At 67.2% G+C, this 52,365-nt stretch carries 62 protein-coding genes (2 of these 62 running past the window's edge); 27 read left to right on the forward strand and 35 right to left on the reverse strand.

All coding sequences use genetic code 11. The features are described 5' to 3' along the window. From GO488_RS03990 to GO488_RS04030, 9 genes are all read right to left on the reverse strand, one after another. Positions 1-335 carry the 5' portion of a HemK2/MTQ2 family protein methyltransferase gene (locus GO488_RS03990; RefSeq protein ID WP_162316501.1) on the reverse strand. 310 nt of this gene lie to the left of the window's left edge, so only the first 335 of its 645 coding nucleotides appear in the window; the start codon lies at positions 333-335; the stop codon falls past the left edge of the window. 2 nt (positions 336-337) lie between these two features. Then, a complete protein-coding gene (locus GO488_RS03995; RefSeq protein WP_162316502.1) occupies positions 338-1,195 on the reverse strand; it encodes a 16S ribosomal RNA methyltransferase A in 858 nt (285 codons plus the stop codon). 262 nt (positions 1,196-1,457) lie between these two features. Continuing rightward, entirely contained in the window at positions 1,458-2,033 is a 576-nt protein-coding gene (locus GO488_RS04000; RefSeq protein ID WP_162316503.1) for a DUF655 domain-containing protein, read from the reverse strand. 87 nt (positions 2,034-2,120) lie between these two features. After that, positions 2,121-2,477 (reverse strand): RNA polymerase Rpb4 family protein, encoded by a 357-nt coding sequence (locus GO488_RS04005; RefSeq protein ID WP_162316504.1) that lies wholly within the window; start codon positions 2,475-2,477, stop codon positions 2,121-2,123. Position 2,478: 1 nt separating this feature from the next. Then, the gene (locus GO488_RS04010; protein WP_162316505.1) at positions 2,479-2,772 is read right to left on the reverse strand and encodes a 50S ribosomal protein L21e; all 294 of its coding nucleotides are present in this window, start codon (positions 2,770-2,772) and stop codon (positions 2,479-2,481) included. 165 nt (positions 2,773-2,937) lie between these two features. Next, positions 2,938-3,204: an elongation factor 1-beta gene (locus tag GO488_RS04015; protein WP_162316506.1), complete on the reverse strand. Its 267-nt coding sequence runs from the start codon at positions 3,202-3,204 to the stop codon at positions 2,938-2,940. Between the two features lie 2 nt (positions 3,205-3,206). Then, positions 3,207-3,386, reverse strand: coding sequence for an HVO_2753 family zinc finger protein (locus GO488_RS04020; RefSeq protein ID WP_135302453.1), 180 nt, complete (start codon positions 3,384-3,386; stop codon positions 3,207-3,209). A gap of 92 nt (positions 3,387-3,478) precedes the next feature. Further along, on the reverse strand, positions 3,479-4,066 hold the full coding sequence (locus tag GO488_RS04025) for a DUF2391 domain-containing protein (protein WP_162316507.1): 588 nt from the start codon (positions 4,064-4,066) through the stop codon (positions 3,479-3,481). Continuing rightward, on the reverse strand, positions 4,063-4,932 hold the full coding sequence (locus GO488_RS04030) for a 3-hydroxyacyl-CoA dehydrogenase family protein (RefSeq protein ID WP_162316508.1): 870 nt from the start codon (positions 4,930-4,932) through the stop codon (positions 4,063-4,065). The genes GO488_RS04025 and GO488_RS04030 overlap by 4 nt, the downstream gene beginning before the upstream one ends. A gap of 149 nt (positions 4,933-5,081) precedes the next feature. Here GO488_RS04030 and GO488_RS04035 point away from each other — a divergent pair, with 149 nt between their 5' ends. From GO488_RS04035 to GO488_RS04075, 9 genes are all read left to right on the forward strand, one after another. Further along, on the forward strand, positions 5,082-6,041 hold the full coding sequence (locus tag GO488_RS04035) for a transcription initiation factor IIB (protein ID WP_135302450.1): 960 nt from the start codon (positions 5,082-5,084) through the stop codon (positions 6,039-6,041). Between the two features lie 213 nt (positions 6,042-6,254). Then, on the forward strand, positions 6,255-7,211 hold the full coding sequence (locus GO488_RS04040) for an NADPH:quinone reductase (RefSeq protein ID WP_162316509.1): 957 nt from the start codon (positions 6,255-6,257) through the stop codon (positions 7,209-7,211). Between the two features lie 54 nt (positions 7,212-7,265). Further along, a complete protein-coding gene (locus tag GO488_RS04045) occupies positions 7,266-7,976 on the forward strand; it encodes an SDR family oxidoreductase (protein WP_162316510.1) in 711 nt (236 codons plus the stop codon). Between the two features lie 289 nt (positions 7,977-8,265). Further along, complete coding sequence (locus GO488_RS04050; RefSeq protein ID WP_162316511.1) at positions 8,266-9,609, forward strand: sodium-dependent transporter; 1,344 nt, start codon at positions 8,266-8,268, stop codon at positions 9,607-9,609. Between the two features lie 54 nt (positions 9,610-9,663). Next, a complete protein-coding gene (locus tag GO488_RS04055) occupies positions 9,664-11,064 on the forward strand; it encodes a sodium-dependent transporter (protein ID WP_162316512.1) in 1,401 nt (466 codons plus the stop codon). 53 nt (positions 11,065-11,117) lie between these two features. Then, complete coding sequence (locus GO488_RS04060; protein WP_162316513.1) at positions 11,118-12,023, forward strand: DNA-3-methyladenine glycosylase family protein; 906 nt, start codon at positions 11,118-11,120, stop codon at positions 12,021-12,023. 105 nt (positions 12,024-12,128) lie between these two features. Beyond that, a complete protein-coding gene (locus GO488_RS04065; protein WP_162316514.1) occupies positions 12,129-13,436 on the forward strand; it encodes a carboxylate--amine ligase in 1,308 nt (435 codons plus the stop codon). 25 nt (positions 13,437-13,461) lie between these two features. Then, positions 13,462-13,737, forward strand: coding sequence for an acylphosphatase (locus GO488_RS04070; RefSeq protein ID WP_162316515.1), 276 nt, complete (start codon positions 13,462-13,464; stop codon positions 13,735-13,737). 66 nt (positions 13,738-13,803) lie between these two features. After that, on the forward strand, positions 13,804-15,231 hold the full coding sequence (locus GO488_RS04075) for an NAD(P)H-hydrate dehydratase (RefSeq protein ID WP_162316516.1): 1,428 nt from the start codon (positions 13,804-13,806) through the stop codon (positions 15,229-15,231). Positions 15,232-15,234: 3 nt separating this feature from the next. Here the strand turns inward: GO488_RS04075 and GO488_RS04080 are convergent, their stop codons facing one another. Both GO488_RS04080 and hflX read right to left on the reverse strand, forming a co-directional pair. Continuing rightward, positions 15,235-15,834 carry a DUF5789 family protein gene (locus GO488_RS04080; RefSeq protein WP_162316517.1) on the reverse strand — a complete coding sequence of 200 codons (600 nt, stop codon included), beginning with the start codon at positions 15,832-15,834 and terminating at the stop codon, positions 15,235-15,237. A gap of 76 nt (positions 15,835-15,910) precedes the next feature. Beyond that, positions 15,911-17,221 (reverse strand): GTPase HflX, encoded by a 1,311-nt coding sequence (gene hflX / locus GO488_RS04085; RefSeq protein ID WP_162316518.1) that lies wholly within the window; start codon positions 17,219-17,221, stop codon positions 15,911-15,913. Between the two features lie 110 nt (positions 17,222-17,331). Here hflX and GO488_RS04090 point away from each other — a divergent pair, with 110 nt between their 5' ends. Next, a complete protein-coding gene (locus GO488_RS04090; RefSeq protein WP_162316519.1) occupies positions 17,332-17,679 on the forward strand; it encodes an FUN14 domain-containing protein in 348 nt (115 codons plus the stop codon). A gap of 145 nt (positions 17,680-17,824) precedes the next feature. On the opposite strand, the gene GO488_RS04095 is transcribed toward GO488_RS04090, so the two are convergent. The 8 genes from GO488_RS04095 to GO488_RS04130 form a co-directional block, all read right to left on the reverse strand. Then, the gene (locus tag GO488_RS04095; RefSeq protein ID WP_162316520.1) at positions 17,825-18,379 is read right to left on the reverse strand and encodes a DoxX family protein; all 555 of its coding nucleotides are present in this window, start codon (positions 18,377-18,379) and stop codon (positions 17,825-17,827) included. 122 nt (positions 18,380-18,501) lie between these two features. Next, positions 18,502-19,227, reverse strand: a complete 726-nt coding sequence (locus tag GO488_RS04100; RefSeq protein ID WP_162316521.1) for a ribosome assembly factor SBDS — start codon at positions 19,225-19,227, stop codon at positions 18,502-18,504. A 96-nt stretch (positions 19,228-19,323) separates the two neighbouring features. Beyond that, positions 19,324-20,109, reverse strand: coding sequence for an archaeal proteasome endopeptidase complex subunit alpha (gene psmA, locus GO488_RS04105; RefSeq protein ID WP_162316522.1), 786 nt, complete (start codon positions 20,107-20,109; stop codon positions 19,324-19,326). 2 nt (positions 20,110-20,111) lie between these two features. Further along, positions 20,112-20,591 (reverse strand): Rpp14/Pop5 family protein, encoded by a 480-nt coding sequence (locus tag GO488_RS04110; RefSeq protein ID WP_162316523.1) that lies wholly within the window; start codon positions 20,589-20,591, stop codon positions 20,112-20,114. A gap of 106 nt (positions 20,592-20,697) precedes the next feature. Beyond that, a complete protein-coding gene (locus tag GO488_RS04115; protein ID WP_162316524.1) occupies positions 20,698-21,117 on the reverse strand; it encodes a hypothetical protein in 420 nt (139 codons plus the stop codon). 61 nt (positions 21,118-21,178) lie between these two features. Beyond that, positions 21,179-21,880: an RNase P subunit p30 family protein gene (locus GO488_RS04120; protein ID WP_162316525.1), complete on the reverse strand. Its 702-nt coding sequence runs from the start codon at positions 21,878-21,880 to the stop codon at positions 21,179-21,181. Then, entirely contained in the window at positions 21,880-22,305 is a 426-nt protein-coding gene (locus GO488_RS04125) for an RNA-binding protein (protein WP_162316526.1), read from the reverse strand. Before GO488_RS04125 ends, GO488_RS04120 begins: the two co-directional genes overlap by 1 nt. A 6-nt stretch (positions 22,306-22,311) precedes the next feature. Next, positions 22,312-22,500: a DUF1918 domain-containing protein gene (locus GO488_RS04130; protein WP_162316527.1), complete on the reverse strand. Its 189-nt coding sequence runs from the start codon at positions 22,498-22,500 to the stop codon at positions 22,312-22,314. A 228-nt stretch (positions 22,501-22,728) separates the two neighbouring features. On the opposite strand from GO488_RS04130, the gene GO488_RS04135 reads away from it, so the two are divergent. Continuing rightward, positions 22,729-23,289, forward strand: a complete 561-nt coding sequence (locus GO488_RS04135) for an NUDIX hydrolase (RefSeq protein ID WP_162316528.1) — start codon at positions 22,729-22,731, stop codon at positions 23,287-23,289. 65 nt (positions 23,290-23,354) lie between these two features. Here GO488_RS04135 and GO488_RS04140 read toward each other — a convergent pair whose 3' ends face one another. The 3 genes from GO488_RS04140 to thiC all read right to left on the reverse strand — a co-directional run bounded on the left by GO488_RS04140 (position 23,355) and on the right by thiC (position 26,264). Continuing rightward, positions 23,355-23,648 carry a glycine zipper 2TM domain-containing protein gene (locus tag GO488_RS04140; RefSeq protein WP_162315764.1) on the reverse strand — a complete coding sequence of 98 codons (294 nt, stop codon included), beginning with the start codon at positions 23,646-23,648 and terminating at the stop codon, positions 23,355-23,357. 74 nt (positions 23,649-23,722) lie between these two features. After that, a complete protein-coding gene (locus tag GO488_RS04145; RefSeq protein ID WP_162316529.1) occupies positions 23,723-24,547 on the reverse strand; it encodes a hypothetical protein in 825 nt (274 codons plus the stop codon). Between the two features lie 283 nt (positions 24,548-24,830). Further along, positions 24,831-26,264, reverse strand: coding sequence for a phosphomethylpyrimidine synthase ThiC (gene thiC, locus GO488_RS04150; protein WP_162316530.1), 1,434 nt, complete (start codon positions 26,262-26,264; stop codon positions 24,831-24,833). A gap of 96 nt (positions 26,265-26,360) precedes the next feature. Between thiC and GO488_RS04155 the strand changes: the two genes are divergently transcribed. Continuing rightward, complete coding sequence (locus GO488_RS04155; RefSeq protein WP_162316531.1) at positions 26,361-27,245, forward strand: extracellular solute-binding protein; 885 nt, start codon at positions 26,361-26,363, stop codon at positions 27,243-27,245. After that, complete coding sequence (locus tag GO488_RS04160) at positions 27,220-28,020, forward strand: molybdate ABC transporter permease subunit (protein WP_162316532.1); 801 nt, start codon at positions 27,220-27,222, stop codon at positions 28,018-28,020. Before GO488_RS04155 ends, GO488_RS04160 begins: the two co-directional genes overlap by 26 nt. A gap of 306 nt (positions 28,021-28,326) precedes the next feature. On the opposite strand, the gene moaC is transcribed toward GO488_RS04160, so the two are convergent. From moaC to pyrB, 4 genes are all read right to left on the reverse strand, one after another. Then, complete coding sequence (gene moaC / locus GO488_RS04165; RefSeq protein ID WP_162316533.1) at positions 28,327-28,803, reverse strand: cyclic pyranopterin monophosphate synthase MoaC; 477 nt, start codon at positions 28,801-28,803, stop codon at positions 28,327-28,329. A gap of 177 nt (positions 28,804-28,980) precedes the next feature. Beyond that, positions 28,981-29,505 (reverse strand): MogA/MoaB family molybdenum cofactor biosynthesis protein, encoded by a 525-nt coding sequence (locus tag GO488_RS04170; protein ID WP_162316534.1) that lies wholly within the window; start codon positions 29,503-29,505, stop codon positions 28,981-28,983. Positions 29,506-29,596: 91 nt separating this feature from the next. Then, positions 29,597-30,067, reverse strand: a complete 471-nt coding sequence (gene pyrI, locus GO488_RS04175; protein WP_162316535.1) for an aspartate carbamoyltransferase regulatory subunit — start codon at positions 30,065-30,067, stop codon at positions 29,597-29,599. Then, on the reverse strand, positions 30,064-30,978 hold the full coding sequence (gene pyrB, locus GO488_RS04180; RefSeq protein WP_162316536.1) for an aspartate carbamoyltransferase: 915 nt from the start codon (positions 30,976-30,978) through the stop codon (positions 30,064-30,066). The genes pyrI and pyrB overlap by 4 nt, the downstream gene beginning before the upstream one ends. 149 nt (positions 30,979-31,127) lie before the next feature. Between pyrB and GO488_RS04185 the strand changes: the two genes are divergently transcribed. The 4 genes from GO488_RS04185 (at position 31,128) to GO488_RS04200 (ending at position 33,622) form a co-directional block, all read left to right on the forward strand. Beyond that, the gene (locus GO488_RS04185) at positions 31,128-31,757 is read left to right on the forward strand and encodes a MinD/ParA family ATP-binding protein (RefSeq protein ID WP_162316537.1); all 630 of its coding nucleotides are present in this window, start codon (positions 31,128-31,130) and stop codon (positions 31,755-31,757) included. A 29-nt stretch (positions 31,758-31,786) separates the two neighbouring features. Then, positions 31,787-32,416 (forward strand): RAD55 family ATPase, encoded by a 630-nt coding sequence (locus GO488_RS04190; protein ID WP_162316538.1) that lies wholly within the window; start codon positions 31,787-31,789, stop codon positions 32,414-32,416. A 461-nt stretch (positions 32,417-32,877) separates the two neighbouring features. Then, complete coding sequence (locus GO488_RS04195; RefSeq protein ID WP_162316539.1) at positions 32,878-33,162, forward strand: AbrB/MazE/SpoVT family DNA-binding domain-containing protein; 285 nt, start codon at positions 32,878-32,880, stop codon at positions 33,160-33,162. Beyond that, the gene (locus tag GO488_RS04200; protein WP_162316540.1) at positions 33,155-33,622 is read left to right on the forward strand and encodes a hypothetical protein; all 468 of its coding nucleotides are present in this window, start codon (positions 33,155-33,157) and stop codon (positions 33,620-33,622) included. The genes GO488_RS04195 and GO488_RS04200 overlap by 8 nt, the downstream gene beginning before the upstream one ends. Positions 33,623-33,892: 270 nt before the next feature. Here the strand turns inward: GO488_RS04200 and GO488_RS04205 are convergent, their stop codons facing one another. Both GO488_RS04205 and GO488_RS04210 read right to left on the reverse strand, forming a co-directional pair. Continuing rightward, a complete protein-coding gene (locus GO488_RS04205) occupies positions 33,893-34,849 on the reverse strand; it encodes an FKBP-type peptidyl-prolyl cis-trans isomerase (protein ID WP_162316541.1) in 957 nt (318 codons plus the stop codon). 50 nt (positions 34,850-34,899) lie between these two features. Beyond that, a complete protein-coding gene (locus tag GO488_RS04210; protein WP_162316542.1) occupies positions 34,900-35,934 on the reverse strand; it encodes a threonine ammonia-lyase in 1,035 nt (344 codons plus the stop codon). A gap of 94 nt (positions 35,935-36,028) precedes the next feature. Between GO488_RS04210 and cyaB the strand changes: the two genes are divergently transcribed. From cyaB to GO488_RS04230, 4 genes are all read left to right on the forward strand, one after another. Further along, on the forward strand, positions 36,029-36,574 hold the full coding sequence (cyaB, locus tag GO488_RS04215) for a class IV adenylate cyclase (RefSeq protein WP_162316543.1): 546 nt from the start codon (positions 36,029-36,031) through the stop codon (positions 36,572-36,574). 59 nt (positions 36,575-36,633) lie between these two features. Beyond that, complete coding sequence (locus GO488_RS04220; protein ID WP_162316544.1) at positions 36,634-37,836, forward strand: methionine adenosyltransferase; 1,203 nt, start codon at positions 36,634-36,636, stop codon at positions 37,834-37,836. Between the two features lie 183 nt (positions 37,837-38,019). Beyond that, positions 38,020-38,424, forward strand: a complete 405-nt coding sequence (locus tag GO488_RS04225; RefSeq protein ID WP_162316545.1) for a carboxymuconolactone decarboxylase family protein — start codon at positions 38,020-38,022, stop codon at positions 38,422-38,424. Between the two features lie 429 nt (positions 38,425-38,853). Next, positions 38,854-39,144 carry a transcriptional regulator gene (locus GO488_RS04230; protein ID WP_162316546.1) on the forward strand — a complete coding sequence of 97 codons (291 nt, stop codon included), beginning with the start codon at positions 38,854-38,856 and terminating at the stop codon, positions 39,142-39,144. 40 nt (positions 39,145-39,184) lie between these two features. On the opposite strand, the gene GO488_RS04235 is transcribed toward GO488_RS04230, so the two are convergent. Further along, positions 39,185-39,601: a Rieske (2Fe-2S) protein gene (locus GO488_RS04235; RefSeq protein WP_162316547.1), complete on the reverse strand. Its 417-nt coding sequence runs from the start codon at positions 39,599-39,601 to the stop codon at positions 39,185-39,187. Between the two features lie 113 nt (positions 39,602-39,714). Between GO488_RS04235 and GO488_RS04240 the strand changes: the two genes are divergently transcribed. Together GO488_RS04240 and GO488_RS04245 are read left to right on the forward strand one after the other, a co-directional pair. Next, entirely contained in the window at positions 39,715-40,773 is a 1,059-nt protein-coding gene (locus GO488_RS04240) for a saccharopine dehydrogenase family protein (RefSeq protein WP_162316548.1), read from the forward strand. 284 nt (positions 40,774-41,057) lie between these two features. Next, a complete protein-coding gene (locus tag GO488_RS04245) occupies positions 41,058-42,356 on the forward strand; it encodes an alpha-amylase domain-containing protein (protein WP_162316549.1) in 1,299 nt (432 codons plus the stop codon). Between the two features lie 22 nt (positions 42,357-42,378). Here GO488_RS04245 and GO488_RS04250 read toward each other — a convergent pair whose 3' ends face one another. The 5 genes from GO488_RS04250 to GO488_RS04270 are packed head-to-tail and all read right to left on the reverse strand — an operon-like array spanning position 42,379 to position 46,751. After that, on the reverse strand, positions 42,379-43,251 hold the full coding sequence (locus GO488_RS04250) for an aminotransferase class IV (protein WP_162316550.1): 873 nt from the start codon (positions 43,249-43,251) through the stop codon (positions 42,379-42,381). Further along, positions 43,236-43,904: an anthranilate synthase component II gene (locus tag GO488_RS04255; protein ID WP_162316551.1), complete on the reverse strand. Its 669-nt coding sequence runs from the start codon at positions 43,902-43,904 to the stop codon at positions 43,236-43,238. The genes GO488_RS04250 and GO488_RS04255 overlap by 16 nt, the downstream gene beginning before the upstream one ends. Then, complete coding sequence (pabB, locus tag GO488_RS04260; protein WP_162316552.1) at positions 43,901-45,373, reverse strand: aminodeoxychorismate synthase, component I; 1,473 nt, start codon at positions 45,371-45,373, stop codon at positions 43,901-43,903. Before pabB ends, GO488_RS04255 begins: the two co-directional genes overlap by 4 nt. 45 nt (positions 45,374-45,418) lie before the next feature. Next, complete coding sequence (locus GO488_RS04265; RefSeq protein ID WP_162316553.1) at positions 45,419-45,904, reverse strand: helix-hairpin-helix domain-containing protein; 486 nt, start codon at positions 45,902-45,904, stop codon at positions 45,419-45,421. A gap of 49 nt (positions 45,905-45,953) precedes the next feature. Further along, complete coding sequence (locus GO488_RS04270) at positions 45,954-46,751, reverse strand: shikimate dehydrogenase (RefSeq protein WP_162316554.1); 798 nt, start codon at positions 46,749-46,751, stop codon at positions 45,954-45,956. Between the two features lie 170 nt (positions 46,752-46,921). On the opposite strand from GO488_RS04270, the gene GO488_RS04275 reads away from it, so the two are divergent. The 3 genes from GO488_RS04275 (at position 46,922) to ftsZ (ending at position 50,897) form a co-directional block, all read left to right on the forward strand. After that, a complete protein-coding gene (locus GO488_RS04275) occupies positions 46,922-48,283 on the forward strand; it encodes a sodium:calcium antiporter (protein ID WP_162317533.1) in 1,362 nt (453 codons plus the stop codon). Next, the gene (locus GO488_RS04280) at positions 48,283-49,644 is read left to right on the forward strand and encodes a D-aminoacyl-tRNA deacylase (protein ID WP_162316555.1); all 1,362 of its coding nucleotides are present in this window, start codon (positions 48,283-48,285) and stop codon (positions 49,642-49,644) included. The genes GO488_RS04275 and GO488_RS04280 overlap by 1 nt, the downstream gene beginning before the upstream one ends. Positions 49,645-49,736: 92 nt before the next feature. Continuing rightward, positions 49,737-50,897, forward strand: coding sequence for a cell division protein FtsZ (ftsZ, locus tag GO488_RS04285; RefSeq protein WP_162316556.1), 1,161 nt, complete (start codon positions 49,737-49,739; stop codon positions 50,895-50,897). An 83-nt stretch (positions 50,898-50,980) separates the two neighbouring features. On the opposite strand, the gene GO488_RS04290 is transcribed toward ftsZ, so the two are convergent. Further along, a complete protein-coding gene (locus GO488_RS04290; protein ID WP_241692889.1) occupies positions 50,981-51,916 on the reverse strand; it encodes a helix-hairpin-helix domain-containing protein in 936 nt (311 codons plus the stop codon). Between the two features lie 382 nt (positions 51,917-52,298). Between GO488_RS04290 and GO488_RS04295 the strand changes: the two genes are divergently transcribed. After that, positions 52,299-52,365: the start of a protein translocase SEC61 complex subunit gamma gene (locus tag GO488_RS04295; protein WP_162316558.1), read on the forward strand. It continues 113 nt past the right edge of the window; 67 of the gene's 180 nt are visible here — the first part of the coding sequence; its start codon is at positions 52,299-52,301; the stop codon falls past the right edge of the window.

Here is a 52,365-nt window from a genome sequence, read left to right on the forward strand (position 1 = left end):
CGGAACGGTTCGAGCAGGTCGCCGCGGACGACCCGCACGCCGTTTTCCCGGGCCTGCCGACACGCGAGCGGGTTCACGTCCGCGCCGACGCTCTCGGCCCCCGCCTCGGCCATCGTCGCCGCGACGTAGCCCGATCCGGTGCCCACGTCGAGGACCCTGTCGCCCGCGCCCACCCGCTCGGACGCCGCCCGCGCCAACAGATCGGAGTCCTCCGCCGGTTGATACACGGACTCCACGTCGCGCCGATCGGCCAGCGCGGGCCGACCGCCGGTGTGAGTCACGTCGTCCGGGCCTCCTGTGTCGTCTGCGTCGCTGGTTCGCTCACCCTCCCTCATCCTCACGCCTCCGGCTCGCCGACTTCGTAGGCCAACGTCGCCAGGTCGGCGAAGTCCGCCGGCGCGAGATTCCCGGCGCGGGCGCTCATCAGGTCCTCGTCGGCCGCCTCGACGACGGCGTCGGGGTCGCCCAGTCCCGAGATATGGGCGGTGTTCCGGACGGCGTTGCGCATCGTCTTCCGGCGCTGGGTGAACACCCCCTTCAGGAAGTCCATGAAGAAGGCGTCGTCGGGCACCGTGTACGCCGGTTCCCGCGGCGTCGTCCGCACGAGCGCGCTCGTCACGCGCGGCTGCGGGTCGAACGCCTCCTTGGGAACCGTCTCGACGACATCCACGTCGGCGTAGTGGCCCGCCGTCACGGAGAGGCGGCCGTAGTCGTCTGTGCCGGGCTCGGCGGCCATCCGCTCGGCGAACTCCCGCTGGAACATCAGGACGAGCGGTCGCTTCCGCGGGAGGAGTCGAAACGCGATCTCGGAGGACGCGCCGTAGGGGAGATTCGAGATGCTGGCCGTGAACTCCGGCAGCGAGACGTCGAGCGCGTCGCCTTCGCGGACGGTCAGCCGGTCCGCCGCTCGCTCGGCGGCGAACTCCTCGCGGAGGTGCGCCGCGAAGTCCGGGTCGCGTTCGACGACGGTCACCTCCTCGGCGTGGCCGAGCAAGCGGTCGGTCAGCGCGCCGGGACCGCCGCCGATCTCGAGGACGTGAGAGAGGTCTACGTCCGCTTCGACGGCGTACTCGGGGATGCGATCGAGCACTCGGTCGTCGACGAGGAAGTGCTGGTCCTGTCGGGTGTCGGCCCGCTTGCCCGCTCGGCGGACGAGCGCGTCGGGGTTGCGACGCCCGGTCTGCGTGTCGGTCATTGCGTCTCCGTAGGCGGTCGGCGATTGAAAAGGTCGCCTACTCGCTGGCCGACTTAGCTATCTGCCTCGCCCTGCTCTACGGCTCCCTACGATCGCCGTTTCGCCCCGAGGCGGAGTGAGGGACGAACTCCGCCTCGCCCTGCTCCACGGGTCGTTTCACTCCCCGTTCCGCTTCGAGGCAGATAGCTTGGCTCCGCTCAGCTATCTGCCTCGCCCTGCTCTGCGGGTCGCTCTGCTCCCCGCTTCGCTTCGAAGCCTCGTTTCACTCGGCTTCGCCCTGCTCGCTTCGGCGAACGAACGTCCGATACTTCAGGTCGTCTTCGCGCAGCTCTTCGAGAATGCGCTCTACGAGTACCTCTTCGGGATTGTGGAGACCGCCGACGCGCTCTTCGAGCTCCTCGAAGCTCTCGAAGGGCTGGCGCTTTCGCTCGTCGAGAATCGTGTTCCGCAGTTTCTTCCCGATCCCGGGCAGGAGATTCAACTGGTGGAGTCGCAGCGTGATCGGCTGGGCGTCGTTGTAGAAGTCGACGAAGCGCCGTTCGTCGGCCTCGACGATCTCCTCGACGGCGTAGTCGATCTCGGACTGCGCGCTGCTCGGCAGCTCCTCGTACTCGATTTCGTTCACCCGACCGAACGCCGTGAGGTCGACCCGGTCGCCGATAGAGACGTCGTGGTCGTCGTCGAGAACGAGCTCGTAGAGATAGAACTCATCGATATCGAGAACGAACGCGAGCGGCTCTTTCTGGTGCTGTGGCCGGTCGTCGTCGCTCCGTCCGCGCGGGAGGAGATCGAGGACCGCCGCGACCATCTCGTCACCACCGCTCTCCGTGTTGGTCATGCGCTGCGATACGACGAGAGTACACTTAATGGCCGTGGATGAGCGGACAGAAACGGGAGACTGCCGTACGACCGCCCGTCGTCTCTATCAGGCGTACTGCCTGACGATATCGAGAATCTCGTCGAGTTCGTCGCCCGAGAGTGTGTACCGCTCCTGGGCGAAGACCGCGCGAAGCTCGTCCCGGTCGAGGGGCCGCAGGTTCGCTATCTTGTAGGCGGTCGGCTCGTCGACCTTCTCCAGTTCCCGCAGTTGCGAGACGAACTCGCGGGACTCCTCGGGGTCGAGTAAGGCGAAGCGGTTGACGTGCTCGATGGCCCGCTTGAGCTCGTAGCGCATCTCGCGGTCCTCGTCGGCCGCCCGCTCGACTTCGAGGTCTTCGAGCACCGCTTTGGTCTCGGCGAGGGTGAGGTACTCCTCGTCGAGCTTCGCTTTGAAGATGGTCATCTCAGTTCTCTTGCCGACGCAGGTGTGCGGGCTTGGCGATGACCGTCTTCGTCTTGCCGCCGTCGACGATCTCGACCTTGTAGGCCGTGCCCTGCTCGCCGAGGACGGTGCCGGTCAGGCCGTTGAATCGCGGGTGGAAGCGGCCGTCGGGGACCGAGGGGTCGATCTTCAGGTGGACCTTCTCGTCCTCCTCGAACTGCTCGACGGAGCGCTGGGGCGGGGACGTACCGCGTTCTCGGGCGTCGTTCTTGAGCTTGTCGCGAGTTCCTTCGAGAGGACCGTTTGAACTAGGCATTCTTGCCCATCGCTTGTCCGGTCGCCGTAATAAAACGTGCGTTCTACGTCCGCGAGTGGGGGTCCAGAACTGCGTCGAGAACTGCGTGACCGGTGGAACCGGCGTGGTCGCTTACACGCAGTCGTCACTGGCCGGTCGGAGAACGCGAAAACGGGAGCCAGTCGCTTACAGGCGGCCGACGGTGTCGACGTCGACCGACTCGACGCCGTCGACGTCCGCGAACGCTTCCTCGACGGCGTCGGTCCCACCGGCTTCGTCGGGGATGATGACCGTCGGGAAGAGGGCGACGAGACCGAACGCGACGTCGTCGCGCTCGAAGCCCTTGATCTTCGCTCCCTCGGGAAGCGACCCTTCGAGGCGCTCCTGGAGGTCGTCGAGGTCGACGTCCGGGCTCTCCGGCATGACCTTGATCTTGGCGGCTACCTTCCCCATCGTTATGGCCCCGTGAAGCCGCAGTCAGGACACTTGTAGAGGTTGCTCTGCTTCCGGCAGGTCGAACAGCGGTAGATCTGCTGCCCGCAGTCCGGGCACTTGAACGCCGCGGCGTTGTTGCCGGCGATGTTGATGCCACACGAGACGCACTTCTGCGTCCGCTTCTGCTGGCTCTCGCTCATACCACCCCGTATCCGACCGCGGCTTTTAACGGTTGCCAAACGTCGCCGTCAGCGGGACTCGGTGCCACGGACTCCCGACAGGTCGGCGCGAATCAGCTGCCGGGGAGGATGTCGCCCAGCGCCGCGCCGATGGCCATCGGGACGAAGGCCACGGTACACGTACAGAGCGACTGCCAGACGACGATGGGGTCCGTCGACCATTCGACCAACCCCCACCCGGTCAGGAGTGCCACGGAGACAGCGAACGCGGTAGCCGTGACGACCGCGAGACGGCGCGGGACGATTCCCAGGATGCGATTGGCGACCCGGACGTCCTGAAAGTCCGCGACGTAGAGGATACCGAACACCATCGCTACCGCCGCCGTCAGCGTTCCGAAGAAGTACAGCGGATGCCTCGCGATATGCTGACCCGCATCTATCGTGCCCCCTTCGACGGCCATCGGGATACCGAAGAGGAGCGACCCGAGGACGGCCTCGGCGAAGTCCTCGCGGTCGAAGCCCCAGATGACGCGGCCGAAGACGACGGGATCGCGGTCCTGTGCCGCCGTCGCCGCCCGCATCGCCTCGCGGACCTGCTCGCGCTCGGTCTCGCTGTCGACGATCTCCTCCAGCTCTTCGAGTTCGTCGAACAGTTCGTTGAGTCCGTCGCCGTCGTCAGTTTCGGGCCGGTCGTCGGTCATCCCTCGTCGGAGTCGTCACCGGGGGCGGCGTCGCGCTGACCCAGCTCCGCGGCCGAGGACGGCTCGCCGTTCTTCCAGACGTAGAACCCCTCGCCGGTCGATTTCCCGAGGTGGCCGTCGGCGACTCGCTGACGGAGGAGCGCCGGCGGTTCGAAGCGGTCGTCGAGGGTCGACGCGAGGCGATCGAGCGATTCGAGGACGCCGTCGAGTCCGCGTTCGTCCGCCCGAGCGAGCGGGCCGCGCTCCTCTTCCGTTCGCGTCGCCGCGAGGTCCGCGTCGGGAACGGTAGCGACGCCGGATTCGACGACGCGTATCGCCTCGACCAGTTCGGCGAGTTCGAGGCGCGCCGCGGCGAATCCCGGCGCGTCTCGGACGGCCAGCGGGACGCCGCCCAGTTCCTCGACGAACTCGCGAACACGTTCGCGCGTGGCGTCGGTCGTCTGGTCGGCGAGAATCACTTCGACGAGTCCGGACTCCGCCGGCTCGACGAAGTGGAGACCCGCGGCGCGCCCGGGTCGCTCTAGTCCGGTGGCGACGGCGGTGACCGATTCCTCCGTCTCGCTGACGAGGATCGTCTCGTCGGCTACGAACTGTTCGACCTCGGTGAGCAGTTCGCGGCGTTCGTCTACGTCACCGGCCGTCGTATCGAGGACGAGGTCGACGCCTGAGACCGCGCTCTGCAGCCCCGTCGTCCCGTCGACGTGGTCGCTGATCTCGCGTTCCGGAAGCCGCTGTCCGACAGCGTCGATGCTGTCCATGACGGCGTGGGCGTCCGAGTCGTACAAGCGTACCTCGTGTCCCGCGCGCAGGCACCTGCGGGTGGCGTTGCGCCCGCGCGGGCCAGCCCCCAGTACGGCCACATTCATGCCACTACCACCGGCCGCCCCCCGGTTAAACCTTTACGCACCGCCGATGTGCCCCCGATTCGACACCAGTAGCAGGCACTTACCCGGGGTAATGCACTGCCTTAGCCAAAACATTTATACGTGATAGGCCGTTCTCCGTAAAAGAACACATGGAAAGGCCGACGCGCCAGCGGGAAACGGACCAGCAGGAGCGTGAGCAGGAGTCCGAGGACACAGGTCAGCAGACCTGTCCGGAGTGTGAGTCGGAATCCATCACCAGCGACGGCGGTGGTGAACTCGTCTGTGAGGACTGCGGCCTCGTCATCGAGGACGAGAACATCGACCGCGGGCCGGAGTGGCGCGCGTTCAATCACTCCGAGCGCCAATCGAAGTCACGCGTCGGCGCGCCGACGACCCAGACGATGCACGACAAGGGGCTGACCACCCAGATCGACTGGAAGGACAAGGACGCCTACGGTCGGTCGCTCTCCTCGGAGAAGCGCTCCCAGATGCACCGCCTGCGAAAGTGGCAAGAGCGCATCCGGACGAAAGACGCCGGCGAGCGCAACCTCCAGTTCGCGCTCTCGGAGATCGACCGCATGGCCTCGGCGCTGGGTGTCCCGCGCTCGGTGCGAGAGGTCGCCTCGGTCATCTACCGACGCGCGCTCAACGAGGACCTCATCCGCGGCCGCTCCATCGAGGGCGTGGCGACGGCCTGCCTGTACGCCGCCTGCCGACAGGAGGGCATCCCGCGGAGCCTCGAAGAGGTCTCGGACGTCTCCCGAGTCGAGCAGAAGGAGATCGGGCGAACGTATCGCTACGTCGCCCAGGAGCTCGAACTCAAGATGGAGCCGGTAGACCCCAAGCAGTACGTCCCCCGGTTCGCCTCGGAGCTCGAACTCTCCGAGGAGGTCCAGTCGAAGGCCAACGAGATCATCGACACGACGGCCGAGCAGGGCCTGCTCTCGGGGAAGTCCCCCACGGGCTACGCCGCCGCGGCCATCTACGCCGCGTCCCTGCTCTGCAACGAGAAGAAGACCCAGCGCGAGGTCGCGGACGTCGCGCAGGTGACGGAAGTCACCATCCGGAACCGGTATCAAGAGCAGATCGAAGCGATGGGCATCCACTGACGGCCACGTCGCTGCTTCCGTTTCCGACTCCGTTCTTTTGTGCGGTCCGCACTCGACGGTGAGCGGCCGGCAGGTCCGCCTCGGGTCGGAGCCTCGAAAAATAGGGGAAAGTGTTCGCTATGCGGTGAATAACTGGACAGTGTACGCTCGGTACGGACTCCGCTCCGTCGATCGCCCGCATTCTTTTTATCCGTACCCCGTGACCCGCCGGACATGCGCGCTGTCAGATTTCACGAATACGGCGGACCGGACGTCCTCACGGTCGACGAGATCCAGCGGCCGGAACCGGGGGCGGACGAGGTACTGGTCGACGTCGAGGCCGCGGCGGTCAACCCCGTCGACACCTACTTCCGCGAGGGCGGCTACGAACCGGGCGACCTCCCGTGGATTCCGGGGTCGGACTGCGCTGGCACGGTCGCCGCGATCGGCGAGTCGGTCTCGGAGTACGCCGAGGGCGACCGCGTCTTCGCCACCGGCCTCGGCAACTGGCTCCAGGGGACCTGTGCCGAGTACGCCGTTGTCCCCGAATCCCACCTGGCTCGCCTGCCCGAGAGCGTCGACTTCGAGACCGGGGCGGCGATCGCCCTGGTCGGCGTCACGGCGTGGGAGTCGCTGGTCGCCGCCTGCTCGCTGAAACCCGCCGAGCGCGCCCTGATTCACGGGGGAAGCGGCGGCGTCGGTCACGTCGCCGTCCAGCTCGCCGCCGCGAGCGGCGCGCGGGTCACCACGACGGCCTCGCCGACGTATCACGACCGGCTCCGCGAACTGGGTGCCGACGACGTGTTGGACTACTCCCGGGACGACCTCGCGGACGCCGTCGTCGCGGCCGGTCGCCCGGACGTGATCCTGGACCACCGCCTCGACGACTACCTCTCGTTCGACGCCGAGGTGGCCGCACAGGGCGGGCGGGTCGCCGCCATCGGCAACGGCGACGCGGCGGCCACGTTCGAGAGCGTCCCGAACTGCCGGTCGAAGTCGCTGTCGGTCCACCACGTCCTGATGTTCAACGCGCCCGACTTCGGCGGGGTGCTCGCGTCGCTGGCGACGCTCCTCGAAGACGACCACCTCACCGCCGAAGTCGCGCAGACGTACAATCTCGCCGAGGTTGCCGACGCACACCGGGACGTGCTCGAAGAGAGCTTCCTCGGCAAACTCGTCGTCACCCCCTGAGTCCGCCGGCGGACTGGGCTGAGCTTTATCGGGCCGTCGCCCCTCTCACCGCGCATGTCCGTCACCTTCGATATGGACGGCGAGGTCGCACTGGTCACCGGTGTCGGCGGCGCACTGGGCAGTTCCGTGGCGAACGCCTTCCTCGAAGCGGGGGCGACCGTCTGCGGGGCCGACGTGGTCGAGCCGGGCAGCGAGGACTTCCAGCTGTCGGACCCCGACCGCATCGACTTCCACGGCGGCGACTTCACCGAGGAGGAGGACGTCGCGGAGGTAGTCGAGGCCGTCGTCGACGAACACGGCCGACTGGACTACCTCCTCAACATCGCGGGGACGTGGCGCGGCGGCGACCCGATAGCGGAGACGGGCGTCGATACGTTCGACTTCCTCTTCGACGTCAACCTGAAGACGATGTTCCTCGCCTCGAAACACGCCCTGCCCCACTTACAGGACAGCGAGGGGGCTATCGTCTCCGTCTCCGCCCGGTCGTCGCTCGAAGGCGGCGAGGGCGACGGTATCTACCGCGCGACGAAGGCCGGCGTCCGCCTGCTGACCGAGACCATCGCCGAGGAGAACCTGGGCACCGTCCGAGCCAACAGCGTCATGCCGAGCGTCATCGACACGCCGATGAACCGGGAGATGATGCCTGACGCCGACTTCGGGGAGTGGGTCGACCCCGCGGATATCGCCGCGGTGATGCTGTTCCTCTGTTCGGACGCCGCGGCGGTCACCAGCGGCGCGGCGGTGCCGGTCTACGGCGAGGCCTGAGACACCGGAAAAGGCGGGGCCGAGGGGAGACCCCCCGGAGAGAAGGGGGCACATGACTGACTGTCCACACTGTGGATAGACGGAACACCATGACGATGGGTCGCTGACTGGTTCGTGGTCGGCGGCCGAGTGTGGACGGGCGGACCTGCGTCGTCGTCTCATTAGTACGTTGATAATATCGCTATATAGCGCTCTATCACCGACCGGTGCCGCGGTCGGCGTCGACCACGACGCGATATCTCGCCGGAATCACAGCCGTTAACCGGGAAAGTGGTACATACGTTGCACTATGTCAGAACGAGAGACGTGGACGACGCGTGTCGGATTCCTCCTCGCGGCCATCGGGAGCGCAGTCGGTCTCGGGAACCTCTGGCAGTTCCCGTTCAAGACCGCCACCAACGGCGGCGCGGCGTTCGTCGCGTTCTACCTCGTCGCCGTCCTCGTCGTCGGATTCCCGGCGATGCTGGCGGAGTTCGTCCTCGGCAGGCGGACGAACGTCAACGCCGTCGACGCCTTCGAGGAGATGGGCCACCGCAACTGGCGTCTCGTCGGCGGCTTCGCCGTCTTCACCGGGTTCTGGATCCTCTCGTACTACAACGTCGTCGGCGGGTGGGTCCTCCGGTACATCCTCGGGAGCGTCCGCGGCGCGTACTTCGGCGACCCCGCCGGCTACTTCGGGGCCGTCTCCTCGGGTCCCGAGGCGGTGCTGGCACAGGCGATCTTCCTCGGCATCGTCGTCGGCATCGTCGCCTTCGGCATCGAGGACGGCATCGAGAAGGCGACGAAGGTGATGGTCCCGAGCATCGTCGTCCTCATGATCGCGCTGGCGGCGTGGGTGGCGACGCTTCCGGGCGCCGGCGAGGGCTACGCCTTCTTCCTCTCGCCGGACCTCGGGACGATGGTGGCGAACGCCGGGTCCATCATCCCCTTCGCCGTCGGACAGGCCTTCTTCACGCTCTCGCTGGGGATGGCCATCATGATAACGTACTCCTCGTACGTCGGCGAGGACGACAACCTGATCTTCGACGGCGGCGTCATCGTCGTCTCGAACACGCTCGTCGGTATCCTCGCCGGTATCGTGGTCTTCCCCATTCTGCTCACCATCGGCGCGGAGATCACCACCCAGACCGGCGGCGCGGGCGCGCTGTTCGTCGCGACGGCCGCCGGGTTCGGCACGCTCCCGTACAGCCGCGTCTTCGGCGTCGTCTTCTTCGGCGTCGTCCTCATCGCGGCGCTGTCCTCGGCCATCAGTCTGCTGGAGGTGACCGTCGCCTACGCGAACGACAACTACGGCGTTCCGCGACCGTACCTCGCCGGGGCCGCCGGCCTCGGCCTGTTCGTGCTCGGGCTGCCCTCCGCGTGGGACACGGCGTGGCTGACGTGGTTCGACAACTTCGCCTACCAGCTGTTCCTCCCCCTCTCGGGACTGCTATTGACCGTGTTCGTCGGCTGGATCGTCGGCCGCGACGCCGTCGACGAACTCCGGCGCGGCGCGGACGGCCTCGGCTCGTTCAGCGACGTCTGGCTCTGGACGCTCCGACTCGTCGTGCTCGTCGCGCTCCTCGGGACGCTCGCCCTCGGCGTCCAGACGATGTTCCTCGGTTCCGACGCCGCGTTCTTCGCACCGTTCTGACGTGTCTGGCCCGCTCTCGACACGCTTTTCGGTGTCGACGCGGACGCTGAGACGATGAGTAGAGCTACGTGGCGCACGCGAGTCGGGTTCGTCCTCGCCGCCGTCGGGAGCGCGGTCGGGCTGGGCAACATCTGGCGGTTCCCGTGGCTGACCGCCCAGAACGGCGGCGCGGCCTTCTTGCTGTTGTACGTCCTCGTTATCGTCCTCGTCGGCGTCCCCGGACTGCTGGGCGAGATGGTCATCGGGCGGCGGAGTCGCCGCAACCCGGTCGGCGCGTTCGGCGAACTGGGCGGAAGACGCTGGCGAGTCCTCGGCGGCGTCGCGTTGCTCGCGTCCGTCGTCGTCCTCTCCTTCTACTCGGTCGTCGGCGGGTGGATCCTCCGCTATACGCTCGCCAGCGCCACCGGCGCGTACTTCGGGGACCCGCAGGGGTACTTCGCGGCCATCGACTACGGCGTCGGCGCGGCGGGCTTTCACGCGCTGTTCCTCCTGGCGACGGTCGGTGTCGTCTACGCCGGCGTCGACCGCGGCATCGAGGCGGCGACGAAAGTGATGGTCCCCGGTATCGTCCTCCTGTTCGGCGGCCTCGCGGCGTGGGCCGCGACGCTGCCGGGGAGCGCCGGCGGCTACGAGTTCTTCCTCTCGCTGGACGTGGGGTACCTCCGGGCGAACTTCTTCGACGTCCTCGTTGCCGCGGCTGGACAGGCCCTGTTCACGCTCTCGGTCGGCGCGGGGGCGATGTTGACCTACGCCTCCTACGTCGGCGAGGACCGCTCGCTGGCCGCCGACGGGACGCTCATCGCCGGACTGAACACCGGCATCGGCGTCCTCGCCGGACTGGTCATCTTCCCGCTGTTGTTCTCGCTGGGCGTCTCGCCGGGCGAGGGCGGCCCGGGCGCGCTGTTCGTCAGTCTGGCCGGAGCGTTCGCGGACCTGCCCTACAGCCGCGTCGTCGGGATCGTCTTCTTCGGCGTCGTCCTGCTGGCGGCGCTGTCCTCGGCCATCAGCATCTTCGAGGTGCTCGTCGCCTATCTCGTCGACGAACACGGCCTCGACCGGTCGAGCGCCACGGTCGGCGTCGGTGGCCTCTTCCTCCTCACCGGGAGCGCCGCCGCGCTCTCGCCGTCGCTGTTCGCCCTGCTGGCCGACACCCTCGCCAACCTCGTCCTGACCGCCGGGCTGCTCGGCTTCCTGCTGTTCGACGGCTGGGTGCTCGGCAAGGCGGCGCTCGACGAGTACGAGCGCGGCGCGGGTCGCCTGGCCCGACTGGCCGGTCGCCCGTGGTACTACGCCGTCGCCGTGGTCCTCCCGCTGTTCCTCGCGTTCACGCTCGTCTCCGGGCTGGGCGGTCTCCTCGGCGTCGCGGTCACGGCGACGCAGGCCGCCGCCGTCGCTCTCGTCGGCGTCGCCGCCTTCGTCGCCGCCGTGCGGTTCCGCGGTCGGCCCGCGAGCTGATCGAGAGCGGGAGATAGAAACCCGGAAACCGCTCCGCTCCCTCCGACGACGTAATGGAACGGGGCACCATCGACGTCACCTCTCTGGCAGGCGGACTGGACCTGCAGGCCACCGTCGAGAGCGGGCAGTCCTACCTCTGGGACCGCGAGGACGGCCGGATGTACGAGCGGGAAGCGGCCAGCGGCGGCGACGCGTGGTACTGGACGACGCTCCGAACCGACGAGGGGCCGGTCGTCGTCCGCGTCCGCCAGGCCGACGGTGAACTGGTCTGGGAGTCGTCGATCGACGCCGAATCGCGCGTCCGGACGCTGCTCGGCCTCGACGACGACCTGCCGGCGATACGCGAGACGGCACCGCCCGACGCGGTCGTCGAGGAAGCGTTCGACGCCTACTGGGGAATGCGGATCGTCCGCGACCCGGCGTTTCCCACTCTGATCGCGTTCATCTGCTCGGCCCAGATGCGCGTCGGACGCATCCACGGCATGCAGCGGGCGCTCCGCCGGGAGTTCGGCGAGACTGTCTCCTTCGACGGGCGGACCTACGACGCCTTTCCGACCCCCGACGCGCTGGCGGCCGCGAGCGAGGCGGAGCTCCGGGACCTCAATCTGGGCTACCGCGCCCCCTACGTCAAGCGGAGCGCGGAGATGGTCGCCAACGGCGAGGCCCGCCCCGAGGACGCGCTCGGCTTGGAGTACGAGGACGCCCGCGACGCGCTGACGGCGTTCGTCGGGGTCGGCGATAAAGTAGCCGACTGTATCCTCCTGTTCTCGCTGGGCTACCTCGAAGCGGTGCCGCTGGACACGTGGATTCGGGGCACCATCGAGGAGTACTACCCCGAGTGCGACCGCGGCAACTACGCGGAGACCTCGCGTGCCATCCGCGAGACCCTCGGCGGCGAGTACGCCGGCTACACGCAGACGTATCTCTTTCACTATCTCCGATCCGGCGGGCGGGACTAAGCGACGGGCGACAGAGCGAGTTATACGCGCCGTATTGAAGTAAGGTCGGCGCACCGGGGAATAGCGCGCGACTTACTTTCTACGTCCTGTCTGCTATTATGTCGCATGGACAACCCCGCGGTTCCGGACGGGTCGGCCGTAGTGATATCGAACGACGCGCCCGGCTCGGTGACCACGGTCAGGTCGCTGGGCAAGCGCGGCGTCAGAACCATCGTCGCGTCCGACAGCGACCGCTCGCCGGCGTTCGCCTCGAAGTACTGCGACGAGCGGGTGCGGTTGCCCAGTCCGTACGACGACCTGCTCTCGTACCGAGACGTGCTCCTCGACCTCGCGGCGCGCCCCTCCGTGAAGACGATCGTCCCCGTCAGAGAGGAGGACGTCTACGTCCTCTCGAGATACCGCGAGGCGTTCGAGGACTACCTCACGCCGGTGTGGCCGACGATGGAGACGCTGGCGGCGGTCCACGACAGACTCGCCCTCTTCTCGGCCGCTGAGCGGGCCGGCGTCGCCGTTCCGGAGACCAGACTGCTCACCGACGTGGACGACTGGGACCGTCGTCTCATCGCGAAGGGCCGCTACGGTGCGCTCACCGACTACTACGTCGACGAGATCCCGCCGACGGAGTCGTGGTCGATGCCGAACACGCAGTATTTCGAGCCGGGCGACCCCCCCGACGTCGAGGACCTGATCGACCGCATGGGCCACGTCCCCATCGTCCAGGAGTACGTCGCCGGGACCGAGTACACGATCCGGGCGCTGTACGACGAGGGCGAGGCGCTGTTCAGCACGCAGAAGGCCCTCCGTCGCGGGTTCAAGTACCCCCGCGGCCCCAGCGTCTACCACGAAGCGGTCGACATCCCGGAACTCCGCGAAGCGGGGCTCGCGGTGTTGGACGAGTTGGGGTGGCACGGCGTGGCGTCGGTCGGGTTCATCCGCGACGACGAGACGGGCGAGTTCAAGATCCTCGAAGTCAATCCGCGGTTCTGGTCGTCGCTCCCCTGTGACCTCCACGCGGGGGTCGACTACCCGCTGTACTACTGGCGGCTCGCCAACGGGGACCGCGGCCCGTTCGCGCCCGACTACCGCCCCGGAACGGCGTCGCACTTCCTCCGCGGCGAGATCAGTCACCTGCACAGCGTCGCGACGGAGGAGTACCCCTTCGTCGAGAAGCCGTCGCTTTCGCGAACCGCGGCGGCGACGGTCGGATCGATGGTCGCGCAGCCGCACTTCGACTTTCTCGATCGCGACGACGTGCGGCCGTTCGTGCGCGACACGGTGAACGCCGTCCTGGAGAAAGGAGGGATCGGTACGTCGCGTCCGACGACCACAGTGTCAGCGGAGAGTCGTCCCGTCGACACGGAGTCGAGTACCGACGGTCCCGAACGAGAGGTGAGCGCCGACCGCCGGGCCTAACTGCCCGCCTCGAGTAGGCGCTGACATGGCGCGCCGACGCGTTCACGTCTACGTCTCCGGGCGAGTACAGGGCGTCTACTACCGTGCGACGACGCGGGACACGGCCCGCGACCACGGCGTCGACGGCTGGGTGACGAACTTAGACGACGGCCGCGTCGAGGCGGTGTTCGAGGGCGACCCCGACGCCGTCGAGTCGATGGTCGAGTTCTGTCACGAGGGGAGTTCCCGAGCGGACGTCGTCGACGTCGACGTGACCGAAGAGGATCCCGAAGGCATCGAGGGCTTCGAAGTCCGCTGGTAGAGGCGTACCGCCCGCCGCTCCGCTGTCGCCGTCATCGTTACCACGCTGGCGGGCGAACCGCCGCCCATGCTCACCGGTACTGAGATGGGCGTCGTCGACGAGAACGCCGCGGCCCTCGGCGTACCGCGCAAACAGTTGATGGAGTCCTCCGGCAACGCCGTCGCGCGGGCGGTCCGGGACCACGCCGACCCCGGCGACGCGGTGACTATCGTCGCCGGCCGCGGGAACAACGGCGGGGACGCCCTCGTCGCCGCGCGCTTCCTCGACGAGTTCGACCTCCGCGTCCTGCTGTTGGGCCGCCCGGAGACCATCACGACCGACATCGCCCGCGAGAACTGGGACGCGCTCCAGTCCGCCGAATACGCCACCGAAGAGGTCCGCGACGCCAGTGATCTCTCGCTCGCCGACCCCGCCGTCGTCGTCGACGCGATGCTCGGCACCGGAATCGGCGGCGCGCTGCGAGAGCCCGAAGCCACTGCCGCGAGCGCGATGAACGACGCCGACGCCCGGGTCCTCTCGGTGGACGTGCCCTCGGGACTCGACGCGGCGGACGGGACGCTCGCGGACAACGCGGTGGAAGCCGACCACGTCGTCACGTTCCACGACACGAAGCCCGGGCTCTCGGAACTGGACGCCGAGGTCACCGTCGCGGACATCGGCATCCCCGACGCCGCCGAACTGTTCGTCGAGCGCGGCGACCTCACGCGACTGAGCCGAGCCGGCGACGCGCACAAGGGCGACAGCGGCGAGGTGCTCGTCGTCGGCGGCGGCCCTTACACCGGCGCGCCGGCGCTCTCCGCCCAGGCCGCGCTCCGCGGCGGTGCCGACCTCGTCCGCGTCGCCGCCCCCGAGTCGGTCGCCCGCGAGATACAGGGTTACACGGAGAACCTCATCGTCCGGGAGTACGAGGCCGACTTCCTCGGTCCCGAACAGGTCGACTGGCTCTCCGGCCTCGCGGCCGACCACGACACAGTCGTCCTCGGTCCCGGGATGGGCGACGCCGACGAGACGCTGTCGGCCGTCGAGGAGTTCCTCGGCGGCTACGAGGGCACCGCCGTCGTGGACGCGGACCCGCTCGCCGTCGTTCCCGACATCGAGACCGACGCCGAACTCGTCTGTACCCCTCATCAGGGCGAACTCCAGAAGATGGGCGGGGAGACGAGCGACGACTGGCGCGAGCGGGCCGGCCTCGTCGAGTCATTCGCCGCCGACATCGGCCACACGCTGCTCGTGAAGGGGGCCTACGACGTGATCACCGACGGCGACGAGACGCGAATCAACCGCACCGGCAATCCGGGAATGACCGTCGGCGGCACCGGCGACGTGCTGGCCGGCGTCACCGGCGCGCTGACCTGCGTGCAGGAGCCGCGCCACGCGGCCGCCATCGCCGCCCACGCCGTCGGTGACGCCGGCGATTCGGTCGTGGACGAACGCGGCTACGGACTGGTCGCGACCGACCTGCTGGCGGAAGTACCGCCGGCGCTCTGGAAGTGACGATCAGACGCCGAGCCACTCGTCGTTCCGGACCGTATAGCCGTTGCTCCGACAGAACTTCGCCGCCTGCCGGCGCACCTCTCGGGACCCGGGGAGCCTCTCTTTCTCGCGGATCCGCTCGACGATCCAGTCGCTGATGACCCGGACACCCTCGTCCTCGTCGTCCTCCTCGATCGCCTTGAGCTCCCGAAGCGTCCTCTCGTAGGCTTCCCGCTGTGACGCGCCGAGTTCCGCGTTCGGGAGCGACTCGGTCGCTTCCGCGATTCGCTTCATCGCCGTGGCGATTCTCGGCCGTCGTACCCGCACTCGGACGGCGGCGACCGAGCCGAACCACTCCTCGTCCGTGTCCGGGACGAGTTCCTCGACGGCGTAGCGCTCGTCGCCGTCGGTCAGGGTTCGGTCGCCGGCCGCCGCGACGACGTCGCTCCCCGTCGCCGGGAACTCGACCGCGTCGAGCGCCGCCTCCAAGTCGTCGAGTTCGGCTGGGTCGACCGGCGGTTCCGTCTCGTCTCCGCGCTCGAGTTCCGCGACGATGTCGCGCTCTCGCTGGCGTCTCTCCGCGTCGCGTGCTTGCTTCTCTCTGCCTGATTTATCGTCTGCCATCACTACGTGTAGGATTTACAACTGGATAACCCTATGGACGGATGAGCCGGCGACGGTCGCTGTCAGCGAACCGAAATTACGCGGACGCGCCGACGAGGTCGCCCGCTTTCGCCCGTGACTGCTCGACGATGGCTGGGCGGGCCTCGAACTCGATGACGACCTGGTCGCCGTAGTCGACGGTCTCGACGTGGGCGTGGTCGTGAATCCACGACACGACGCTCATCGTCTCGTCGGTCATCGGGAGGACGAGGCGCTCGCGCTCGTAGTCGGGGAGCTCCGCGTCGATGCGGGCGGCGAGTTCCTCGACGTTCAGCCCCTCCTTGCCGCTGACGGCCACGGGGTTGGGCGCGAGTTTCGAGAGCGCCTCCCGCTTCCGACGGACCTCCTCGTCGTCTACCACGTCGGTCTTGTTGAGCACCGTCACGATGGGGGCCTGGTTGCGCTCGTAGAGCGTGTCGTGACTCGTCACCAGTTTCTCGCGGATCTCCTCGATAGACTCGGAGACGTCGACGACCAGCAGGACGAGGTCGGCCCGATACACCGAGTCGAGCGTGGACTTGAAGGACTCGACCAGCCAGTGCGGGAGGTCCTGGATGAACCCGACGGTGTCGGTCACGAGGACGTCGCGTTTGCCCACCTGCGCCCGGCGCGTAGTCGTCCCCAGCGTCGTGAACAGGCGGTCCTCGCTCTCGGCGGTCGTATCGAGGTCGGGGTGGAGGTCGTCGTTCTCGTCGACCTCCAGATCGTCTGCGAGCCGGCGAAGCAGCGTCGACTTCCCGGCGTTGGTGTAGCCCGCGAGCGCGACGAGGTCGAAGCCGGACTCCCGGCGCTGTTCGCGGCGGTGTTGCTCGGTCTCCTCGATGGATTCGAGCTCGTCGCGGATGTTCGAGATCTGCTTTTTGATGTCCTCTTCGCGGGTCTCGTCGTACTCGCCCAGCCCCATGAACCCGGGGCGCTCGTCGCGCTTGGCGAGGCTCGCCTTGGCCTCCGCTCTGGGCAGTTCGTAGCGCAGTTCGGCCAGTTCGACCTGTAGCTGCGCCTTCCGCGTCTGGGCGCGCTGGCCGAATATCTCGAGGATGAGGCGGAACCGGTCGACGGCCTGGGCACCTTTCGGGAGTTCGTTCCCGATGTTGTACGTCTGATAGGGACCCAATTGGTTGTCGAAGATGACCGTGGTGGCATCTTCGAGCGCCACTTTGTTGGCCAGTCGCGTCACCTTCCCCTCGCCGAGGTGATACCCCGGGTCTTCGGTTCTGGTCTGTGTGACTTCCCCGACCACTCGGTACCCGGCGGCCCGGGCGAGGTCGCGAATCTCTTCGGTGTCTGCCGTGCCGCTGTCGACCCGCTTTACGACAACCGCACGCTCGGTGGTGTGTGTCGCCGTCACTTACGCGACAGTACGCCGTCCGATTATTTAATCTGCGGGGTGGCTCGCGCGGCTCTATCAGTGATACTCCGAGCACAAAGGATTTAATAGATGATATTCTGGTAGCCAGTATGGTCGAATTTGTGTTACAACTAGATGGGTTCAATCTCCCGCAGATGGGCCTCGAGCTGGGGACTGGCGGCCTCATCGGCGGTATTATCGGATTCGCTGCCAAAAAAATCGCGAAGGTCATCGCCGTCATCGTCGGCCTCGAACTGGCGCTCTTTAAGTTCTTAGAGACCCGCGGCATCCTCGAAGTGAACTGGCAGGCGATCGGCGGGGCCGCACAGAACGCGACGCAGGGGGCGACCGAGACCGCCGCGGGACAGCCGCCGTCGTGGATGATGTCGATCATCTCGGCGCTCCCGGTCAGCGCGGGCTTCACGGGCGGCTTCCTCGTCGGCTTCAAGCAGGGATGACCGACCTCGTCGAATCACTCACGAAGTGAGTTCGGCAGACGATATCCGTTCTCTGCGCGTCCGACGGCGGCCGATCCGCTTACGACTGGAACGAGGACGGAAGTGGACTCGTGATCACCCCGATAGATCTATACGGTGAGACGGCTCACCCCAAGAAGTATCGCGTCCACGGGTAACGTTCAACGAGCGGTACTCCGTCGACCTCGTACTGTTCGATATAGGCATCGAGACCGAAGATTCTGCCAGCACCGAACGCGGCCACGGAGAGGAACACCAGCAGATACGCGAAGTCGCCGTTGATGTAGCCGTGAGCGATGTCCCAGTTGCCGAAGTAGAACAACACCATCATGAACGCGCCCCAGAACGCCGCCAGCCGCGTCAGGCACCCGACTATCAGCCCGAGACCGATGAGCACCTGTCCCCACGGGACGGCGACGTTCACGAAGTCCATAAACCAGGCCGTCTGTGCCATCGAGACGAAGAGGTCCGCCAGCGGGCTACCGTTCGCCGACGGCGCGTTCTGGAGATACCCCGCTGCGCTGAAATCACCGCCGAGGAGCTTTCCCGAACCGGCCTGTAGGAACGCGAGCCCCATCATGAGACGGAGAGCGAGGATGAACCAGACGCTCAGAGTGTGGAGTTTTCCCTCCGCGGTCAGTCCGGCGACGATGCTTCTGAGTTCTACCTCTCCAGCGGACATACGTCACCGTGAAAACGCCACTTGTAAATAATTTATCGGCGAGGCTGGTTGTTAAACCAGCCATCGAGCTGAATCTTCGACGATGTCGACGAGGGAGAACGAGGTCCTTTCGCGGTCGTTATTCAACGAGTGCCGATGTCGTCTTCGTCCTTGAGGATCTGCGTCTCGGCTTCGCCGCTCGTGTGCTCGTTGACGAGGTCGTAGAACTCGTTTTGCATCCCCGCCGGGAAGGTGAGCACGCCGACCCACGAGCCGTCGGACTGCCACTCCTCGCGTTCCAAGTCGCCGAACTGCCGGATCTGGGCCTGCGCGCTGCCGGCGTAGTCGGCGGGCACCTGCACGGCGACGGTCACCTCGTCGAACCGGATGGGGATGACCGGCCGCAGGGCGTCTAAGGCCTCGTCGACCTGCGTCTCGACGGGCTCCATCGGGTCGACGCGGAAGTCCGTCTCTTCGAGCGCCGACTCGATGCGCTCGGGCGGATGGGGCGCGTCGTCCATCTGCGGGTTGACGGCGTTGCGGGTTATCTGCTGGACGAGTTGCTTGTGCTTCTGTTCCTGCATCTCGCGGCGCTGATCGGCCGTGATCTGTATCTCGCCGCGTTCGACGACTTCGGGGATTATCTCCATCGGCTCGGTCGTCCCGAACACCTCTTTCAGACTCTCCTCGGGCGGTCTGTCACCTCGCGAGGCGTCCTCGAAGACGTCCTCGGCCGCGATGACGTCCTCTAACTCGCCGTCGAACTCACCGCGTTTCATCGCCAGTGCGGCGTCGGGGTCGACCAGTACCTCGAAGCGCTGTCCGTGCGACTCGAGGCGCGCCGTCACAGCCTCGTCAAGCGATATCATACCCGTCGGTAACGGGGGGTCGGTTAAAGTCCTTACTGCGTCGGTCGATTCGAACGCCCGCAGACGCGGCGAGAGCGAGAGAAGAGGGCGCGGCGTTTACTCCTCGTCTTCCGGTTCGTCTGTCTCGTCGGTCCCCTCGGCCTCGCCCTCAGCCGGGAGCAGGTCGGCGTCGGCGAGGTGGTCCGCCTTCTCTTCGTCCGTGAGTTCTCGGAACCGCTCGGTCTCGACGTCGATGACGGCCACGCCGATCCCTTCGGGCGTAAGCTCGTCGTCGTTTGCCGAGGCCAGCGCCGCGAGCGCCAGGTCGACACCAGCGTCTAAGTCCATCTCCTCGTCGTAGTGCTCTTCGAGGTAGTCCCGGATGTCGCTGCGGTCGGCCCCGACCGCGAGCGCCTTCCACTCGTAGGGGGTCCCCGAGGGGTCGGTCTCGTACAGGCGGGGTTCGCCGTTGGCGATGCCGGCGATGATGAGCGCGACGCCGAACGGCCGCGCGCCGCCGACCTGCGTGTACTGCTGGATGTAGTCGGTGATCTCCTTCGTGAGCGTCTCGACGCCGACGGGTTCGCCGTAGCGCAGCTGGTTGACCTGTGCCTGCCGGCGGGCGAAGTCGATGAGCTGGCGGGCGTCGGCGACGTGGCCGGCGGAGGCGATGCCGATGTGGTCGTCGGCCTTGTGGATCTTCTCGACCGAGGAGCGCTCCATCAGCGGCGAGCGGATGCGCTTGTCGACGGCCAGTACGACGCCGTCCTTGGTCCGGATGCCGATGCTCGCTGTGCCGCGCTTGACCGCCTCGCGGGCGTACTCTACCTGATAGAGGCGTCCGTCCGGCGAGAAGATAGTGATTCCCCGGTCGTAGGCCTGCTGTTGATTTTGTCCCTGCATAGTTATCGGAAATCGAGGTCTGTCGCGCCCGCGAACGCGTCGTCCGTGCGCACGTCGACTCGCTTTCCACGGGCGTCGGCGTGCCTCTCTGCGTTCTCGAACACGACGTGTCTCTGTTCGAACGGTTCCGCCGGCCCGCCTATATACTTTTCTTCACACGCACGTACGGTGCCGCTCGTTCCCGTCACGCGAAGCCCGACCGGATGCCCGTCGATGGCGTCGATACAGGCCAGCGCGGCCCGCGCCTCGTCGATGTGCCCGCGGCGGACCCGGACGATCGCGTGGCCCGTCCCGTCGTTGTGGGCGAAGCGAATGACGGTCATATCGGCGTCGGCGCTGCCCGGGTCGCCGAGGAGGTTCTGTGCGGCGTACCAGACTTCGCGCTGGAACGCCCGGCGGCCCACGTCGGCGTCGGGCCACGTCTCGACGCGGACCGCGAGATAGCGCCAGCGCGGCCGGAGGTGTTTCGGGAGGTGCTTCATGGTTCTGTCGTCGCACTCCGCATACCCGACAGTGGCCCGCGGGAGTCAAGAACAGTCCGATACGGATCGAGTGTCGAAAACGGGCCGCGTTCGGTCTCGCGTTCGACTAGCGCAGCGTCGACCCGATTCGACTGGCGCTGTCGTCCTCGTCGACCCGCCGCGGCGACTCGTCCTCGATCGGATCTCGGACGAGTAGATACGCCGACGCGAGCCCCATCCCCACAGTCTCGGTGACGATGATGGGATCGAGCGCGAGCAGGGCGGGAGCGCTGAGCGCCGCGACGAGCGGGAACGTGAGGACGGTCGCCGCTCGCGCCCACCCCGCGCCGTCGACGATTCCGCCCGCGACCACCGCCAGCAGGAGTCCGGCGGCGAACGTCGCCGGGACCGACCCGGTGACCAGCATCGCGTCGCTCACCGCGGTCTCCACCATCGCCAACGCCCCGCCGATGAGGTACTTCGCCCCGACGACGGCCGCGAGCGAGGCGACGACGAGCGCGCCGAACCTCGGGGTCCGCTCGGTCATATCGGAGGTGACGCCTGCGGGACACATAAGTGTGTCATACTGTCCGCGGCGAAAATTTGGGTTATGAGTCGTCTAATTCCTCGATTCGGACCCCCGGCTCGACGAACGCGTCGTCGGTGAGCCGCCGGTTGCGCTCGGCGAGTGACCCCCACTCTTCCAGCCCCGCCGTTATCTGCTCGGCGTCGAACCCGATGCGCTCGCCGAGCGCGGCGAGTTCGCGGGGGGCGCGAAACTCGAGGTGGCCGCGCGGGTCGGCGCTGACGACGTAGGGCGCGTCGGCGTCGACGACGAGTTCCCGGAGCTTTCTGAGGTCCTGTAGCGCCCGGACGCGACTGCCGCCGCTCTCGCGCAGTATCGAGCGAAGCGAGAACTCCACCCGGACGCCGTTCTCGGCGGCCGCCTTCGCCAGCACGTGGTTGAAGTCGCCGTCGCCGCGCATCGGATGGGCGAGGACGTCGACGGCCGGTTGCTCGACGGCGAACCGGTTGATGTCCCGAGTGCCGCCGTGGACGGCGACGACCGTCCGCTTCGAGCGGTGATTCCCGACGAGACCGCTGGCCTGCGAGCGGGCGTCGGCGCGCACCTCGACGCCGTCGACGACGTCGACGCCGTACTCCTCGGCGATGGCCTCGGGGTCGTAGTCGGCCGGTTCGTCGCCGTGGTTCCGGACGACGATGCCGTCGAAGCCGTACTCGGCGGCGGTCAGCGCCTGTCGGGCGACGGTGCTCTCACCGTCCGGGTGAGCGTGGACGGCCTCGTACATCACAGCTCGTCTAAGACGGCGCGGGCGTTCGCCACCGCCTTCTCTCGCTTGGCGGGGTAGGCCTCGACTTTGGCCCGCAGGGTGATACCGTCGCCGCGACGCACCTCGCCGCCGAAGGCGGCCTGCTTGTCGAAGGTCAGAAAGAACGAGCAGTTGTCGTCGACCCTGTCGCCCAGTTCCGATCTGACGGCGTCGATGTCCGAGAGCGTCGCCACCTGCGAGAGGACGTGGCGCACGTCGTCGGCGTTCTCGACGCGCGCCGAGAGGACGACGATCCGGTCGCCGTAGTGGCCCTCGCTCTCGGCCCGTTCGATGGGGTACTCCGCGGGCAGAAAGGTGCGGAGCGCGTCCTCGACGCGTTTGTCGTCCTCCGTGGCGTAACAGAACGTCCGGAGGTCGACGTAGTGGAACGGAACCGACGACATGGATACCTACGCGTCGTCCTCGGCCGCTTCGAGGTTGTCCTCCGGGACGCCCTGCTCCTGGCCGTCCTCGAAGGAGACGGTGTAGTTGGCGTCGCCGAACATCGTCTCGACGACCTGCGTGACCGTCCCCGTCTGCCCGTCGTAGTCGCTGTGCTCGTCGTGAAGCGTGACGCTGTCGTCTTCCTCGAATGCCATGTCCCGCGGTACTCGATGGCCGGTCAAAAAGGGACTGATTCGCCGCGGGGACCGGCTTCGCTCCGGAACTGTCGCAGACGTTCGCTTACCGGTCGCTGTCTCTTCCATTCGACCGAGTGTCGAAGAGTTATAGTAATTCTTGCCCCTACGTAGTGGTATGACCGGTTCGTCTCTCTCCTTCCGACCCCCGTCTCCGTGCGGCAGATGCGACGCGCTCACCGACGGCAGATGACCACCGTCGACGACCTGTGGTATCTCGCCGACGTCGCCAGCCAACAGGCCGAGCAGACGTATCACGAACTGACCGACGGCCGCGACGCCGTCGTGGAGTTCACGCGCCACCACCGCATCCCGCGGCGACGGTTCCGGCGCGTCGCCGAGGACGCGAGAGACCACGGCGCGCCCTACGGCGCACACACGCTCACCTATCGCCCGTCCGGCGAGCTGCTGTTGGTCCGCCACGAGGGCGTCGACATGTGGGTATTACCGGGGGGCGAACTCGACGGCGACGAGTCGTTCCGCGAGGCGGCGATCCGCGAACTCGCCGAGGAGGGCGGCATCGAGGCGACGATCGAGGGACTGGGAATGGTCGGCCGCATCGAGTTCCACTGCGACGGCAACAGCACGTGGGGCGTCCTGCCGGTGTTCGAGGCCCGCGCCGAGACGACCGACGTCGCCGTCGCGGACCCGGACGGGGAGATAAGCGACGCGCGCTGGTTCGCCGAGTTACCCGAGGACACCCGGGACCGCGCGGAGATCCTCCGGTGGCGCGACCGCCGGTTCGCGTAGCTCGCGCTATCGGTGGTCCCGACGCTCGCGAGGGAGAGACGACCGAAAAACCGAGTCGGCTACGCTTACGCTTGCTCTTGGCTCTGTGACTCCGCGGACTGCTTGGACCGGCGCGACTTGGCCTTCTCGACGAACGGCGCGGCCACGCCCAGGTTGTCGGAGGTCGTCGAGCGCGCTTTCTCCACGAACGGCGCGGCGCTGGCCCACTTCTCGCCGACGAATGCGCCCACGAGGGCACCGAAGCCAGCGCCGGTGCTGGCGGCGCTCCGACCGACGAGTCCGCCGAGCGCGCCGCCGACTGCGCCGCCGATTGCTGCGTACTTTGCCCGACTGACCGCTCGTCCGACGCGTTCTTTCATACGTGTACTGTCGGGGGTCGGACGTATAAAAGTGACCGCCGAGAGCCGACATGTAGCTCTCGGATCACGTCCGCTCACTCCGGTCCGTAGGACTTCCCCTCGCGGGCATCGGCGTTCATCCGCCGCACCGTCGCTCGGGCGTTGCTGGCGTCGTAGCCGAACAGCACCGAACGACCGTACTCCTCGGCGACCTCGACCGCCTTGGCGAGGTCGTCTACGTCGACGTCGACGGCGTACAGTTCGATGCTGAACGGGGCGTCGAGGCGGTCGACGAACCCCTTTGCGAGTATCTCCAGCCAGTAGGTCGTCGAGTAGGCCATGTCGTAGATGGGGACGACGAACTCGTCGGCGTACTCCGAGATATCGTCGACGCTGACGCCGGTGCGGGCTTCCAGATGGCCCGGGTAGGGGTCGGGATAGACGGTCACGTAGAGGTCGCCCGGCACGCGCTCTCGGGCGTCGGCGACGAACTCCGTGATGACGTTCGTGCGCCACGCCGACCAGTCCTCGAACTCGCTCTCGGCGAACTTCCGCTCGCAGCGCTCGCAGTGGCAGTACTCCTCTCGGGGGAACCCCACGTCGTCTAAGCGCACGTCCTCGTTGACGCCGGCGGCCTCCTCGATGATGTCGAGCAGCCCCTCGCGGTAGCGCTCGTGGGTCGGACAGACGTACGTCCAGTCGAAGTACGGTTCGTTCCGCGTCGCGGCGGTGCCCTCGTCGTCGAACGCCAGCAGTTCCTCCTCGCCCTCGACGGCGTTGTCCCCGAAACACGACACCATGTTGACCGCGTCCTCGATGGGTTCGACGGCCCGGCCGGTGACGTCTTTGACCTCGTAGAACGCCCGGTCGAACTCGGACCACCGGGTCTCCTCCTCGTTGCGCGTGACGACGCCGTACATGGGCGGCCGTAGGACGGTAGGCCGGGTAAGGGTTCTGAAAAGGGTGGTCGGAAACGATGCGACTGCGTCACCCCCGCGCTATCGCTTGGTGGCGTACACCAGCACGAGGGCGACGACGGCGACCAGGGCAAGTACCTTCTTCGACATCGTTTCGAGATGCGAACGGCGCTCGTAAAATACTATCGCTCAGATGACCACTCGATCATACTGGTGGCTGTAAGTTCGTAAAGATATTCGCCACCCCAGGGTGGCGAATTACTTCAGTTTGTTACAGCCACCAGTATCAGTCGTCGTCGGCCCGCGTCGCGTCGTCCGGTGTCCCGTCGTCCGTCGCCGCGGCGTCGTGCGTCCCGACCGGCGGGCGGTTGACCTCGGCGGCCGCGGTCGCCGACGCGTCGGTTCGGTCGTCGCCATCGGTCTCGATGTCGGCCATCTCGCCGCTCTCGCGGGCGTCCTGGTCGATGCGCATCGAGCAGAAGTCGACGCCGCACATCGAGCAGAAACGGGCGTCCTCGTAGTTGTCGCCGGGCAGGGTCTGGTCGTGGTACTCGCGGGCGCGGTCGGGGTCCAGCGCCAGTTCGAACTGCTCGCGCCAGTCGAAGGCGTAGCGGGCCTCCGAGAGCGCGTCGTCCCACGCGCGAGCGCCGTCCCGCCCGTCGGCCACGTCGGCGGCGTGGGCGGCGATCCGGTACGCGGCCAGTCCCTCCCGAACGTCCTCTTCCTCGGGGAGACCGAGGTGCTCTTTGGGCGTGACGTAACACAACATCGCGGCACCGGCGCGGGCTGCCTCCGTCGCGCCGATGGCGCTCGTGATGTGGTCGTAGCCCGGCGCGACGTCGGTCACCAGCGGCCCGAGGACGTAGAACGGCGCGCCGTCGCAGACCTCCCGCTGGCGCTCGACCTGTCCGGCGATCTGGTCCATCGGCACGTGACCCGGCCCCTCGACCATCACCTGTACGCCGTGATTCCACGCCGTCCGCGTGAGTTCGCCGAGCGTGTCCAACTCGGCGAACTGCGCGTCGTCGCCCGAATCCGCGAGACAGCCGGGTCGGAGGCCGTCGCCGAGGCTGAACGTCACGTCGTGCTCGACGAATATCTCGCATATCTCGTCGAATTTCGCGTACAGCGGGTTCTGCATCCCGTTTTCCTCTATCCACCGTGCGAGGATGGACCCGCCGCGCGAGACGATGCCGGTCTTGCGGCCGTCGGTCAGTGGCAGGTGTTCCAGCAGGACACCGGCGTGTATCGTCATGTAGTCGACGCCCTGTCCGGCCTGTTTCTCGATGACGTCGAGCAGTAGTTCGTGAGTGATGTCGGTCGCGTCGCCGGCGCGCTTGACGGCCTCGTATATCGGCACCGTGCCGATGGGGACCGGCGAGCGCTCGACGTTCGCCTCCCGGATCGCGTCCAGGTCGCTCCCCGTCGAGAGATCCATTACGGTGTCAGCCCCGTAGTGGACGGCGGTGTGCAGTTTCGACAGTTCGCTTTCGATATCGCTCGTCTCCTCGCTGTTGCCGATGTTGGCGTTGACTTTCGTTCCGAACGCCCGGCCAATGACCATCGGGTCCAGCGCCTCGTGCCGAACGTTGTTCGGGATCACGGCCTGCCCCTCGGCGACTCGCTCGCGGACGAACTCCGGCGAGACGCGCTCCCTCTCGGCGACTCGGTCCATCGCTTCCGTGACGGTACCGCGCCGTGCAGCCTCCAGTTGCGTCATGGATAATCTAGTTATATTACTGAGTTATAAATCTGGGGTCGGCGGTTCTCGCGCGCATCCGAACAGCAAAGTGGGCGACTCGCCAATCCCGATGTGATGAGTGACTGGCGTCGGCGGGACGTCCTCGCCGCCCTCGGCAGCGGCGTCGTCGCCGGAATCGGTGGGTGCTCCGGACTGGCACAGTCCCGGGTACGGACGCTCGTCGCCGGGAGCATGCAAGCGGCCGCGAGCGGGACTCTCCAGCGGGAGACGACCGCCGAGCTGGCAGTCGAATCGCACGGCTCCGTCCACGCCGCGCGGCTCGTCGCCGACGGGAAGCGCGACCCCGGTATACTGGCACTGGCCGACCCGGCGCTGTTCGAGCGACTCCTCGAAACGCCGTGGCACGCCGTCGTCGCCGGCAACGAACTGGTGCTCTCGTACAACCCGAAGACCGACGGCGGCCAACGGGTCGCCGACGCGCAGACGTGGACCGCACCGCTAACCGAGGACGGCGTCTCCTTCGGCCGGACCGACCCCGACCTCGACCCGCTGGGCTACCGGACGGTCTTCGCGCTCGAACTGGCGGCTCGCCGGCGCGACGAACCGACGCTCGCCGAGGACGTACTGGAACCGGACCAGCGCTACCCCGAGACGCAACTGCTGGCGCAGTTCGAGACCGGGAGCGTCGACGCCGCCGTCGTCTATCGGAGCATGGCCGTCGAGCGCGACTACCCCTTCCGGGAACTGCCGCCGGCCGTCAACCTCGGCGACCCCGCCTTCGCAGACGAGTACGCGTCGGTCCGGTACGAACTCCCCGACGGGACCGTCGCCCGCGGGTCGCCCATCGAGTACGCCGCGACCCGCCGAACCGACGACGACGCGACGACAGCGGTGTTCGAAACGATGCTCGCGGGTTCGTGGTTGAGCGAACACGGTTTCACCGTCCGCGACCAGTACCCGCGTATGGAGGGCGATGTCCCGAACGGTCTCCGAGGCTGAGACGCCGACCCGCGGCGCCGGTCCCGAACTCCGACACCTCGTTCCGGTCCTCGGAGCGGTGCTGCTGCTGTACTTCGTCGTCCCGCTCGCCGTTCTCGCGGTGACGTACTCGCCGACCGCGCTGACGCAGGTGACCGCGGGATACGTCGTCGACGCCGCGACGACCTCGCTGGCGGCCGCGCTCGCCAGTACGGCCATCGCGCTCGTCTTCGGCTTACCGCTCGCCTACTGGCTCTCGCGAAGCGACCACGCTCTCGCGACGCTGGCGCTCGGCGTCGTCGTCCTCCCGCTGGTCCTGCCGCCCATCGTCAGCGGGATGCTCCTGCTGACCGTCGTCGGTCCGGCGGGGCTGGGGGGGCTCACGGACCTCCGTCTGACTCGCTCACTGATCGGCGTCGTCGCCGCACAGACGTTCGTCGCCGCGCCGTTCTTCGTCGTGACGGCGAAGGCCGCCTTCGACGGCGTCGACGACCACTTCGAGGAAGCGGCCCGCTCGCTCGGTCGGAGCTGGGGCGAGACGATGCGGTCGGTGACGGTCCCCTTAGCGAAACCCGGAATTCTCGCGGGTCTCGTCCTCACGTTCGCCCGAGCGCTCGGCGAGTTCGGTGCGACGATGATGCTCGCGTACTACCCGCGCACCCTCCCGGTCCAGATCTGGGCGTCGTTCATCTCGACGGGACTGGACGCCGCGCTCCCCGTCGCCGTCATCCTGCTCAGCGTCGCGCTCGGGACGCTACTCGTCGTGCACGCGCTTCGGGCGACGCCGTGGCGGTGACCGCGGGTCAAGGAGGCTTCCGGGTCATCGAATCCTAGATGACTGACCGGCACAGGTCCCGGTTCGGTCAGTACGGACCACCTTTTTCCCGGTCGGGATTCCTCGCTCGCTTCGCTCGCTGCGGGACCCCTCCCGGCAAAAACGTGGGCGAAAAAGGCCGACGGCTCGGCGATGCCTCGCCGTCGGTGAACCACGCTCGCTCCGCTCGCGTGGATGCTTACAATCAGTACGCAACCCTAACTAACGGCTATTTCGAGTAGGAATCTTCAGAAAATATGATTTTTTATCAGCGTCGACCTGCTCCTATCAGGCGCGCTCGACCGACTTCTCCACGACGCGAACGTTTTCGATGGCGGTCACCGGATATTCGCCGTCGTCGTCCTTCTCGCTGGCTTTCACCATGTCCCAGACGACGTTCAGTCCGGTCGTCACGCCCTCCAGCGCTTCCATCTCACAGCCCGTCTTGCCGACCGTCTCGACGGCGACGGTGAGTTCGACCGCGCCCTCGTTCACGTCGAATTCGACGTCGACGTTCGTGATGGGGATCTGGTGACACATCGGAATCGTCTCCCACGTGTGTTTGACGGCCTGGATCGCGCCGATACGCGCCGTCGCCAACACGTCTCCCTTCGCCACGTCGTCCGTAGTGATGGCGTCGACCGTGCTCTCCGAGAGGCGGATCTCGCCTCGGGCGACCGCCCGGCGCTCGCTGTCGGCCTTCTCGCCGACGTCGACCATCTGTGCGTCCCCGTCGTCGTCGACGTGCGTGAACTCGTCGCTCATGCCCGAGGGTAGCCGGACGCGCCGCAAAACGGTGGCGGGTTCGCTGCTTCTTCGACGGCTGTTCGCTTTTCGAGGGTCTTCCCTGCGGTCAGACCCTCGCTCCTGTTCCACGGTTCGCTGTCTCGCGGGCAGTGCCCGCTCGACTCGTCGAGGGTCTTCCCTGCGGTCAGACCCTCGCTATCGCCTCACCAGCCCGAGCAGATGCCCGACGGCGGGCGCTATCAGCTCCTCGCTCCCGAGGCGGGCGGCGTTCTCGCTACCGGGCAGACAGAAGACGAGCCGGTCGTCGACGACGCCCGCCGTCGCCCGCGAGGCCATCGCCATCGGGCCGACCTCCTCGTAAGAGAGCCAGCGGAACAGCTCGCCGAAGCCGGGTATCTCGCGGTCGAACAGCGCGCCGACGGCCTCGACGGTCACGTCGTCCTCGGTCAGGCCGGTGCCGCCCGTCGTCACGACGACGTCCGCACCGTCGTCAAGCGCCGCGGCGACGGCATCCGCGATCGCGGCGGCGTCGTCGTCGGCGAGCCGGCGGTCAAGCACCTCGTGGCCGGTGTCTTCGAGAGCCGCTTCGATAGCGTCGCCGCCGGGGTCGTCGTCCAGTGATCGCGAGGAGGTGACGGTGAGGACGCCCACCGCTACAGCGTCCGCGTCGTGGTGATGATGGCCGCCGTCGTGGTGGTCATCGTCGTGATCGTGACTCATGTGCGGTGACAGTCGCCGGCGAGTGAAAAACTGTCGGCGGGCTCGTCGGACCGTGAGCGATCGCGACACGACCGAATGCGCGGACGAGCGCTCAGTCGGCGAGGATGTGCGCCGGCAGTTCGTCGCGGATGATGGTGTCGCAGTACTCACAGCGCACGCCGTCGTCGACGACGGCGAAGCGGGACTGAACCGGTTCGTCCTCGGTCGTGATGCAGTTGTGGTTCGGGCATTCGAGGACGCCCACGACCACGGAGGGGCGCTCGACGCGGTGTTTCTCGACGACGTCGTAATCACGGACGATGTTGATGGACGCGGCTGGCGCGATGAGCGAGAGGACGTCGACCTCGTTCTGGGAGAGCTCCCGACCCTCGACCTTCACGATGTCTTTCTTGCCCAAGCGGTCCGACGGCATGTTCATCGCCACGGAGACGGACTCGCCGCTGGTGCCGTCGATACCGAGGATGGCGAGGACGTTCAGGGCCTGTCCGCCCGTGATGTGGTCGATGACGGTACCGTTCTGAATCTTCGAGACGCGGAGCTGTTGGTCGTCGTCGCCGCTCATGCTTCACCTCCGAGTATCAGGTCCAGAAGCGCCATTCGAACCGGGACGCCGTTGTGGGCCTGCTGGAAGTACTTCGCGTGGTCGGTCGCGTCGACGTCGTGTGCGATCTCGTCGACGCGCGGCAGCGGATGCATCACCGTCAAGTCGTCTTTCGCCGATTCCAGGGTGTCGCTGTCGATCTGGTACTGGCCGGCGACCTCGCGGTATTCGCTCTCGTCGGGGAAGCGCTCGCGCTGGATGCGGGTGACGTAGAGCACGTCCAGTTCGGGCAGGACTTCCTCCAACCCGGTGTGTTCGCGGACCTCGGCTCCCTCCTGGTGGAGGTCGTAGCGAACCGAGCGGGGCAGTTGCAGCGATTCGGGGCTGACGAAGTGCTGGCGGGCGTCGACGTTCGTCAGGGCGTGGGCCAGCGAGTGGACCGTCCGACCGTACTTCAGGTCGCCCATGATGCCGATGGTGAGGTCGTCGAACCCCGCGTTCTCCCGAATCGTGTAGAGGTCGAGCAGGGTCTGGGTCGGATGCTGACCCGCCCCGTCGCCGGCGTTGACCAGCGGCACGTCGACGAACTCGCTGGCCATCTTCGCCGACCCCTCCATCGGGTGGCGGAGCACGAGCGCGTCGGCGTACCCCTCGACGACGCGGACCGTGTCGGCCAGCGACTCCCCCTTCTTGACGCTCGACGATTCGACCGAGCCCATGTCGACGATGTCGCCCCCGAGGCGCTTCATCGCCGTCATGAAGCTCATCTTCGTCCGCGTGCTCGGCTCGAAGAAGAGCATCCCGAGCAGCGTGTTCGCGTGCCGGTCCGCGAACGCCGCCGGGTCCTCGGCGATGTCGGCCGCGTGGTCGAGCACCTCCTCGATGTCGGCCCGCGACAGCTGTTTCGCGCTGATGATGTGGTCGTGCCGCATCTCACTCGGAAGCGCGCCCCCGACGCTCTTGAATCTCCCGACACGCCCCCAACGGCCACGATTTTTGACCATTTCCGCCGCCCGACGCGGCCGTCGCCGATGTGTTCGCTCGCCAAGGGTTCAAGGCCGATGCCGGAGCGAGGACCGGTATGTTCGCAATCGCTGGCGGCAAAGGGGGCTGCGGGAAGACGACGACGGCGCTGGGTCTGGCTCGCGGACTCGCGACGCTCGGTGATCGCCCGCTCGTGGCCGACGCCGACCTCGACATGCCCGACCTCCATCACCGAGCGGGAGTCGACCACGCTGCCGGCGTCGCCGCCGTCGCCGGCGGTGAACGGCCGACCGCCGTCGCCGCGTCGTCGCCGCGGTTTCCGGATATCGATATCCTGCCGTGTCGAGAGAGCGACACCGCGACGGCCGCGTCGGCGTTCGAGCGACTCCACCGCTGTAACCGACCCGTCCTCCTCGACTGCCCGGCGGGGGCCAGCCCGGCCGCGGCAGCGCCGCTTCGAGCCGCCGACCGAACCGTCCTCGTCTCGACGCCGGACGAGCAGAGCCTGCAGGACACCGCCAAGACGGCGGCGATGGCGCGCCAACTCGACGCGCCGCCCGCACTCCTCGTTCTCGTCCGCAGCGCCGGCCGCGTCGATCCCTCGCCGCTGTTCGACTGCCGGCGAGTCGTCCACGTGCCGAGACTACCATCACCGCCGCTCCGAACCGACGAATCGGCCGCTCGATACCTGAACGGGGCGAAAATATTGTCCAAGCGGAATACTTAATCGGATGGACGTGGCTATATGCTGGTGACATGGTGAACCGGCTGCGGACGGGCATCGACGTCCTCGACAGGAAGCTCGACGGCGGGATCCCCGCCGGGAGCATCGTCGCCCTCACCGCCCAGCCGGCCAGCCAGGCGGAGCTGTTCCTCTACGAACTCACCGCCACCCGCGGCACGCTGTGGCTCTCGCTCGACCGCACCGCCGAGTCGATCGTCGCCAGCATCGAGCAGACGCCGGCCAACACCGGCGACCCGACGGTGCGACACATCTCGGGCGAGGCCCCCCTCGACAACGCCGGGAAGCTCGTCTCGGCGCTCCCCGAGACCTCGAACCTGATCGTGGACCCGCTGGACGTCCTCGAAGCGCAGGAGCCGCCCTCGCGCTTTCGCGCGTTCATGAACGACCTCCAGAACCACATCGTCAACACCGGTAGCTTGGCCATCCTCCACTGTCTGGACGGCCGGGACGTCCCGCCGCTCCGCGATACGACCGAGCACTTCGCCGACGTGGTGTTCCAGCTCAAGACCACCACCACCGGCGACGAGGTGGAGAACCGCCTCGCCGTCCCGAAGTTCCGCGCCGGTCGCGCTCCCAGCGACGTCATCAAACTCGACCTCGTCGAGGAGGTCAGCATCGACACGAGCCGGGATATCGCCTAGGCACCACCACCTTTTTCTTCGTCGGGTTTCCTCGCGCCGCGAAGCGGCGCTGTGGGAACCACTCTCTGCTCACGGGCGCGGAGCGCCCGTTCGCATGGTCAGCGGGACCGCAGGTCCCGCTCGACTCGCAAAAACGTGGGCGAAAAAGGCCGGAAGTCGCGGCGTCGCCGCGACTTCCGGGGAAACCGCTCGCCGGTGGCGAGCGGTATGCTTCACCCATCAGCCTGCCTCCCCCGTCTTCGTGAGCGGCGCGAACGAAGGCTCGTCAGAGTCGTCCGAGGGAGCTACGCTCTCTCGTGATCCCGGAAGAGCGCACGACGCTCTTTCCGGACGACTCCGCTCTGACGGTGGGTCGCGCGACGGAGCGCGCTCCCGGCCCACCGCCCCGGCTGCCAGCAGCACAGTTCAGACGAGGAACATTGAGCGAAGCGGTTATACGATTTCCCACTCGAAGTGGGAATATGACCAAGGTAGATTCGAAGGGGCGGATCGTCCTCCCGCAGGAGGTGCGAAAGCGTCTCGGCATCTCTCCGGGCTCAGAAGTCGAAGTCCGCGAAGAAGACGGGAAAGCGGTCGTCGAACCCGAAGACGACCCCGAGGAGATTATTGACCGAATGGAGAAACTCGTCGGAGAAACGTCGGTAGAACGCGGGGAGACGACGCCGTTCGACGGCGGCGCTCGCCCGACGGCACAGAAGCACAGAGACGCGATTCGACGCGGAGCCGAGAGAAACGGCGATGAGTGACGCCGGCGGTCCGTATCTCTTCGACGTCGGTGTCATCGCGCTCGCACACACCGACGCCCCGGTTCGGGACACAGCACTCTCGTACGTTCGAGATGCCATCACCGGCGAGATCGATGCCGTGGTCCCGTATCCGGCGCTATTCGGAGCGCACACCGTCCTGACGACGTACTACGGTCGCTCGAACGAGGACGCGTCTCGGCTACTACAGAACTTCATGGACGCGAAGCGAATCCACTGGTACGGCGAGATGTCAGAGGCGGGCGTTCGAGACGGGTTCTCGCAGGCGACTGCCGCGAACGTCGGCGGCTGGGACGGATACTACGCGCAGGTCGCCGTCGAGGAGGGCGTAAACACCGTCTTGACTATCGACGACGACTTCGAGCGATTCGACGCGTTCGATACCGAGATCATCCTCTCCGCCGACGAATTTGCCGAACTGAATCGGTTTCTCGGGAGCTGAGGCTCCCACCTGCCACGTTCCGCTATCCGGCCGCACCGCTCAAGTTCGCGAATAAAGCGAGAATCGGGAGTCGGCGTTACTCTTCGGCGCCTTCGATCTCGTCGACGATCTCGTCGGCGTCGACGTCGGCGTCTTCCAGCGCTTCCTCGCGACCTTTTTCCCGCTCGGGTGGCCTGTGGCCACCACTCGCGGCAAAAACGTCGGCGAAAAAGCCCGAATCCTCACTTCGTTCGGATTCGGTGAAACCGCGCCTTCGGCGCGGTATACTGTCTATTCTTCGGCGCCTTCGATCTCGTCGACGATCTCGTCGGCGTCGACGTCGGCGTCTTCCAGCGCTTCCTCGATGTCAGCGCCGCCGGCACCGCCCATGCCGCCCATCATGCCGCCCATTCCCATGCCCATGCCGCCGCCGAGCTCCTCCTGGACGATGATCCGGTCGACGTCGAGCAGCTGGGTGAGCTGCTGGGCGATCTGCTGCTTGCCCATCATCCACTGCTGGTTCATCGTCAGCTGCGGCGTGGCCTCGATGTAGAGCGTGTCCTTCTCGACCTCGACGGTCTCGAACTCGGGCTCGCCCTCGTCGTCCTCGTCGGACTCGACGGGCTGCTCCTCCTCGACGGTGTCCGTCTCGAACCAGAGGTCCAGCTCCATGTCGAGCATCATCTGGATGATGCCCTGTGCCTTCTCCTCGCGGTCCGTGACTTCTTCGACGATCTCGTAGTCGTACTCGACGTCCTTACCGGCCAGCGGGTGGTTGAAGTCCACGCGGGCGCGGCCGCCGATGATCGTCTCGACGTGGCCGTGCTGGCCGTCGACGTCGACGTGCGCGCCGGGGTAGCGGTCGTCCTCCGGGATCTTGTCCTTCGAAATGGTGCGGACCTCTTCCTCGTCGTACTCGCCGAAGGCGTCGGCGGCGGCGATGGTGACGCTGCCCTCGTCGCCGACCTCCTTGCCGTAGATGTCTTCCTCGACGTCCGGGAAGATGTGGTTCTCGCCGAGGACGATAGTTCGGGGACCGAACTCCTGCTCTTCGGTGTCGATGCCGTCGTCGGCGGCGACCTCCTCGTCCGTCGTGTCCACGAGTTGCCCGTCCTCGACGGTGCGGGCGGTGTAGGCGAGTTTGACGACGTCGCCCTCCTGCAGGCCGCTCTCGGTCTCTTCGTCGGCCGTCGCTTCTTCGGCTTCCGCTTCTACGTCTTCTGTGTCGGCCTCGGAGTCGTTGCTCATACCCTGTTGGTCTGTCGTGCCACTCTTAAGAACAACGTTTCCCGTCGGACCTACGCGGGGTAGTCGCTCTCCTCGAGCATCCGCGCTAACTTCTCGCGGTCGATGTTGCGCCCCGAGACCGGGATGACGACGGTCTCGCCGGCGATCTCGTCGCCGGCCCGTAGCGCGGCGGCGACGGCGGTGGCACAGGCCCCCTCGATGAGGAGCCGCTCGTCACAGAACATGCGAGCCACGCCGTCGCGGATGTCGGCCTCCGAGACGAGGCGGAAGTCGGCGAGGCCGTCCCGCAGGATGCCCATCGTCAGCGCGAACGGGACGCGGGTCGCCACGCCCTCGGCCGTCGTCTCCATCCGGTCGTGTGCTTCGAGGGTGTCCTCCGTCCACGCGCGGTACATCGCCGGAGCGGCCTCGGACTGGACGCCGACGACGTCCGCCTCCAGCAGTTCGCCGACGGTGAGCGCGTAGCCGACCGCGGAGGTGCCGCCGCCGACGGGACAGAACACGCGGTCCACGTCCGGTAGCTCGTCGACGATCTCCAGGCCCGCGGTGCCGACGCCGGCGAGCAGTTTCGGCTCGTTACCGGAGTGCACGTAGCGCGCGCCCCGCTCGATCGCGAGTTCCTCGATGTGCTCGCGGGCGGCGTCGTAGTCGGGACCGTGCTGGATGACCTCCGCGCCGAGTCGCTCCATCGCGGCCACCTTCCCGGAGTTGGCCTCGGCGGGCACGCCGATGGTGACCGGGACGCCGAACTCCCGGCCGGCCCACGCGATAGACTGCCCGTGGTTGCCGGAACTCGCGGTGATGAGGCCGCGCTCGCGGAACTCGGAGTCCAGCGACGCGACGAGGTTCACCCCGCCGCGGACTTTGAACGCGCCCGTGGGGAGAGTGTCTTCCCGCTTCAGGTACACCTCGGCGTCGAGTTCGGCCGAGAGGGTCTCGCAGCGGACCAGCGGCGTCGTCGGGAGGTGCTGGCGGACGACGCGCCGCGCGCGAACGACGTCGGCCGTCGTCGGCGGCGTGAGGTCGTGATACGGGAAGACGGTCGTCTCGTCGGGGGACTCGACAGGTTCGTAGCGACCGTCCATACACTGTACCGGTGCGTTGGGACGGTAAAGTCTTCCCGGAGCGCGTCGCGCCGGCAACGCAACCCCTATTGACCGCCCCGACCGACGCTGGCGCATGTACGAGGTCGAAGTGAAGGTCGCCGCGGACTTAGACGCCGTCGCCGGCCGACTGGACGAACTGGGGGCCGAACGCACCGGCGACGTCCGGCAGGTCGACGTCTACTACGACGCGCCCCACCGCGACTTCGCGGAGACGGACGAGGCGCTGCGGGTCCGTCGGGAGACGCGCGACGGCGAGACGGAGACGCGCATCACGTACAAGGGGCCGCTCGTCGAGCGCGAGTCGAAGACGCGCGAGGAGGTCGAGACCGGCGTCGCCGACGGCGAGAAGGCCGATGCGATCTTCGAACAGTTGGGATTCGAGCCCGCGGCGACCGTCCGAAAGGACCGCCGGTTCTACCGCTACGACGGCTACACGGTGACGCTCGACGCCGTCGAGGACGTCGGCGAGTTCGTCGAGGTCGAGACCGAGACGAACGAGGGCGGCGTCGAGGCGGCGCGCGAGGGCGCGTTCGAGGTACTCCGCGAACTCGGCCTCGACCCCGAGGACCAGACGCGCACGTCGTATCTCGGGCTCCTGCTCGATGATGCGGGTGAGTAATCTTTCGACGGCGATCGGTTCCCGTAAGTTATAGAACCCGCCGCGGCGAACGTCGGGCAATGACTGACCGAAATATCCACGTCCAGCCCGAGAGCGGGTTGGCCGTCGAGGACCAGAACGTCGAAATCGTCGAGCGCAAGGGGATCGGCCACCCCGACTCCATCTGTGACGGCGTCGCCGAGAGCGTCTCACGCGCGCTCGCCCAGACGTACCTCGACCGCGTGGGCAAAGTCCTCCACTACAACACGGACGAGACGCAACTGGTCGCCGGCACCGCGGCCCCGGCCTACGACGGCGGCGAGGTGCTCGAACCCATCTACCTGCTCATCGTCGGCCGCGCGACCAAGGAGTACGAGGGCCAGCGCATCCCCGCCGAGAGCATCGCGCTGAAGGCCGCCCGCGAGTATCTCGACGAGCGCTTCCCGTTCCTCGACGTGGGCGGGGACATCATCGTCGACGTGGAACTCGGCGAGGGGTCGGGCGACCTCCAGAGCGTCTTCGGCGAGGAGGGGACCGTCCCGATGGCCAACGACACCAGTTACGGCGTCGGCCACGCGCCGCTCTCCGAGACCGAACAGATCGTCTACAACACCGAGCACGGACTCACGGGCGAGTACGCCGAAGAGAACCCCGTCGTCGGCCAGGACGTGAAGGTGATGGGCAAGCGCGAGGGCGACCACATCGACGTGACCGTCGCCGTGGCGATGGTCGACGAACACGTGAGCGACCTCTACGAGTACAAGGACGCCGTCGAGGGCGTCCGCGAGTACGTCAGCGACCTCGCTACCGAGTACACCGACCGCGACGTCACCGTCCACGTCAACACCGCCGACGACTACGACGAGGAGTCGATCTACCTCACGACGACCGGCACGAGCGCCGAGCAGGGCGACGACGGCTCCGTCGGCCGCGGCAACCGCGCCAACGGCCTCATCACGCCCAACCGGCCGATGAGCATGGAGGCCACCTCGGGGAAGAACCCCGTCAACCACATCGGGAAGATCTACAACATCCTCTCGACGGAGATCGCCCAGTCCGTCGCCGACGAGGTCGACGGCATCCGTCAGCTCCAGCTGCGCCTCCTCTCGCAGATCGGGTCGCCCATCGACGAGCCGCACGTCGCCGACGCCATGCTCGTCACCGAGGACGGGGTCGCCGTCGGCGACATCGAAGACGAGGTCCGCGAGGCCGTCGACGCGGAACTGGCCGACGTGACCGGCGTGACCCGGAAGGTCATCGAGGGCGACGTCTCGACGTTCTAGGTCGCCTCGCTGACCGTACCGACCGATTTTACCGAGCTTTCTCCCGCCCCCCTTTCGGTCCGCGAAATCCGTCGTCCTGTCAGGTAGTCACGGCCAGTCGATCCGCCGGCGAACCGCTCGCAGCGATCGCGTGTGGTGTGTCACCACATAACTACGTTTTCGGGAGAGCGACAGAGAGACGCTATGGCGACCCAAGAGTCACCGACCGACGTCGAACAGGAGATAACGGATACGTTCGGGATGGTCCCGACGCCGTTGGATTCGATCCCCGAAGACGACATGGCCGGCGAGTGGCACTTCTTCCGGAAGTACACCGTCGGAGAGAGCGAGATCCCGCCGAAGTACCGGGAGCTGATGGGACTTGCCGTCGCGGCGAACATCAAGTGTCCGTACTGCATCCACTTCCACCGCAAGGCCGCGGCGATGCACGGCGCGACCGACGAGGAACTCGAAGAGGTCGTGTCGCTCGCGAGCCTCACCTCGCGGTACAGCGCGATGATCCACGCGCTGGAGTACGACCTGGACCAGTTCAAGGACGAGGTCGCGGAGATGGCCGAACACCTCGAAGCGCAGGCCGCGGACGACTGAGACGGCCTTGTCAGTCTCGACTGACCAGCTGCTATTTGCGAGGAGGCGGGCGGTAGAGAACGTGTGAACCGGCCGTCGCCCCGCCAACACTATCTGTCTCAAATCCATACAACTCATTGTATCATGTTACCATACATCTCGCGAACTGACCGATCGGCCTTCGAGCGAGTCCGCGACGCGATACTCAACCGCGACGACCCCGAGCGAGACGACAATCCGACAGATCCGGGAGCGCCGACGCCGGGGTGACTGCACCGGGCGCTCTCGATAGCTCGCGGCCGTTGCAACCACGACTCGCCGCTCGGCAGACGCGGGGACAGAGAGTTCCGCGGAGAAACGATGGGAGCGATTTCCAGCGAATCGGAGCCCGAGAGGCCCCAACGGCAACGGTCGCACAAGACCTATTACCGTTGCTTGCCAAGTTATCGCATGCGCGAGGCAAGTCGAACGACGCGCCAGCGCATCGCCGACCGATTGCGCGATGAGCCGATGGCCGCCGGGACGATCGCTCGAACGTTCGAGATACGGACCAACACCGCTCTCACACACGTCGAACACATCGCGAAGTCGCTCGACTCCACGGACGAGCAGTTGCTCGTCGCGCCGCCCGAGTGCGAGCGCTGTGGCTTCACTGACTTCGATGACCTGACGAACCGGCCGAGCCGGTGCCCGGAGTGCAAAGCCGAGAGCGTCGCCGAACCCGCCTATCGAATAGGCTGACGCCCAAGAGCGTCTACTGGAGCCGAATCGGCGGCCCGGTCTACTGACCGGAGAAGCCGATGCGCCCGCCCGAAGAGAGGTCGTGGTCGCCCGACGGTCCCCGCTTCTCGAACTCGTAGCGGTCGTCGACCAGGTAGACCTCCCCGTCTTCGACGGTCACTTCGACTTCCGCCAGCACCGCGCCCTCACAGGGACCGAAGGTGCAGGCCCCCGAGTCGGCTTCGAACGTCGCACCGTGTTTCTCACAGACCAGTTCGTCCTCGCGCATCGTCGCGCCGCTGCCCTTGTCGAGTCGGATGTCCCGCCAGTGGGGGCAGTAGTTCTCGAAGGCGACGACGCCGTCGGTCAGGCGCACGAGGATGGCTTCCTCGGTGTCGAACCCGTCGCGGACAGTAAAGAGGAGGCTGCCGTCCTCGGGCACCTCGCTGACCGCGGCGATTCGGCTCTCCTCGTCCATATCGTTTCGGTGTACGCGAGTGGGTCGTTTCAACGTCCCGGTCGAGACAGGTACTGCGCGGTCGGCGCTTCTATGCGGCCAACGCTTTTCCACGCGTCCGGAGAACGGCGTGTATGAGCGAGTTGGTCATCTACGGATCCTACGGCTACACGGGGAAACTCATCGTCGAAGCCGCCGTCGACCGGGGTTTCGACCCGGTGTTGGCCGGGCGGAACCGGGAGAAGATCGATCGGCAGGCGGCCGAACTCGGCTGCGAGTTCGAGGTCGTCGGACTCGACGAACCGAAGGTGCTCGATATGTTGCTCGAGGACGCGACGGCGGTCCTCCACTGCGCCGGCCCGTTCTCGCGGACGTGGGAGCCGATGGTCGACGCCTGCGTCAGGACCGGGACGCACTACCTCGACATCACCGGCGAACTCGGCGTGTTCGAGGCCATCCACGACCGGGACGAGGAGGCCGAGGCGGCCGACGTGATGCTCTTGCCCGGCGTCGGCTTCGACGTGGTGCCGACCGATTGTCTGGCCGCCCACCTCGCCGAGCGGCTGCCCGACGCCGACGCGCTCGAACTGGCCTTCCACGCCGAGATGGGCGTCTCCCGGGGCACGGCGAAGACGATGGTCGAACACGTCGACGAGGGCGGGGCGGTCCGGCGGAACGGCCGCATCGAGCGCGTCGGACAGGCCCACCAGTCACGCACCGTCGACTTCGGCTGGGGTCACGACGGGATGCACGCCGCCGCGATCCCGTGGGGCGACGTCTCGACGGCCTACTACACGACCGGTATCCCGAACATCACCGTCTACATGTCGATGCCCGAACGCGCCGCTCGCCAGCAGCGCATCGCCGGGATGTTCTCGCCAGTCCTCGGCCTTCCGCCGGTGAAAGCCGGGTTGAAGTGGATCATCGAGCAGACGACCGACGGTCCGAACGCCGAGGAGCGCGCGTCCGAGCGGAGCTACGTCTGGGGGGAGGCCCGAACTGCCGACGGCGAGCGCGTCGTCAGCCGACTGCGCGGCCCGCACACCTACTCGCTGACCGCTGAGACGGCGCTCGCCGTCGCCCGTCGCGTCCTCGACGGTGAGGCACCGACCGGCTTTCAGACGCCCGCGGGCGCGTACGGGCCGGACCTCGTGCTGGAGGTCGACGGCGTCGAACGCGAGGACGTCGTCTGAACGCGCTGCGGTCGCAGTCCGAGATCGGGCTAAGTTGCCTCATTTTTGATTGGTAACGAGACAGCTCTTCGGAGCCCTCACCGGCTGCCGAAGTTCGCGCGCGCCTCGACGGCTATATCCGGACTGTTCCGATGACGTGCCAGTCTCCGAACAACTTCGTAGACGTATATATTGGGAGCCTATAACATCCTTATCTTTAATGTTATGTAGTAATTCATCACGCGTTGTGGGATGCCAGTAGATCCCACACGGAATGCGACTGACGACCAAGGGAAACCACGAAGATGACACGACAGTTCGCAGGGGGAAGCGAGGACTTCTCCCGACGTGACGTACTCAGAGGCATGGGCGCACTCGGCGCGGCGGCGACGGGTGCTTCACTGACGACGGGCGGCGCGCAGGCGGTGGGTTCCAGCGCGGTGTATCAGTACTACCACACCGACTGGACGCAGGTCGAGAGCGACCTCTCGACTATCGCCGCACAGGGCTACGACGCGATTCAGGTGCCGCCGGCGCAGTACAGCCGGTTAGACAGGAGCCATCAGGAGGGCGTCACCGACCCGCCGCTCGGCTACCAGCCGGTCGATCTCAAGAACTTCGACAGCGTCTTCGGCACCGAAGCGGAGTACCAGTCGATGGTGGACGAGGCCCACAATCAGGGCCTCGACGTGATTGCGGACGCCGTCGTCAACCACATGGCGGCGAACGACGACTTCCGCGGCGCGCCCGGCATCACCTTCGACGACCTGCCGTACTTCAGCGAGCGGGATTTCCACCCGGAAGATTCGATAGACTACTCCGACCCGGAGTCCGTCGAGAACGACTGGCTCGTCGGGCTGAAAGACCTCAAGCAGGAGTCGTCGTACGTTCGCGGGCAGATACAGGATTACGTGCAGAAGTACGCTAACCTCGGCGTCGACGGCATCCGCTGGGACGCGGTCAAACACGTCCCCGAGTGGTTCTTCGAGGACTACGCCAACGAGTGGGCCGACGACCTCGGCCTCTGGACAGTCGGCGAATGCCTCGACGGTTCGGTCGACTACTGCATGCAGTACGCCAATACCGGGATGTCGGTGACCGACTACCCGCTGTACTACAAGATGAAAGACGCGTTCAAGCCCTACGGCGACCTGCGAGCGCTGGACGGGGCCGGCGTCGTCGACCAGTCGCCCTATCAGGCGCTCACATTCGTCTCGAATCACGACAGCGGCCCGCCGAAACTGGAGAAACTCGCCTACGCGTACATCTTGACTTACGAGGGATATCCCCGCGTCTACAGCAACCGCGTCGGCGTCAGCGACGGCGACATCCAGAACCTGCTCTGGATTCGGAACAACCTCGCCGGCGGAGCGGCCTACACGCGCCACTCCTCCAGCCCGCTGTACGTCTTCGAGCGGTACAACAACCTGCTCGTCGGACTCAACCGGACGGGCAGCTGGCGCTCGGCGAACGTCTATACGTCGTGGTCGAACACGACGCTGAACGACTACACGGGCCACGCGGGCGACATCTCGACCGGCAGCGGCGGCTACACGAACGTCTCGGTCCCGCCGGAGAGTTGGGTCTGTTACGCGCCGTACTGACGAGTCCGCGCTCCCGCTTTTTTCAGTAGTGTGCAGCCTCGATACGCTCGTCGAACAGCCGCTGGAGCAGTTTCGTCATCGGCCCGGTACCGACCTTGATGCCGTCGACGGTCGCTATCGGGCGGATCTCCCAGGTCGAGTTGGTGAGAAACGCCTCGTCCGCGTTTCGCAGGTCATCGAGCGAGTAGCGGCCCGTCTCGACCGGGAACTCCTCCTCGCGGGCCAGTTCCATCACCACGTCGCGGGTCACGCCCGGCAGGAGGTCGAGATCCGCGCCCGGCGTCCGCAGCGCGTTCTCGGCGACGAAGAAGACGTTGCTCGTCGCGCCCTCGGCGACGTTGCCGTCGATATCGCGCATCAGGCACTCGTCGGCCGGGTCGCCGCCGGCGGCCGCCCGGCGGAGTTCGAGCTTGCCGAGGATACCGTTGAGGTAGTTGTGCGTCTTCACGTCGGCCGGGACCGCCTCGCTCGGCGTCCGCCGGGTCCGAACCGTCTGGACGGCCGCCGGACCGTCCCAGGCCCGCTTCCCGTCGCGTCCGCCGCGCGGCAGTTCCTTGCAGATGACGACGACCGTCGGGTCCACCTCGTGTCCGGGCGTGAGCTTGCCGGGCTGGACGCCGCGCGTGACCGAGACCTTGAGATACGCCTCCGAGAGGTCGTTCGCGGCGAGCGTCTCGTCGACTCGCGCTCGCAGGTCGTCGGGCACGGCGTCGGCGAAGCCGAGCGTCTCGGCGGTGTGCTGGAGGCGGTTTCGGTGCGCCTCCCACTCGAAGGGGTCGCCGCCGTAGACCCGCAGCGTCTCGAAGCCCGCGTCGCCGTACATGAACCCGCGGTCCAGCACCGATACCGTGGCGTCGTCTTCCGGGACGAGTTCGCCGTCTACGTGGTATTGCATGAGAGACAGAAGTTCTCGACCATCGTCTTCCCGTGGTCGGTCAGGATGCTTTCGGGGTGGAACTGGACGCCGACGTGGGGCGCGTCGCGGTGGCGGACCGCCATCACGACGTCTTCCGCCGCGTCCTCGACGGTGTGAGCGGTCTCTTCGAGGACGTCGGGTAAGCCCTCGCGGCCGACGGCCAGCGAGTGGTACCGGCCCACCTCGACCGGGTCCGGGACGTCGGCGAAGACGCCGGTGCCGTCGTGGGTCACTTTCGAGGACTTGCCGTGGACGACGGCCTCGGCGTGGCCGACCGAGGCTCCGTTGGCCGCACACAGCGCCTGATGACCGAGACAGACGCCCAGCGTCGGGTAGCGCAGGTCGGCGAAGATCGGCATAGAGACGCCCGCGTCCTCGGGCGTCCCCGGCCCCGGCGAGACGACGATGCCGTCGGGGTCGAGGTCGCGGATCTCCGCGACGGTGACGGCGTCGTTGCGGCGGACGATCACGTCGTCCTCGCTCCCCCCGAGTCGGCAGACGACCTCGCCGACGTACTGGACGAGGTTGTACGCGAACGAGTCGTAGTTGTCGACGACGAGGACGGTCGGTGCGAGCGCGTCGCCGGGCGTCGCGCCGCGAGCGCGCCGGTCGCCGCCGAGTCGGTCGCTCACCGCGTCCCCTCCACCGAGAAGTCCGCTCGCCGGCCGAGCGCCTCGTCGACGGCGTTGACGAGCGCTCGCCCCTTATCCAGCGTCTCGTCGTACTCGCTGTCGGGGTCCGAGTCGTGGACGACGCCCGCGCCGACCCGGAGGTGGTACTCGTCGGCGTACCGGACCAGCGTGCGGATGACGATGTTGAGTGTCGCTCGCCCGTCGAAGCCGAAGACGCCGATAGAGCCGGTGTAGGGACCGCGGCGGGTTTCCTCCACCTCGTCGATGATATCCATCGTCCGGGGTTTGGGCGCGCCAGTGATGGTGCCGCCGGGGAACACCGCCGCGATAGCGTCTTCGAGCGTGGCGCTCGCTCGCAGTCGCCCCTCGACTTCCGAGACGAGATGCATCACCTCGGAGTAGCGGTCGACGCGGCGGTAGTCGGTCACCTCGACCGTGCCGAAGCGGCTCACCTTCCCGAGGTCGTTGCGCTCTAAGTCGACGAGCATCGCGTGTTCGGCCCGCTCCTTCTCGTCGGCCAGTAGGTCGGCCTCTAACTGGTCGTCGACCTCGGGCGTCTCCCCGCGGGGGCGGGTCCCGGCGATCGGTTCGGTGACGAGGCGGTCGCCGTCGCGGTGGAGCAGCAGTTCCGGACTGGCGCTGACGAGGTCGACGCCGGGGAACTCGACGAGCGCCGAGTAGGGGGCCGGATTCACCGTTCGAAGGGCGTCGAACGCCTCGACGGGGTGGACCGCCGCGGGCGCGCTCAGTCGCTGTGAGACGTTCGCCTGAAAGGTGTCGCCGTCGCGGATGTACCGCTTGACCGTCCGCACGCGCTCCGCGAACGACTCGCGGGTGCAGTCGCTCTCGAACTCGGCGGCGTCCGTCTCGACCGGCGGGTCCTCGACGCTGTGGTCGCCCTTGGTGGCCTCGCGGGCGAGCTCCAGCGCGTGTCGCTTGCCGAACTCGTAGGCTCGTTCGACGGAATCGTACTCGTCGAGCCGAGGGCACGCGGTCACGGTGAGTGCGACCGGCCCGTCGCCGCGCGGCTCTTCCCACGCCGCGAGGCGGTCGTAGGTGGCGACCTGCAACTGCGGCAGCGCTCGGTCGGCGACCGCGCTCTCGGGGAGCGTCTCCAGCTCGCGGGCCACGTCGTAGGAGAGCCAGCCGATCGCCCCGCACGGATACGGAACCGAGCAGTCGCCGCGAACCAGCGTCTCGCCGTCGAGCAGTTCGCCGAGCGCCGCGAGCGTCTCGCCGTCGTCGGCACCGACCTCGAGGAAGTCCGCGGGTGCCGTCCCGAAGTACCCCCACCCCGACTGGCCGCCCGTCGTCGCCAGATAGACGCCGCCGCCGGGGTCGCGCGCCCGCCGGTAGGCGAGAAAGGGATCATCGACGGTGACGCGGGCCGCGACCGGGACCCGCGCCGCCTTCGGGGCGTCAGACGCGAGTCGCTCGAACGTGTCGCGATCCGTCTCGACCGTTGGCATTACCGGGGAGAAGCAGGCGGGTGGCTAACTCGTTTGCGATTCCGACTAGTAGTCCTTGGCGCGCTCGATCCAGCCGTCGATCCGGCTCTCGGAGAGGTCCGTCTCCGCGGCTATCTCGGCGGCGTCCGCCGCCGCGAGGTCGCCGACGGTGTCGATACCGAGACCGTTGAGTCGCTTCGCGTAGGCCGGGCCGATGCCCTTGATCTCGGTGACCGGGTCGTCGCTCCCCTCGCCGATCTCGGGCTCGGCCTCGGGGACCGTGGCGTCTATCGACCCGCTCTCGTCGGGCACGGTCGCGTCGGCGGCGGCCGTCTCGTCGTCGGTCGCCGCGCCCGCGTCGGTGCTCGGAGTCTCGGTCTCGCTGCCGTCCGTCACCGCAGTCTCGGTCCCCTTGACTGCGTCTTCGTCCTCAGTAGATGGTTCGCGCTCGACGGTCACGTCCACGTCGCCGGGCGACCCGGACCCGTTCCCTGACGCGGACTCCGCCCCGTCGAGCCCGAGGGCAGATTTCAGTTTCTGAAGCAGACCCATGCGCGGGACTACTTTCCCCCGACACTAATCTCTTGCTGGTACGCGTCCGTCACAGACCCGCGCGAAGTGCGTCGTTCATCGGGTTTACGGGCGCGTCTTCGCCGGTCCAGAGCTCGAACGCCTCGACGCCCTGATACAGGAGCATCCACGCGCCGTCGATGGTCGTCGCCCCGACCTCGGCGGCGTCACGCAGGAGCCGCGTCGACAGCGGCGAGTAGACGGCGTCGAGAACGGCCAGCTCGCCGTGTAACGCCTCGGCCGGCACCGGCGTCTCGTCCTCGTCCATCCCGACGCTGGTACAGTTGACGAGGACGTCGGCGTCGGCGAGCAACTCGGCCAGTCCGGCGAGTCCGTGCCCGCTTGCGTCGGGGACCTCTCCGGCGAGGTCGCGGGCCTTCGACTCGGTTCGATTGGCGACGCGAACGCTCATGCCCTCGTCTGCGAGGCCGAACGCGACGGCCCGACCGGCTCCGCCTGCACCGACGACGACGGCCGTTCCGGAGAGGTCCACGCCGTGGTGTTCGAGCGCTCGAACGGCTCCGACGGCGTCCGTGTTGTAACCCGTCGGTGTCCCGTCACCGAAGTCGATAGTGTTGACCGCGCCGATGCGTTCGGCGAGCGGATCGGGCGAGACGGCGTCGAGCACGTCCTGTTTGAACGGGATGGTGACGTTCAGGCCCGCGACGCCGAGTCGGTCGGCCGCCTCGACGGCCGCCGCTCCCCCGTCGGCGGCGGGTTCGAATGTGACGTACTTCGCGTCGATGCCGAGCGCCTCGTAGCCCGCCTCGTGCATCGGCGGCGACAGCGAGTGCCCGACCGGGTTCCCGATGAGACCGTAGACGTCCATACGCCTGCCAGTGCGCGCGGGACACATGAACGACACGCTCTGGGCCGGCGAGCGGCGGCGCTTCGGCGGGTTCGCTGTCGTCCTCGAACCCGCGTTCGGACGCAGTTTCGCAAGTTTTTCACGCCGACCTGTGCTGTGGACACGTAGTGAGTCGTCTACGTCATCCGCTGGTGCAGATCGCGGGCGCGGTCCTGTTGACCGCCGCCTGGGTCGGTGCGAGCCTCCTCGGCTACGGGATGGGCCGAGTCACGACCGTCGCGGTGAGCGGACTGGCGGTCCTCGGCGCGTCGTTCCTCCTCGCGTGGGGGGCCGAGACGGCCGAGAAAGACGTGCCGCGCGCGTTCGCGATCGCCGTGCTCGCGGTGCTCGCCGTCGCCCCCGAGTACGCCGTCGACGCGCTCTACGCGTGGAACGCCGGGGCGGGTGGCGCGACCATCGAAGCCTGTTCGCAGCTCTCGCCGGCCGCCATCGACGCCGGCGAGACCGAGCTCGCGCGGGCCTGCCACGACGCCAACCTCGCCGTGGCGAACATGACCGGCGCGAACCGCATCCTCATCGGCGTCGGGTGGGCCGGTATCGCCCTGTTCACCGTCATGCGAGCGAGTTCGACCGCCGACCCCGCGGTCGTAAACCGGGATGGGTTCCTCAAGAGCGCGGTCCAGTTGGACCGCGACATCGCCACGGAGATCGCCTTCCTCTTCGTGGCGACCGGGTGGGCCTTCCTCGTTCCCCTCGGCGGCGGCATCGGCGCGCTCGACACGCTGTTCCTAGTCGGCCTCTACGTACTGTACATCGGTCTCGTCCTCAAGTCCGACGTCGAGGCCCACGACCACACCGTCGGCGTTCCCGAGTACCTCCAGTCGTGGTCGATCCCGTGGCGACCGCTGTCGGTGCTGGTGCTCTTCGGCTACTCCGGGCTGATGATATTCACCGCCGTGGAACCGTTCGCACACGGACTGGAGGCGATCGGACTGGCCAACGGCATCCCCTCGTTCTTCATGATTCAGTGGGTCGCACCGCTGGCCAGCGAGTCGCCGGAACTCATCGTCGTCGCGGTGCTGGTCAACAAGGCGCGTTCGACCGCCGGGTTCAACGCGCTCATCTCCTCGAAGCTCAACCAGTGGACGCTCCTCATCGGGACCATCGCCGTCGTCTACTCCATCGCGTTCGGCGGCTACGGCGTCCTCCCGTTCGACGCCCGCCAGTCCGCCGAGATCTGGATCACGGCCGCCCAGTCGTTCTTCGCGCTGGCGCTCCTCTGTAACTTCGAGATCTCGCTACGGGAAGCGGTCGTCCTGTTCGTCCTGTTCATCACGCAGGTGCTGATAGAGTTCGCGCTCATCCAGGACCTGCTGGTGTTGCCGATCACGAGCCACGACCTGCTCATCGGCTACACGGTCCTGTACGTCGCCGCCGGTCTCGGGCTGTTCTTCCTCCGGCGCGAGTCGCTGAAAGAGCTGTTCGGACGGGCGACCGACGCGTTCCGCACCGCGATGGGACGTGAGCCGGTCCACGTGGACCAGGCCGACTGATGCTCGCAGTCGTCGTCTCCCGGGCCGACGAAGCGTCCGTCCACGTGGGAGAACATCTGCGAGAGACCGCCGACTGGACGGAGACGACCGACGACAGCCGCCCCGACGCCGACGGCGGCGGCACCGTCTACCGAACCGACGAGGCGGAACTGCGCGAGTTCGACGACTGGCATCTCGAACTGGACGGCGTCGCCGAGGCGTTCGACGACCCCGACCTGCTCGTCTTCGCCTCCCGACACGCCGGCGAGACCGACGAACTCCTGACCGCCCATCACACCGGTAACTTCGGCGAGGCGGAGTTCGGCGGCGAAGCGGGGCGGTTCGCCCGCGCGTGTCCGAACGCCCAGCGCGAAGTCGTGACCGCGCTCGCCGAACACGCGCCCGAGGGCTACGAGGTCGGCGTCGAGTGCACGCACCACGGACCGACGAGCGTCGGCGTCCCCTCGATGTTCGTCGAAGTCGGGAGCGCCGAGGCGCAGTGGCGCGACCCCGACGCGGCCCGCGCCGTCGCTCGCGCGATTCTCTCCCTGCGTGACGTTGCGGCGGATGCGCCCCGGGAGAACGGCAGCCGTCGCCACCTCGTCGGCTTCGGCGGCGGCCACTACGCCCCGCGGTTCGAGCGCGTGATTCGGGAGACCGACTGGGCCGTCGGCCACGTCGCCGCCGACTGGTCCCTCTCGGCCCTCGACGAGTGGGCCGAGACCGACGCCGAACGCGAGGCGGTCCTCGAACGGGCCTTCGACGCCAGCGCGGCCGACTACGCCCTGCTGGAAGCCGAGCGACCGGCCCTCGAATCGACGCTGGAGCGACTCGGCTACCGAGTCGTCGAGGAGACGTTCGTCCGCGAGACCACCGGCGTCCCGCTCGAACTGGTCGAGGCGCTGGAGGCGGAAGTCGCGCCGGTCGAAGGCGGCCTCCGGTTCGGCGACCCGGCCACGGCGGCCGAGCGCCGGACCGACTGGGAGGTCGTCGAACCGCCCGCGGACCTCCGCTCCGAGGCCGCCGGCATCGACGCCGAGGCGCTTCGGGAGTGGGTCGCGTCCAACGCGCTCGCGTTCGGTACCGAGCAGCGCGGCACCGTCGTCACCGGGCCGTTCGTCCTGCCGCCCGAGACGACCCGCGATTCGCTGGTGTCGGCGCTGGCCGAGATTCTCCGCCGTCGCTACGACAGCGTCGAGCGGGAGGGCGACGAGCTCGTCGCCCGCGAGGAGGCGTTCGACCCCGACCTCGCGCGCACCACCGGCGTCCCCGAAGGCCCGAAGTTCGGAAAGCTCTCCGCGGGCGAGGCCGTCGAAGTCGACGGTGACGTAATCGAACCGGAGCGCGTCCAACGCGAACGTATACGTCGATTTACGCTGTAGAAAATGGCCCGAAATCGAGGGGGAAATCGTCAGACGTGCGTCAGACTGAGGGGGAAAACTAATGAACGTCCGTCTGCAACGGGGATTTAAATATGGACTCGATTATCGACGACGCTATCGAGGAGGCCGAAGACGAACGGGACGGCGCCTCGGAGCCAGCGGCCGAGACGGAGACGAGCCCCGGGCGAGAGGACGTGTCGACGTCCGGGACGATGACCGACGACGAACTGGCCAGCGTCGTCAAGGACTTAGAGACGAAGATCACCGTCGTCGGCTGCGGCGGTGCCGGCGGGAACACCGTCACCCGCATGATGGAGGAGGGCATTCACGGCGCGAAACTCGTCGCCGCGAACACGGACGCCCAGCACTTAGCCGACGAAGTGGAAGCCGACACGAAGATCCTCATCGGTCGCAAGCGCACCGGCGGCCGCGGCGCGGGCTCGGTCCCGAAAATCGGCGAGGAGGCCGCCCAGGAGGACCTAGAGGACATCCAGCAGTCCATCGACGGCTCCGACATGGTCTTCGTCACCGCCGGGCTCGGCGGCGGCACCGGGACCGGTTCGGCTCCCGTCGTCGCGCAGGCCGCACAGGACGCCGGCGCGCTCACGATCTCTATCGTCACGATCCCGTTCACGGCGGAGGGCGAACGCCGCCGCGCGAACGCCGACGCCGGTCTCGAACGCCTGCGGGCCGTCTCCGACACCGTCATCGTCGTCCCGAACGACCGCCTCCTCGACTACGCGCCGTCGATGCCGCTGCAGGACGCCTTCAAGATCTGCGACCGCGTGCTGATGCGCTCGGTCAAGGGCATGACCGAACTCATCACCAAGCCCGGTCTCGTCAACGTGGACTTCGCCGACGTCCGCACCATCATGGAGAACGGCGGCGTCGCCATGATCGGGCTGGGCGAGTCCGACAGCGAGAACAAGGCCCAGGACTCCATCCGCTCGGCGCTCCGCTCGCCGCTGCTGGACGTGGAGTTCGACGGCGCGAACTCCGCGCTGGTCAACGTCGTCGGCGGTCCCGACATGAGTATCGAGGAGGCCGAGGGCGTCGTCGAGGAGATCTACGACCGCATCGACCCCGACGCCCGCATCATCTGGGGGGCGTCCATCAACAACGACTTCCAGGGGAAGATGGAGACGATGATCGTCGTCACCGGCGTCGAGAGCCCGCAGATATACGGCCAGAGCGAGGCCGAACAGGAGCGCGCCGCCAAGCAGATGGGCGAAGACATCGACTTCGTCGAGTAATCCGGTCGAAGCCGGTCGTCGCGGACTTTCTCCCGAAAAGAGCTGTGAAAGCGAGGTCGACGCGCCCTTACGCTACGAGACCGTCAGGCCTGTGACTGAGCGCTGTTGATCCAGTCGCTGGCGCGGTCCTCCGCGACCTCGGCCGCGTCGGCGACCGTTCCCGCATCGGTGCTGGCGAGGTCGCCGATCGATTCGACGCCGACCTCCCGGAGCCGGTCGGCGTACGTCTCACCGAGTCCCTCGACGGTCTCGAGTTCCGTCCCGTGGTCGGCAGAATCCCCTCTCGCGTCCGCGTTGTCGCCTCCGGATAGCTGCTGTTGGGCCTGTTCGGCGACTTCCTCGACAGCCCGGTCGGCGTTCTCCGTGACCTCCTCGGCGGTCTCCTGCGCGTGCTGTGCCGTCTCTTCGGCAGTCTCCTGAACGTTCCGGGTTGTCTCTTCGGCGGTCTCCTGAACGTTCTCGGAGACCGACTCGGCGGCCCGAACGCTCTCGACGGCGTCTTCCTGGGTCCGGCGCTGGGCGCTGAGGACCGCGGAGACGGTCTCGGAGACGAGCTCTCGCTGTGACTCGCTGAGGTCCTCGAACGTCTCGTCGAACTCGGATTCGAACTCGTCCCAGGCGTCGTTTTGCGTGTCCTCGAAGTCCTCGAACTGGTCGTTGACGGCGTCGCGGAACTGCTCGCCGTCGAGGGAGCTCTCGACGGCGTCGAGCTGATCGTTGAACAGTTTGCGGACGACCTCCGCGTTCTGCTCGTACTGCGCGTCGAGGACCTCCTGGGTCAGCTCGGCGTTCTCCGCGAACTGGGCGTCGAGCTTCGAACGGACCTCGTCGGCGTCCATCGACGACTCGAACGCGTCGAGCTGCGCGTTGAAGAGCTGTTGGAGGAGTTCGGTCCCCTGTTGCTGGGCGGAGCGCTGAGCGCTGATGCTGTTCTCCATGAACGCCTCCATCGCGTTCTGCTGGAGCTGGAGGCTCTGCTGGAAGAGTTCCTGCGTCTGCTGGATAGTCTCGCGTTGCATCTGGAAAGCGGCTTCGAAAGGCGAGGTTGCTTTTGACATTGTTGGAGATGGATGTGACGTCACGCGATCCCGAAGCGCATACGGGTGCGACACCAAGTTCGCGTTCAGACGGAAGGGCGGATTTCGAATAAACCTTTTGCAGGTTCTAAATGGTGGCAATTACCAATTGATGGCAGAATCAGACATTTCCCGCCACGTCCTCGGATAGTTGCTTCTGCACCGGTATTTTCGGCCGCGTGCGCCGACTGTGGTATCACGTTACGTCGCGCAAGTTCGCCCGAAGCGTTCAGGATAGCGAGATCGCCGAGGCGGTCGCGCTCGTGGTCGCTCTCTTCGACCGGCGACCACAATATAGAAAAGCCAGCGGGGGATACCACCCGCTATGGACGTCCCGTACGACCTCACCTCCTACGTTCGCGTACTCAAACTGGCGAGTACGCCCTCCTGGG

This window comes from Haloarcula limicola (assembly GCF_010119205.1).
Classification (GTDB): Archaea; Halobacteriota; Halobacteria; order Halobacteriales; family Haloarculaceae; genus Haloarcula; species Haloarcula limicola.

What these genes read in the sequence shown, in the direction of transcription:
- GO488_RS03995 (WP_162316502.1), bottom strand. Translation starts at nt 1,195, where the DNA reads ATGACCGACACGCAGACCGGGCGTCGCAACCCCGACGCGCTCGTCCGC.
- GO488_RS04000 (WP_162316503.1), bottom strand. Translation starts at nt 2,033, where the DNA reads ATGACCAACACGGAGAGCGGTGGTGACGAGATGGTCGCGGCGGTCCTC.
- GO488_RS04005 (WP_162316504.1), bottom strand. Translation starts at nt 2,477, where the DNA reads ATGACCATCTTCAAAGCGAAGCTCGACGAGGAGTACCTCACCCTCGCC.
- GO488_RS04010 (WP_162316505.1), bottom strand. Translation starts at nt 2,772, where the DNA reads ATGCCTAGTTCAAACGGTCCTCTCGAAGGAACTCGCGACAAGCTCAAG.
- GO488_RS04015 (WP_162316506.1), bottom strand. Translation starts at nt 3,204, where the DNA reads ATGGGGAAGGTAGCCGCCAAGATCAAGGTCATGCCGGAGAGCCCGGAC.
- GO488_RS04020 (WP_135302453.1), bottom strand. Translation starts at nt 3,386, where the DNA reads ATGAGCGAGAGCCAGCAGAAGCGGACGCAGAAGTGCGTCTCGTGTGGC.
- GO488_RS04025 (WP_162316507.1), bottom strand. Translation starts at nt 4,066, where the DNA reads ATGACCGACGACCGGCCCGAAACTGACGACGGCGACGGACTCAACGAA.
- GO488_RS04030 (WP_162316508.1), bottom strand. Translation starts at nt 4,932, where the DNA reads ATGAATGTGGCCGTACTGGGGGCTGGCCCGCGCGGGCGCAACGCCACC.
- GO488_RS04035 (WP_135302450.1), top strand. Translation starts at nt 5,082, where the DNA reads ATGGAAAGGCCGACGCGCCAGCGGGAAACGGACCAGCAGGAGCGTGAG.
- GO488_RS04040 (WP_162316509.1), top strand. Translation starts at nt 6,255, where the DNA reads ATGCGCGCTGTCAGATTTCACGAATACGGCGGACCGGACGTCCTCACG.
- GO488_RS04045 (WP_162316510.1), top strand. Translation starts at nt 7,266, where the DNA reads ATGTCCGTCACCTTCGATATGGACGGCGAGGTCGCACTGGTCACCGGT.
- GO488_RS04050 (WP_162316511.1), top strand. Translation starts at nt 8,266, where the DNA reads ATGTCAGAACGAGAGACGTGGACGACGCGTGTCGGATTCCTCCTCGCG.
- GO488_RS04055 (WP_162316512.1), top strand. Translation starts at nt 9,664, where the DNA reads ATGAGTAGAGCTACGTGGCGCACGCGAGTCGGGTTCGTCCTCGCCGCC.
- GO488_RS04060 (WP_162316513.1), top strand. Translation starts at nt 11,118, where the DNA reads ATGGAACGGGGCACCATCGACGTCACCTCTCTGGCAGGCGGACTGGAC.
- GO488_RS04065 (WP_162316514.1), top strand. Translation starts at nt 12,129, where the DNA reads ATGGACAACCCCGCGGTTCCGGACGGGTCGGCCGTAGTGATATCGAAC.
- GO488_RS04070 (WP_162316515.1), top strand. Translation starts at nt 13,462, where the DNA reads ATGGCGCGCCGACGCGTTCACGTCTACGTCTCCGGGCGAGTACAGGGC.
- GO488_RS04075 (WP_162316516.1), top strand. Translation starts at nt 13,804, where the DNA reads ATGCTCACCGGTACTGAGATGGGCGTCGTCGACGAGAACGCCGCGGCC.
- GO488_RS04080 (WP_162316517.1), bottom strand. Translation starts at nt 15,834, where the DNA reads ATGGCAGACGATAAATCAGGCAGAGAGAAGCAAGCACGCGACGCGGAG.
- GO488_RS04090 (WP_162316519.1), top strand. Translation starts at nt 17,332, where the DNA reads ATGGTCGAATTTGTGTTACAACTAGATGGGTTCAATCTCCCGCAGATG.
- GO488_RS04095 (WP_162316520.1), bottom strand. Translation starts at nt 18,379, where the DNA reads ATGTCCGCTGGAGAGGTAGAACTCAGAAGCATCGTCGCCGGACTGACC.
- GO488_RS04100 (WP_162316521.1), bottom strand. Translation starts at nt 19,227, where the DNA reads ATGATATCGCTTGACGAGGCTGTGACGGCGCGCCTCGAGTCGCACGGA.
- psmA (WP_162316522.1), bottom strand. Translation starts at nt 20,109, where the DNA reads ATGCAGGGACAAAATCAACAGCAGGCCTACGACCGGGGAATCACTATC.
- GO488_RS04110 (WP_162316523.1), bottom strand. Translation starts at nt 20,591, where the DNA reads ATGAAGCACCTCCCGAAACACCTCCGGCCGCGCTGGCGCTATCTCGCG.
- GO488_RS04115 (WP_162316524.1), bottom strand. Translation starts at nt 21,117, where the DNA reads ATGACCGAGCGGACCCCGAGGTTCGGCGCGCTCGTCGTCGCCTCGCTC.
- GO488_RS04120 (WP_162316525.1), bottom strand. Translation starts at nt 21,880, where the DNA reads ATGTACGAGGCCGTCCACGCTCACCCGGACGGTGAGAGCACCGTCGCC.
- GO488_RS04125 (WP_162316526.1), bottom strand. Translation starts at nt 22,305, where the DNA reads ATGTCGTCGGTTCCGTTCCACTACGTCGACCTCCGGACGTTCTGTTAC.
- GO488_RS04130 (WP_162316527.1), bottom strand. Translation starts at nt 22,500, where the DNA reads ATGGCATTCGAGGAAGACGACAGCGTCACGCTTCACGACGAGCACAGC.
- GO488_RS04135 (WP_162316528.1), top strand. Translation starts at nt 22,729, where the DNA reads ATGACCACCGTCGACGACCTGTGGTATCTCGCCGACGTCGCCAGCCAA.
- GO488_RS04140 (WP_162315764.1), bottom strand. Translation starts at nt 23,648, where the DNA reads ATGAAAGAACGCGTCGGACGAGCGGTCAGTCGGGCAAAGTACGCAGCA.
- GO488_RS04145 (WP_162316529.1), bottom strand. Translation starts at nt 24,547, where the DNA reads ATGTACGGCGTCGTCACGCGCAACGAGGAGGAGACCCGGTGGTCCGAG.
- thiC (WP_162316530.1), bottom strand. Translation starts at nt 26,264, where the DNA reads ATGACGCAACTGGAGGCTGCACGGCGCGGTACCGTCACGGAAGCGATG.
- GO488_RS04155 (WP_162316531.1), top strand. Translation starts at nt 26,361, where the DNA reads ATGAGTGACTGGCGTCGGCGGGACGTCCTCGCCGCCCTCGGCAGCGGC.
- GO488_RS04160 (WP_162316532.1), top strand. Translation starts at nt 27,220, where the DNA reads ATGTCCCGAACGGTCTCCGAGGCTGAGACGCCGACCCGCGGCGCCGGT.
- moaC (WP_162316533.1), bottom strand. Translation starts at nt 28,803, where the DNA reads ATGAGCGACGAGTTCACGCACGTCGACGACGACGGGGACGCACAGATG.
- GO488_RS04170 (WP_162316534.1), bottom strand. Translation starts at nt 29,505, where the DNA reads ATGAGTCACGATCACGACGATGACCACCACGACGGCGGCCATCATCAC.
- pyrI (WP_162316535.1), bottom strand. Translation starts at nt 30,067, where the DNA reads ATGAGCGGCGACGACGACCAACAGCTCCGCGTCTCGAAGATTCAGAAC.
- pyrB (WP_162316536.1), bottom strand. Translation starts at nt 30,978, where the DNA reads ATGCGGCACGACCACATCATCAGCGCGAAACAGCTGTCGCGGGCCGAC.
- GO488_RS04185 (WP_162316537.1), top strand. Translation starts at nt 31,128, where the DNA reads ATGTTCGCAATCGCTGGCGGCAAAGGGGGCTGCGGGAAGACGACGACG.
- GO488_RS04190 (WP_162316538.1), top strand. Translation starts at nt 31,787, where the DNA reads ATGGTGAACCGGCTGCGGACGGGCATCGACGTCCTCGACAGGAAGCTC.
- GO488_RS04195 (WP_162316539.1), top strand. Translation starts at nt 32,878, where the DNA reads ATGACCAAGGTAGATTCGAAGGGGCGGATCGTCCTCCCGCAGGAGGTG.
- GO488_RS04200 (WP_162316540.1), top strand. Translation starts at nt 33,155, where the DNA reads ATGAGTGACGCCGGCGGTCCGTATCTCTTCGACGTCGGTGTCATCGCG.
- GO488_RS04205 (WP_162316541.1), bottom strand. Translation starts at nt 34,849, where the DNA reads ATGAGCAACGACTCCGAGGCCGACACAGAAGACGTAGAAGCGGAAGCC.
- GO488_RS04210 (WP_162316542.1), bottom strand. Translation starts at nt 35,934, where the DNA reads ATGGACGGTCGCTACGAACCTGTCGAGTCCCCCGACGAGACGACCGTC.
- cyaB (WP_162316543.1), top strand. Translation starts at nt 36,029, where the DNA reads ATGTACGAGGTCGAAGTGAAGGTCGCCGCGGACTTAGACGCCGTCGCC.
- GO488_RS04220 (WP_162316544.1), top strand. Translation starts at nt 36,634, where the DNA reads ATGACTGACCGAAATATCCACGTCCAGCCCGAGAGCGGGTTGGCCGTC.
- GO488_RS04225 (WP_162316545.1), top strand. Translation starts at nt 38,020, where the DNA reads ATGGCGACCCAAGAGTCACCGACCGACGTCGAACAGGAGATAACGGAT.
- GO488_RS04230 (WP_162316546.1), top strand. Translation starts at nt 38,854, where the DNA reads ATGCGCGAGGCAAGTCGAACGACGCGCCAGCGCATCGCCGACCGATTG.
- GO488_RS04235 (WP_162316547.1), bottom strand. Translation starts at nt 39,601, where the DNA reads ATGGACGAGGAGAGCCGAATCGCCGCGGTCAGCGAGGTGCCCGAGGAC.
- GO488_RS04240 (WP_162316548.1), top strand. Translation starts at nt 39,715, where the DNA reads ATGAGCGAGTTGGTCATCTACGGATCCTACGGCTACACGGGGAAACTC.
- GO488_RS04245 (WP_162316549.1), top strand. Translation starts at nt 41,058, where the DNA reads ATGACACGACAGTTCGCAGGGGGAAGCGAGGACTTCTCCCGACGTGAC.
- GO488_RS04250 (WP_162316550.1), bottom strand. Translation starts at nt 43,251, where the DNA reads ATGCAATACCACGTAGACGGCGAACTCGTCCCGGAAGACGACGCCACG.
- pabB (WP_162316552.1), bottom strand. Translation starts at nt 45,373, where the DNA reads ATGCCAACGGTCGAGACGGATCGCGACACGTTCGAGCGACTCGCGTCT.
- GO488_RS04265 (WP_162316553.1), bottom strand. Translation starts at nt 45,904, where the DNA reads ATGGGTCTGCTTCAGAAACTGAAATCTGCCCTCGGGCTCGACGGGGCG.
- GO488_RS04270 (WP_162316554.1), bottom strand. Translation starts at nt 46,751, where the DNA reads ATGGACGTCTACGGTCTCATCGGGAACCCGGTCGGGCACTCGCTGTCG.
- GO488_RS04280 (WP_162316555.1), top strand. Translation starts at nt 48,283, where the DNA reads ATGCTCGCAGTCGTCGTCTCCCGGGCCGACGAAGCGTCCGTCCACGTG.
- ftsZ (WP_162316556.1), top strand. Translation starts at nt 49,737, where the DNA reads ATGGACTCGATTATCGACGACGCTATCGAGGAGGCCGAAGACGAACGG.
- GO488_RS04290 (WP_241692889.1), bottom strand. Translation starts at nt 51,916, where the DNA reads ATGCAACGCGAGACTATCCAGCAGACGCAGGAACTCTTCCAGCAGAGC.